This is a genomic window from Sphingobacterium thalpophilum, assembly GCF_901482695.1.
GTDB classification, from domain to species: Bacteria; Bacteroidota; Bacteroidia; order Sphingobacteriales; family Sphingobacteriaceae; genus Sphingobacterium; species Sphingobacterium thalpophilum.
This window is the reverse complement of sequence record NZ_LR590484.1, coordinates 3,400,532-3,458,202: the sequence shown is the minus strand read 5'-3', so window position 1 is coordinate 3,458,202 and position 57,671 is coordinate 3,400,532. Positions and strand designations below refer to the sequence as shown.

Below are 57,671 nucleotides of genomic sequence, written 5' to 3'. Positions count from 1 at the left end.
GATGGACGAATACCTGATGGAACAGGTTCTTTCCAATCTACTGTCCAATGCGATAAAACATACCGCGGTAAGTGGACGGATTGAAATCTCCGTGGAGGAAAACAGCTTTAAGGACTACTTTTACCTGCGCGTTCTCGACAACGGGCTGGGCATCGCACCGGGTGACATCGAACATATCTTTGATCCATTCTATCAGGGCTCGGGTGTACGCAGGGGCTCGGGCATCGGCCTCGCTTATGCAAAACAGATTGTCGAGCTGCACCACGGCCAGATCACCGTCAGCAGCAAGCTCGGACATGGCTCCATCTTTACATTGCGGATGCCTACGGGCAACAGCCATTATCAGCCAGAAGAATTTGTGCGGCATGGACGGGATGAGAAAGCAACTCCCGCGCAGTCCGAGCTGGTGGATATGGAAATCAGGCCACTGACGCAGGACCGCTCCTTTCACTCCAGCAAATCAAAGAGTATACTGGTCGTGGAGGACGATGACGAAATCCGGGATTACCTGCGAACAGTCCTTGAAAGCGATTATAACCTTTTTTTGGCTAGAGACGTCCAGCAGGCCAGCACCCTACTTAAATCGCAGTTTCCCGATCTCGTGCTCACCGACATCATGCTACCCGACGGCAGCGGACTGGATATTCTCAAAGACATCAAAACATTCTATCAGACCGCACATATTCCAGTCATCCTGCTCAGCGCGCTGGCCAATGAAGAGACCCTTATGGAGGGCAGCTTGTTGCAGGCCGATGACTATATGACCAAGCCATTCAATGCGGCCCTGCTTCGCGTTCGTATTGCCAATATCCTGCAATCACGCCAGCAGCTCAAAGAAAAATACAGCAGCAACGTCGAACAGTTTGATCCGCCATCTACTGACCACATCAGCGACAATGACCGTCGGTTTCTCAACAATTTTTCGACTATTGTCGAATCCCGATTATCGGATCAGCGACTCAGTGTAGACGATATTGCCGGGGAGCTCAACCTTTCCCGCGTACAGCTTTACCGCAAGGTGAAACAGCTTTTAGACTGCAGTATCAACGAATACATTGTCGAGCGGCGACTGACAAAGGCCAAAAACCTGATTGCAGATGGGCTCAACATCAGTGAGATTTTTAGTGCTGTCGGTTTCTCTTCTGCTTCCTACTTTGCTTCGGCATTCAAAAAGCGATACGGGCAATCGCCAAGTGCATTCAAAAAAGAGCTGGATAAAAGGCAGTAAGCAGAACAGCCTAAAACTGGCCCTTACGTTTAAAAAGAAAGAAGCTGATCAGTATAAAAATGACAGTCATCACCACATTGCTGTAATCAAGCCGTGCGAAAGCATCATTTTCTTCAACGATGTTCAGGAACGCCTTATATGCACCGGTATAAGGAATAAAATCCGAAAAATCTCTATTGACCGTAAACACCGAAAACACCAGCATAAACATACTGATTCCAATAGGATAAATAAAACTTCGAAAGATCAGGCTTAATGCCAGCTGCAACATGGCAATCGCTGAAAGCGTAATAAAGAGCTTCAGAAATGTATAAAAGATGACCGTCCGATAATCGTAATTCTGAAAACCTAACTGCGGATACAGCTTACTCAGAACATAACCGCTGGCCAGGAAGGCGGTGTACGCCAACAGGACCGAAAATAGCACAGTCAGCAGGATAAACAACACTTTGGAAAGGAATATGTTCAATCTCGACAATGGCAAGGTAAACAAGATTTTATAGTTGTTATTTTTATACTCCACTTCACAGCATGCATATACATAGACAGCGACAACAATGGGGTAAAGCAAGTAAAAAAACTGAAAAACATAGCGTCCAAGGAGGACCTTCCAGGGGTTCGGGACGGCTGCTGCCGAACCTGTTTTCATGATATCGTAGATAATATAGCCATCGATCAACAAGATCAGCAAAGCAGGAAGAAGCAGTACACCAAAAATCTGCCTGTTTCGGAGGAGCTTATATTTCTCTGACAAGAAGGCGGTATAGAATGTATTAAACATTGGGCTTTGTGATTAAATTCATAAAAATCTGTTCAAGATCTGCAGTATGGGACTCGATGGCACAGATCGGAATGCACTGCTGGACAAGACTCTTGATCATGAGATCAAATTGGTTGTCATCGCCGATCTGTACCACCAAGGTATCCTGGCCCTGACTTAGTACCGTAAGCCCGAGTGACTGTAACAGCGGGGCTGTACGAAGTGGGTCAGTGGTACGCAAGGACACCTGCCGATCCACCTGGCTCAGCAATTCTCCTTTTGTTCCCTGGAAAATCATACTTCCGTTTTCGATGATGCCGATGTGCGTGGCAACTTTTTCAAGCTCCGTGAGAATATGGCTCGACAGGAAAATCGTCTTACCCTGTTCTTTGAGCTGACGGAACAGGTCTCTCATTTCGACAATGCCCTGCGGATCGAGTCCATTTAGGGGCTCGTCGAGGATCAATAGCTGCGGGTCATGATAAATGGCCATGGCAATACCCAAACGCTGCTTCATGCCCATCGACAGTACACCTGCTTTTTTGTTCTTCTCTCGATATAAATCGACCATTTCGAGCACGGCATCAATCCTTTTACTGCCCTTTTTGTGAATAATATCCAAGTATTTTAGGTTTTCAAAAACTGTCAGTCCTGAATAATAGCAAGGAGCTTCAAGCAGGTTTCCGACCTGTGCATATGTCGCTTCGGGGTCCGACTTGAGGCTACGCCCCTGAATAAAAATGCTATCCGCCTTGTCCGGCAGAAGACCAAGCAGCAATTTGATCGTAGTGGATTTACCAGCTCCATTCCTGCCAAGGTAGCCATAGATACTATTGTCCGGAACATGCAGATCAATAGTGTTCAGGATGTTCCTGGATCCGATTTTAAAAGTAAGTTGACGCGTTATGATACTTGCCATTATTTTTCCGAATATGTAGGTTGTTTATTGATATCAATATAGAAAAGGCCGTCAAAAAAGTCACTCCATTGCCGTTGTTCCTCCTGCTGCTGATTCATCGCAGAGACAAAAGGCTGTCTGAGCCTGGAGGCAGCCGGCAGACTGTGCAGATCCAAAAAGAAATAAGGAGAATTTGCCGCATGAAAGACATTTTCGATGGCAAGCTTGCTGGGTCTGTCCACGATACGGCCCCGTTCATTGAATCTAGCATACGAACTGAAACCCAGCATATAGGACTGTTGTCCATATTTCTTTTTAATATATGTTCCCAGCGGAGTATATTCTTTATTGCACGGTGCTGAAAAGGCATGTATGTTTGCACACCAGATGATCACCTTCTTGTCGGCATATAATGAATCCAGCTGATAACATAAATTTTCGGCCATGAGCGAATCCCGTATGTGCATGCTGGTCATGGATCCCGGCTTATGCTTCCACGACCTGTCAAAGTTATTTTTCATATCACTCAGATAACGGACATATATCCGCTGCTGAGGATCCTTATTCAATGATCGCACGGCTTTTTCGAGGCTGCTGAGCTCGTCCAGAAATTGTTTCTGAGCTGTGGCATCCAGTTGCTTGCTGGCATATCCCGCATAGCTCAGGTAATCCAGCTTCTGCATCTGCTTCCTGAAGACAGGATAAGCTCGGAGGTCGACCCCTTGTTTCTGGAAATATTCATCCAGCAGCTGTCCCCGTTTGTCACGCAGCATACCACCCGAAAACTGTATATCGAATCCTCCAAGGGTGATCGGATCCGCAGTCTGCTTAGATTGCTGATAATAAGAAATAAGTGGCTTATTTTCCTGATTTCGCCACCAAAAATAGAATAGACCAATGCCTCCTAGCGCAGTACTGGACACCTGTAGCTCCGGCTTTTCCATTTCTCGGTTCATCAGCCACATATCGTACTGTCCCGCCTCGTAGAGCACTACCTCATAACCGAGCTTCTGATGCAGATAACGTATCAATCGGGATTTGGCCCGGAATGTCTCGCCATCGCTGTGAAGCATTTCGCCCAGCATCAAAATACGTTTCGTCTTAAAAAGACTGTCAAGCACCTGCAGATCAGAGAAATTGCTATCCGCAAAAGAAACCCCGGTCACAACAGTTTTATAACGATTGACCTCCCGCAATAGCTGTGCCTGATCGGGTAAAGGGCTCTCATCATAGATGAGCGTATTAAAAGTTAAAATGAAGACCACAAGGGCTGCCAGTACAAAAACTGTAGATCGCATGTATTTAAATTTATAGGGTTATGAGACCAGCAAAAGTGACTAGCGAAAGATCGCCCGTTCCACTGATCTATAGATAAGATGACCGCTATTTTCTTTTTCCATAAATTATTAAAAAAAATGATATTTAAAACAAAAAACGGTTAAGCGAAATAGACTTAACCGTTTTTGTTTTTCCAATCTGCGGACGAGTAACCGGGATATTCTTTCCTTAAAATGAATATCGCAAGCCCAGCTGTACCTGAGCACGCGAATTAAAATAATCTATACTGTAGGGAGTCCCCGGATCCCGGAACTCAAATACAGGCCAGTTTCCTTGATTTTGCTGTGGAGGAAACAGACCCGGCGTCAAACCCACCGAACTTGTCGAGTTAAACGTATTTGGTGAAAAGTACTGTAGTCCCCATTTTTTGTACAGCAGATTGGACAGGTTCACCAAGTCTGCCGAAAATGTCAGCACATGCCCCTGTTTGTTGACTGGGAGCTCGTGCGCCAGACGCAGGTCAGCCTGCACGTTCCATGGAGTGCGCGCCTTATTCCGCTCGGTAAAATTACCCCGACGTCCATGCAAATAGGCGTTTGCATCAATAAATGTATTGAATGCAGTTGCCTGCTCCGCCGCTGTCTGTCCTCCGTCAATATCTTTAAAATAATGAATAGCTTCCTCCACCGTCGGTATATACACCAGCGACACTTGCTGCGGCAGTCCCTGAATACTGTTATTCACAATACCATATGTAAAGGGCGAACCCGACTGTGCTGAAAAGAACAGTGTCACATGGCTGCGTCCGGCACGTTGCCACGGCTTTTCATACCCCACGCTCGCGATGATGCGATGCCGGATATCAAAATTGCTATAGGCCAGCCCCGGATTGTTGGGTACCAGCGACTGGTTGAGCTGCCAGTTCGATTCCATGGAGTTTCGGACCCCATTGGAGAGATCCTTTGACATTCCGTAGGTGTAGCTCGCACTCGCATTCAAAGTTTTATATTTCTTTACCACTGTTCCCGTAATACTGTATTTATATCCCTGGCTGGTATTGCTCAGCAGATAAATATTTGAAAAACGGTTATCCACCGTACCACTGTATACCGGCTGTTTATGCTCCCGGTCATAACCGTACCAATGTGGATTGTCAGGAGTATTGAGCTGCTGGAACAGCACATCACTGATATTCTTGGTGTAGATACCCTCTACGGTAAACTTCCAGTCACCAGCTGCCTCATAGTCCATTCCTAGGCTTCCACGGAGCACCTGTGGCAATGTAAAGCCATTGTCGACCAGATCCACCTGTGTCTTTCCACTGTTCGGATCATTGACAACAGCACCATTCTGGGCGATGAAATCTGCCAGCCCAAGTTCACTTGGACGTATCGCATCGCTGCCCGGAGCAAAAGGCTTCTGATCTGCCCGTTGGTCAAAAGCGCCGTAACTGTTTCCGGTATTGTAATACGCATAAGCTAGCCAGGCGAAAGGAATTCTCCCCGTAAACAGCCCAGCGCCACCGCGCATGCCCAGCCTACGGTCCTCCGTTACCTCCCAGCGGAATCCCACCCGTGGCGACAGCTGCACACGGTTCATAAAATCATTGCGCAGACGGTTAAGTGGAGTATACTGATAGCTCGTCCCAAAATTGGGATCGGAGAGGATGTTCTTCACCTTTTCGCTCAGCTGCGGCATCTCCGGCAGGCTCGTCAGATCAGCTCGTAGACCCGGCGTTATACGCAGGCGGTCGTGTACACGGATTTCATCCTGAACATACAGACCGTACATATTGATGTTAAAGTCTGCCGCGGGATGTGCCAGGATATAACCGCGGGTGTTGTCAACATAGTTATAGCTACCGCGCACCCTGTAAGGCTTATTGCTGACAAAATCCTCGATGCTGTTGTAGTCGACGCGCCCATTCCAGCTGTTGACAAAACCATAACGGATGCTGTACAGTTCATTGTGTGTACCCAGCAGCAGTTTATGCCTGCCGGTATTCCAGGTGAGATTGGCCGTAAATTCCCAGGTACGCTGCCGCATGTCAAAAATGCTCGCTTCGCGGTCTGTACCGATGTAAATCGTCGTTCCGGGGGTACGGCCCTGGACTTGCACCTGCGGCAGAGTCGGATCAGACAGCGGATCACGGCTGTCGTTGACGACGGTATAGCCTATGACGGCATTGGCAGACAGCGTATTTGACAAGCGGCTTTTCAGTTCTGCCACGGTGCTGCTCTGGTTGTTGGTCTGTTTAAAGGCCATGCTGGAAAAGCGAAAATCCTGCTGATCACGGTCCATATGCGTGGCCGAACTGCGGATGCTGTTGTTCCGGACAGCGAGCTGGTGCCTGTCATTGATATTCCAGTCCACACGATTAAAGAACTTGACCGACTTGCTCCAGTTGGTATAGCTGCCGGCAGTGCCCGCATCGAATACACTACCATAGCGGTCTCTGACAGTAGCAGCTATTTTTTCAGCATCCGCCACACTCAATATCTGGGCCGTCTCTGCCGTACCGACTACGAGCTGCGTCGGATCCTGCCGGCGGGTTACTTCCTCGTTGGTAAAGAAAAACAACTTATTTTTAATGAGCGGAAAACCGATTCGAAAACCGGACTGGTAATCGTAGAAGTCACTGTTCATCTTTCCCAGTGTCCCTACGCGGTCTTTTCCCGTCAGTGTTGCATTACGTCCAAAGCCATATACGGATCCTTCCACTTTATTCGTCCCCGAACGGGTTACCGCATTCACCGATCCGCCTGTAAAATTACCGATCTTGACATCATAGGGCGCAAGATATACCTGTATGTCCTGGATTGCATCGATCGAGATTGGATTGGTACGTGTCGAACTTCCCGCCATGCCCGAGGTACCCGTCTGCCCGCCCAACGAGGGAGAGAAACCGATAGCGTCGTTGTTGATCGCCCCGTCCACAGTGACGTTGTTGTACCGGAAGTTGGTTCCTCCGAAACTGTTGTCGCGGCTTCCCTGCGGCGTCAGCCGTGTGACATCCGTAATCGAACGCGATACCGTCGGCATATTACGGATCTGTCCGGCCGAAATATTCTGCCCCGCCCCGAAAGTGTCGGCGCGCTGACCCCGTGCACGGGCGCTGACCAGCACCTCTCCGATCTGTTGCGTAGCAGCGAGCAGCTGGAGTTCTAGTTCCTGTGCTCCCCCCAGACGGATGAAAATATCATTCCGGACGTCCGACTGTAGACCGACAGCTGTGGCACTGACACGATATGGGCCACCGATCCGCATATTATTGATCGTAAAACGCCCGTCTTTATCAGCTGACAGCGTATATTTCGTTCCCGAAGGCGTATGTACCGCTTCGATGGATGCACCCGGTACGGCTGCTTTTGCTCCGTCCAGCACCCGGCCCGTCAGTGCCCCCGATGTCTCCTGGGCCCGACTGTCTGTTGGTAGCAGCTGCAGCAAAAATAATGCGGCAAGCACCACTAGCCAACGATATAGTGTATTGTTAATTGTTCTCATCTAAACCGTTTTTATATTCACCTTTTAATTGCATGCCTGTCCACTTATTGGAGCGCCCCGCCAATCACATGAATGACTCCGTTTCCAGCAAGCACATCCGTACGCACGGGCGTGATCGGCCAGGAATTGCCGGGGCCCTGAAGCGTAATCCCGGTAAAACTATTGGGTACATTATACTGACCAAGCAAGTTGATCGTGATCGTCTTTTCGTTCAACATGGTTTCGGTATAGGTTGTTGTCCCATCGGGCGTCAGCAGGAAGTAATCTTGTGCAAACTTGCGCTGCTTGGCAATATGATAACTCAGCAATTTTCGCAGTTCAGCGGCATCGGCCTTCTCTATTGCTTCCAGATCTGCGTACCCCAGTTGCTTAATTGCCGTATTGGTCAGGGCAAATACCGTATAACTTGTGGTACCGCCCAGCGATTCCAATAGTCCAGCGGTCTTTAAGGCCTGATAAAACAGGCTGAGATCAGCCTCCGCCGCCAATGCCTGCTTGAGGTTGCTGTGCAGGTTGGGTGCCAGCAACCGGTCCAGCACCTGCATCACACCGTTGGACGCTTTGATATCAGCCTGTAGGAGCCGTCCGCCATTGATGGTCGTCAAAGTATCCTTACCCCGCAGTACACGGCTCCAATAGATTTTGGTACCCAATAGTGTTTCTTCCTCCTGATTCATTTTTAAGTCCTTCCCCGTAAACAGTACGGGGCTCTTCAGGATATGGTAATTCCCCTGCTCGGCGAGCTTACCTGCCGGCTCGGCATATAGGGCAGCCGGATTCAGATAACCGGCTGCCCGGTAAGCATCATCGGAGGGCGCAAGCAAGGTATAGGTGCCTTCCCGCGTCAACGTTCTGTTTAGACCGCTCTTATACAGCGCGGTCGCGAGATAGGTCAGTCCAAAATTGTCCCGAACCACATCGTTCAGGGTATTTTTCTCTGGCACCGTACCGGTATTCTCCGGATCTTTCGAACAGCTTGCCAGGGCTAATCCAAAGAGGATAACATATAGATAGTGTAGTGATTTCATTGTTTTTCTGATCGTTTAAGCTATTCGCGTCTATTTTTTCTTATGCCACATGCTGAAATCTTCCGGCACTATGATCCTGTCCACCACATGGACCGGTCCCTGGACGGTATTGATATTTACTTCAGTGATATCCACCGGCGGCACCTTGCTGTGCTCATGACCGACCTGTATGCGGTTGCCTGAGCGGTAAAAACGGTGTCCGATATCCTTGAAATCAGCTAGTTTACGATCGTCCATCATCGGCGAGAAAATGGTCGGATTGTTAGAAAAACGGCTTATCTGCACGTCCAGCGCAAACATGGAATAATCTTCGTTATAGCCTATATCCATACTTGCGTTGCCGATATACTGATACTTTAGCAGGCTATCTACCGGTGTCGTCTGGTTTTGTTCGTAATAGATCGGCGTTTCAATTCTCCCATTCAGTTCGCGCAGATCCGCCTCCGTATAGATGCCCACACGGTGAAAAGCTTCGTCGGTCGGCGCAAACAAGGTGCAATGGATGATATGCCTTGGCCGCTCCGCACTATGGTGAAAAGTACCTTCAAAATAATAGTTCCAGTCTAGCATAAAGCGTATTGGCACCGCAAAGCTCGGATACATGTTCATCATAAAATCATTGGCATATTCGATATTGTTAAGCGCCATGGCTTTTAGATATAGGGTAAAACGGCCGTCCTTTACCAAAAAATCATACATCTGCTGCTGCGGTGCGTTGAGGACTTTTTCAATGACAAAAGCATGTCCCTGTGCGACGGGTAGCTCCTTCACGATTTTGATTTTCTTCCCATCGGCAATCAGATCTGACTGGTCCATATTTAGTTGCTGCCGATAGGTATAAGGGACCGTCCTGACCAATGAGCTCTCGCGGGGCTCACCGTCCAGGAATCTGGGATGCTTCAATAAGGTAAAAAACGTCAGATCACCCCCCGCCAGAGCGAGCTGCTGGGAGCTGACTGCACCGTTGAGCACATGATAGCGCAACACCTGCTGCAAAGAGTCCTTGGTCAGCTGCTGTATTTTCGCACCGGTATATCCAGCGCTTTCGAGCGCGCCATTGCTGGGGACCAAGAAAGTCAGTTTGACACGAGGCTGTTCAGAGGCTAGTATAGCGTCCATTTCGGCCTTTTGCCACATCGTTTTAAACAGGCTTGCCTCCGCAGGCAGTCCTTCCAGCAGCCCGGGGTATGTAGGAGCTGGGATCTGTTCGCCAACGGGTTCGGGCATAAATTCGGTTTTATGACAGGCGGCAAGCAATGCCGATATACTGTATAATACACCTATTATAAGTAGATTTAACTTATTTTTCATCGTTGATCTGTATGGGTTTTGTCCTTGATTAGCGCTTCTTCCGGCAATACCAGCAGGCTCGTGATACCGTGCACAATTCCATTGTCAGCTTTGTGATCTGTCCGGTAAGGAGGCTGAAAATTGCTGATCCGGATCGGACCGTTGGGATTAGGTGCCTGGCTGTGAATGATAAATGGTTCCATCGGTGTACTGGCAGAAATGCCGAAATAATAGAGTTCATCCCCTACAATCCGGGCACGATAAAATGGACTTCCATAATAGCCAGAGCCAGGTAGCTGCCCGTAAATACTCATGTCCGAAAGAAAGAAGTGATTATACAGCAGGTACACGCGCGACAGGCGTTTGCCGTACTGACCGGGATCCAAATCAGCAATATCGCTGGCCGTAATGCCTGCTTTTTCAAACGCTGCATTATCGGGAGCGAAAACCGTTGTAAAGGCCGGTTGCGCCAGGCGGTCCCAGTCACCTGTACGCTTGAGGAAAGCAACAAAGAGGCTGTAAGCTGGATCTGCGGTTAAAATATCCTGCACCGTCTTATGGTATTTTAGGACCTTGTCCACCATATGCAGTACGCCATTGGCCAGCACGATATTCTGTGTAGTTGCAACGGATTTAGAGCCGTTGACATATAAATTCGAAGTTATCAGACATTCTGTACAGACTTTTTCGTATTTATAGCCAATAAACAATTCTTTATCCACCATGTTGATATACTTATTATCGATGGTGTTGACGGGAACATCCCCTGTATACAGCCTCCGGGGCAGGATATGATAGAGCAGGGACTGCCTTAGGCTATCCCGGTTCATCTCCGCAAAGTCACTGGCGCGGACAATGCCCAGGTCGTTGAATGCTTTATTATTGGGTGCAAACAGTGTATATGGTCCTTCCTGCTTCAATAGATCCAATAAATCAGCCTGTTTTAATGCCGCATAAAACAAGCTGAGGTTATAGTTGTTGCCAATAAAATCTGCAGCATTACTATAGTTGTCACTCTCGACATACAGATCAAGATCTTTATTGTTGCATGCACTAAAACAAAGCACGCTCAGTAGCAAAGCCAGCAGCCGCATGGCTTTCGCTCCAGCCCACCCCGGGCAATGAACCTTGAGCCGGACTGTTTTTCGCTTATTTATGGTTAGCATATCTGGTGTCATAATTAATAAATGGGTTGCGGATAGGTACGTTGTACCGTGGTTAAAAATGCATTGCCGTTAACGATCTCAATACTGCTGACCACACCAAAAGTCCGGGGATTGTCTTTGCCAGAATGGACGTTGACCGTCAGTCCCGGAAAAAAGGTGTTGAGATAATACGTCGGTGCATACTGTGCATGATCCATTAGGATATAGCCAAAGGTTCCATCTTTGACCGCCGGTTCCTGCAGGCCGATCGGTACCGATGGAGGTTCGAGATAGGATCCGGAAGTACGCGGATCGATGGGCGGTGCAAAAAACTGGATATATTGCCAGGTATTCGCATAAACTTTATTTTTCTCCTGTAGAAAGATCGGAAAGCTGTAGTAGGGGCTCACTTTCGGTACATCAACGTTGCGCAGCATCTGTCCTGCATATTGATAGCTAAAATTCGGAATCCGCTGCTGCACGGTCGCTCCTGCTGCATTCACACTGGGCTGAATATGGGTAATGAAAATATTCATCGTGTCACGCAGCCCATAACGCAGCGAACGTGATGTAAGCGGCACCGGCAGTTTCAGATCCAGTTCGGCCTGCTGAAAACCTTTCGCGCTCAGGTTGTAGAAATTGACATAAGTCAAGGTATCCGAAAAGGCCTGTTTATGGAACGTTTCCTGCCGTACATAGAGGCCATTTTCCTTTGTTTTGAAATCCTTCTGCAGCACATGTAGGGTATACACCTCACGGGAGGAAAGATCAATAATGGTGTCGAGGAAAACCTTACGTTGCTGTTCATCCGGCAGCTTCGAGAAAGGGACATTACTGATCGGCCGTGTCATAAATAAAAAACGACGTCTGCCTGCCGGCACCTGTGCCCAGTTGGTCAAATCAAAACCGTTCAATATCGGTGCTGTCGGAACCAGCTCCTTACCCGGATATTCCGGATTGAAGCGGGAGGTGCTGAGCCCTGCATGGGCAGCATTGGGAGCGGCATAAATATTCCTTTTGTCCAGAAAATCGCTTACCGTCAATCCACCGATGGGTTTACCTGTTGCGTCAAATTCGGGATCGATGAACATACAGAAAAAGGGCTGTGCCTCTTCTTTATTATCCAATGTAATGGTATAGGTCAAGTTATTGAACACCCGGATATAGGCCGGGTTGTCAACTGTACGGTATTCTGTTTTTGTACAGCTTGCAATGACGGCAGCAAAAATTGATGCGTAGGCCACAACAAGAAGGCTCTTGAAAATCTTGTATTTCATAAAAATGCTATTTTGTATGTTTTACGACCATAAACCTGGCTTTGTCAGCTGCGGCATTGCTTTTCAGATCGCCGATAAGTGCGATCGAATATACACCCGGTTCGTGCAGCGGAACTTTGCGGCCCACGGCCGTATAAAGCGCCGGATTGGCAACAAGCTGCGTGCTGGACAGTGGCTGAATCTGTTCCAGCCAGTCGCCGGGAATACGTGTTGGATCTGAACTGTAGGCCATAAACTGATACGGCCCCCCAGCGTCATTTGAAGCGGTGTATAGCAAGGAGGTATAAGGTTGCAGGGTATTTAAGACGGCCGGCGCGACATTAATACCGCTGTCCATCACCTGCGTACCGAAAGGTCGCCCCTCTCCATTCGTGAAGGTTGCAAACGGCAGCTGCTCACAGAAATTCAGAAAACGAAAGTTAAACATGTAACTGGAGCGAATCCGGTCTATGCTGGCATTGTTACCATTGCCCTCTTTGCCCGTATAAGCTGTGCCAGCCAGATTATTGGCAGCTAATAAAATGCTCATTTTTTTGTCCGCCGTTTGGTAAAGCCATGCCGTATAATTTTGTCCGGCCTGTAGTTCCACATCGGCTTTGGCCAGGGCTTGTCCGGAGGTTGTCGCTATTACAACCTGTTGCGCACCGGCCACTACCCGTAGATAATCCGATGCTGCTCCATAAGCTGTCGCTCCTGTTTTCTGGCCTTTAGCTTCCAATACAGCCTGTTGTCCCGGGATGGTATTGGCCACCTGTATCTGTGCATAACTGCGGTTGATCGGTTCGGGGCTATCGGCGATGATCTGGAACCCATTTTGCAGCTCACGGATATCATCAATTCCAGTATTCCATGTAAATTCTTTGGGATGCACGACAATTGTGTAGATGCCGCCCGGCTGAAAGGTCTGTATCGGCGCGTAGGTCAGCCCCGACGACATCCGGCTGAATGTTGCCCCTCCCATCTCCATGGTCGAATTGAAACGGTCAATATAATTGTAGTACGTATGTCCCACTGCCGGGATCTGCCGGCCATCCGCCGTCAGCACTTTAAACTGATACGTACCATAAGGCAGTTCAACATAATCTGACCAGGTGTCGCCTGCAATGGTACTTGTGGTCTTGCTAACGGGCGTCCCATCCGCATAAGCCAACGTGATCGCGCCGGTGATATCTTCCATGGAGCTTGAAGGCATCAATTTCTTCGCGAAATTGATGATGCGGATTTTAAAATGATCCGGTCGTGTCGGCGCAGTCACGCTTCGCGGAACTTCCACCAGCTTGTCAGGCTGCTGCACCCGTTGTTCGTGATTGATCAGCAGGTAGTAGTCTTTCGGCGTATCGTAGGCTTCGCGGACAGTAAAATCCACTTCATGCGAGACTATGATCCGGTTGGGTATCTGTACGAATGTGGCCCTAAAATCGATTGTTCCGTCGGTCCGGAACAGGTGCTGCGGCACCGCCCAGCTTTGTCCCAAGCGCCCGTCCTTTGGAAAATAACGGGTTCCGGGCGGCGTCAGCTCTTCCGGCGGAATATATCCGGGACGCTGCGGCGGCACAAAGAAATTGGTCAGGCTATCACCGTTGGCAATCAGCTGTGTATTCTCGGACAAATTGATCAAACGTACATTGGATGCTTTGTCAGCTTCTGGGTTAGTCCTATAATCAAAGGTATAATCTAAATTTTCCCGTTTGCAGGAGAGTGCAAAAATGCTGAGCAGCAGCAATAGACACTGCTGCATGGATAGCCATCCCATGCCTTTTAGGCGTGCATGCTTCCTTCTTTCTTGCTGTTTCATACTTATAAAATGTTATAGGTAAAACCAAACATAATTTCTGTTCCGCGTTTATAACTGCGGTTGAGGTATTCACGGCCATACCATTTACCCCCTGTATTCGGATTGGCATAGACGGTTTTGATCGCCGGATTGAGAATATTCTTGGCGTAGCCTTTAAACAGGAGCCTTTTGTTGAGCTTTTGGCTGAATACCAGGTCCAGCATGGAAAATGGCCTGGTGTAGAGATCCGGCTCGCCGGTAAGATTAATCTGCACCAATCTTTCACCGACCGTATTATAGGTTGCCGTGATATCGGTTCCCCATGTTTTGTTGTTATAATTCAGCCAGGCATTGACACTATAAGGAGCCTGTTCAAAAAGTGGGCTATTGGTCGGGGCGTTCCGGTCAATGGACCAGTTTGCAGCCTGTCGTTCGGGTGTCTTCCTGATATTGCTCTGTGCAAGCAGCAGGTTGGAGCCTAAAAAGAAATCGTGTGCCGGCTCCCAGAACGTGCCGAGGTTTTTAACCAGCTCCAGCTCGATCCCATACACACGGCCGCGATTGGGATCGTTTTGAAACTGAATCACCGGAAACTCCGGAAAGGTCGCTGCCAGTCCTTGCGTCTGCAGGCTGAATACCTTCACCAGCTGATCGTTGATCTCTTTTCCAAAAGCCGATACAGCAATGACCTCGCCGCTGTTGGGGAACCATTCCCAGCGAAAATCCAGATTTTTGGTCGACTGATTTTTCAGGTTCCGGTTGCCGACGACCAGCCCCATCTGAAAGGCATCAAACTCGTAGACATTGGTAATTTCGCGCAGTTCGGGCCGCGCCAGCGTTGTATTGAACGCCACCCTAAAATTCATATGATCGTTGAGGCTGTAGGTCACATTGGCCGAATAGTACGGTTTGTACCCCTGTTTGTAAGCCGAGTTGGGATTCTGCGGATTCAGGTTTACCGTCCCATCCGCATTGGCCGCGGTCAGCGAAGGGTCGAGATATACATTCGCCGTATCCACCGATGATTGAATATTGGTATTCTCAAAACGCAATCCGCCGGCGATCCGCAGTTCGTCCGTCAGCTTTAAGTCCAGCATACCGTAAAATGCATTGGTTTCGTAAAATCCGGTATAATTGTTAGGTGATTTCTGAATGTTGTACAGGAAGCCTCCTACCGGAAAATCGCCCTCACCGACAGCACCTGTGGGTATACGCAGGCCCACGACCTCGTTGCTGACCAGGCGGTCCAGGTTACCTTCGACATCGTATAGCGGAATGGAGGAGAACCTGCCGGGGCCATAGGATCCATATCCAGTAAAATTGGATCCTGGTAGAAACAGCACATTTTCACCAAATTTACGTTCCCGGTTCAGGTAGTTGAAACCTGTTTTAAACTCCTGTTTATGGCCCAATAATTGAAACGGGACGGCCAGATCCGCCTTATAATTATAATTGGTTTCATCCAGATTCCGCCAGCGCCGTCCATTTGGATCAGCCTGGATAATGCCATAAGGGCCAAAACCATTGACGTATCCTGAACTCAGCGCATAATAACGTTCGGTATATACATACTCGATAGTGCCGCTATTCGGTAGGTGTCCAATACTGGGTCGGGCAATCGTGCCTCCGTTTCGCGGTTTGTAATCCACCAGATTGACAAAGCGGTAATCCGGATCGTTCTGGTTGGATTGCGAAGAAGCGAGGTTATAACTCAGCCGTGGAGAATAAGCGCTTTTCAAAAACTTGTGTTCGCCCTGTAGGTTGAATGTGTGCAAGCTTCGGAAGGTCTGTTTGAGCGAATAGGTTGTACTGTTCACCTCGCCCGGCAAGCCCGCGTAGTAATAGCCGCCGCGGAGGTTGGTCGCCGTATTCTCACCGCCCCAGCTGCCCAGGTACTGGAAGCTGACTTCATGCCTGGGGTTAAAGCGATAGGTCAGACCGCCTAACACGCCATAATTGAGCGTTTCCACGCCCGTATTTTCCCTGTAAGTCTGATATTTCCCCATCACAAGGTTATTTGTGGTGGTAAAATTTGGAATCTTACGCTGGCTATAAATGTAGGGGCTTCCTGTCACGACACCCTGATAGATGCTATACTGCGTGAGATCTCCGTCATAGATATTGCTTGTGCGACGGTAATAGTTACCTCCCAGGATAACACCAAGCTTATGTGTATCAAACAGGGTGTAGCTGTTGCCGAACGTGGCCGAATACAACTGGTTCAGCGGAGCCCTTCTAGTTTGTGTGGTCAGGACTGGATCAAAGCCCTGCATGATCCCGTTGATGCGGCTGACTTCCTGACGCACTTCCGGGCTATAATTACTGGAGGCGATCAGTTGCTGAATCGAACTTAGGCCATTGGGGTATTGTCTGGAGAGACTCAGAAAGTCCTGCGACAAGTCTTTCTTGTTGATGGCTGTGCCCAATATACCCATATCGCTATTCCAAAAGCTGTTATAACGGCCTCCAATGCCAATGTTCGAATTTAAACCAGTCTGCGCAATGACTTCAAATGTCATCTTCTCCGGTACCGATTTGGTTTTCAGTTCAACGATACCCGAGGCTGCATCGGCGGGCTTATCCGGTGTTACGGTCTTATAGACGGTGATATTGTCCAACAAAGAGGCCGGTACCAGATCCAGGGGTATAGCGCTCCGGTCGGGGTCTGAGGACGCCAGGCGCACACCATTCAGCTGGCCGATCACCGACCGGTCGCCCAATCCGCGCACAGCTACATATTTATCATCGGTGATCGTGACCCCAGTGACACGTTGGAGGGCCTGCGTTGTGGTGATACTTCCCGTCCGTTCGATCAGCTGGGCGGAAATAGCATCCTGCACGATAGACGCTTTGCGACGTTCTTCCAGTACCGAAGCTTCCGTGTTAGCCCGTTTACGGGCCTGTACAGTGACCTCCACCTCCTGCAATGCGGTGGCCAGGGACTTTAGCCGTACAGTGATATCGGACTGCGCCGCTGTGACACCAAGCTCTATGCGCTGATATCCCAGCGAGGTAAATACGAGTACCGCCTGCTGCCCAGGGACTACGATAGAGAAATGTCCGTAAGCATCTGTGGAGGTTGAATTCCGGTCGTTTTTGACGGTCACCGATATGCCGGGCAACGGCTGTCCCGTATCCGCATCGAGCACACGTCCCCGAATGGTCACAGTCTGGGATCCACGGACTGTCTTTTTCCCTTCCGGATTTTCGGTCCCCGTATGGCGAATGGTGACAATTCTATTTTTGACCGTATAGGTAAAAGGCAGCTTTTCAAAACAGCGCTCCAGTACCTGCTCCAGCGGGGCGTTCACCACTTTGATGCTGATGCGGGGCGCATGATCAAATAGCGCTGCGTCATAAAAAAAATCATATCCGGTCTGTGTGCTGATCTGTTCCATCAGATCAGCCAAAAGGACCTTTTCTTTAAAAATAGTGAGGCGCTGACCAAATGTAGCTGCACTTAAATGTGCTAGTACACAGGTTAATAATACCATGGTGATTTTCATAACACGCATGACTTGATGAAAATTCATACTTTTGTCTTGTAGTTATAGTAAATGTTAAAATTGACGACACATCTTTTTTACTGACTTTAGCTATTTTTAGGCGGTGATGTTGGTCGCATCGCCGCTTATTTTTTGTTATTGCCAGTCGGTTGGGTACTTATTGCTTCACGATAATCCTCCTTTCTTTGATGTCCAGCTTCACTTTATTGATCGAGCTGATCATTTCCACCACCGCAGCCAGGGACTGGCTACGGGACACCTTTCCTGTAAATTTCATGGAGCTTAATTCCGGTGGACATTCTACCGTAACGTCATACCAGCGGGCAATTTTACGCAGGATGCTGCCCAGCTCCTCCCGGCGGAACACAAAATAGCCGTTCACCCAAGCGAGATTTTGCTGCATGTCTGCTGTCGAGAGCTGCATAGCCGCCCCCACCATTGCCTGCTGTCCCGGTTTTAGCAACTCGGACTTTCCACTGCCTGTAGCCAGCAGCCGCACACTTCCCTCCACCAAGGTTGTACAGTCATAAGTTTCATTGGCATAAGCGTTGACATTGAAGGTGGTTCCCAGCACTTCGATCACCTGTTTATCGGTCTCCACAAAAAAGGGTACACGCTGTTTGCTGTCGTTGTTGACTTTGGCGATTTCAAAATAGACTTCACCGGTCATTTTTACCCGCCGTTCATTTTTCTCGAATTCAACTGGATAGGTCAGCGATGAAGCCGCATTGAGCAAAGCCCGGCTTCCATCCGGCAGCGTGATCCGATACTGTCCCCCATTGGGTGTACGGATGCTATTGAAAGACCTGGCAGAGGCCGTCTTTCCAGCGGCGGTATAGATGATCTCGCCAGCAGCAGTTTTCCGTATGCTGACACCGGCCTCATCCACCAGTTTGCCATTGGCTGCGTCCGAGAGTGATATCGTCGAACCATCGGACAACTGTAAAATGGCCCTATCTGTCCCTGGCATACTATTTTCCTGCTGCGCCATTCCTTGCGCGCCCCCCTCTCCCTGCTGGGTCAGCAACCACAGCAGTCCAGCCAGCCCGACAAGCAGCAGCGCTGCGGCAGTATATCTTAACGGAGGCATTTTAAAAATGGCAGGCGTATGTACGGATTGCTCTTCTTTAGCCTTTGGCGCACATTGTTCGCGTACCATTCTTTCGTGCAGGCGATGCTGCCAATGCGCAATCTGCTCGTTGTGCAGTCGTGTTGCTAGCGCCGGCAGATCCCAGAGGACAGCGGTCTCTTCGCTCATGATCCTGTGCAGCTGAGCCACATTGTCAGGATTGTCCAGAAAATCAGTGACGAGCTGCTGTTCGGCAGCAGAACATTTTCCTTGCAGGTATCGCTTCAGCAGCTCATTGGTGATCAGTTGTTCGTCCATTTTTTTGCTTCTTCAACTATAAAGGCGCAACAACACAGCACCACCACCTACGGCACGCTAAAAAAAACTATAAAACACTGATAATAAGGGATAAAATTTAATAAAACAGGATTAGCGCTACCACTACAATGGACACCATGCCCTTGCGAAAGTGCTTAAGCGCAGCGGCGATATAATTCTCTACTGTGTTGATGGACAAGTTGGTCTTTTGGGCAATTTCCTTGTAGCTAAAGCCCTGTTCGCGGCTCATCACAAATACTTCCTTACGCTGTGGGCTAAGTCCCGAAAGAAGTTTCCGGTACTGTTCTTCACCCTCCCGGCAGCTTATCGCATAGTCCGCCATACGCTCTTCGCCGACAGCTGTTTCACTGAAATCCGCGACTGTTTCGACAACACTACGGCGCTGCCTCCGCAATTGGCTGATCACCGCATTGCGTGCAGCACGGTGAAGGTATGCCCCCAGATTATCCGGTATGCTAAACTCACGACGTTTTTTCCAGAGCCAAAACAGGATATCCAGCGCAATCTCTTCGGCGAGGAAGCTGTCGTTTAGATACAATTGACAGGTCATATACAGCTTGGGGGAATAACGGGCCACAAGTTCGTTATAAGCTTTCAGGTCATCGTGCAGACAACAGCTTTCCAATAATTCCCGGTCTGATGCGTTTGTATAATTCACTCTTGGTCAAGTTTTCGATTGTCGCTATCTGTCGGCTTCCCAGCAAGGGATATCCCCCATATCATAGCAGCAAGCTATTGTGATACTTCTGCGCCGGCCATGCCAGGGTCAGCGTACCGCAGGGACATCCTGCTGACGGCACTAAATTCATAAAGAAATATGTGGGCAGTGTGTGTTTAGTATTATGTTTCTGTTAAGTGCAGCCACTGGGCGTATCGGGTTGCGCTGGCGGCTTTATCCCATAAACTGGTGTTCAGGCGCTGTATCTCGTCTTTCCTTCCGACCAATTCATGAGTGTCGTGTCGGAGCATCAAAAAAGCCGCTGATAGGAGCAGCGGCTTTTCTGGTTTTGATATACAGGAGTATCAGTTCCCCCAATTTTTATTGGCCTTGTCACCCATGACAAACTCCAGCGTGCCACCATTGAGGATGTCGTTATGATCCAGCTGAGGCTTGTCCAGCACCTTGCCATTAAGTGTGGCGGACTGTATGTATTTATTTTTTGCCGAAGCATTCCTGGCGCTGATCACAAAGGATTTACCGTTGGGCAGGCTGATGCGTGTCTTCCGGAAAAAGGGCGAACCGATGCTGTAGGAAGCCAGACCGGGGGTGACGGGGTAAAAGCCCATCTGCGAGAAAACGACAAAAGCCGACATGCCGCCGCCGTCCTCGTCACCGGGTACCCCCATCAGGTCGTTTCTGAACCACTCGCCGATCAGCTTATGAATGCGCTTTTGCGTCATCCAGGGCTGGCCAGCATAATTATACAGATAAGGAATATGCAGTGCAGGTTCATTGGCCATCGAAAACTGGCCGACGTTGCCCGTATGGTCCGGGAGCTGCGCATAAAAATCAAATTTAGAACGGCCTAGCGGCTGCTGGAACATGTCGTCCAGGTACTGTACAAACAGCTGATTGCCCCCCATCAACTTTATCAGGTCCGGGATGTTGTGCTGTACATCCCAGCGGTATATCCAGGCATTATTCTCGCCGTAATATTCACGGGCACCCTGACCACCTGAAAATACGTAGTCAAAAGGCATGATAAAATTGCCTTTTTCATCTTTGGGATGGAAAAATTTAGTCTGCTCGTTAAAGAGATTCCTATAGTTGAAGGACTGCTTCATGAAGAGCTCATAATCGTCTTTTATGCCCAGTTCATTGGCCAGCTGTGCCAGGCACCATAAGTCGTAGGAAGTGCCGAGTGTGACTGCCACCGGCTGCCGGCGTTCAAAGCCATGCACCTCCGGATAGATTTCCTTTTCACCCGGATGCAACGCGGGGATATAGCCCTTTTCTTTAAAAAACAGGTCCATTTTTCCGGCCGGCTTATCCGACCAAGGCGCCAGGGTTTTCTCAGTGATCGCTCCCTTTGCGGCCAGATAAGCTTTTTGCACATCGAAACCACGGATGCCCTTGCGGTAGGCATCCAATAAGGTCGCCACTCCGTGATTGGAGTTCATCCGGCGGCTGTCGCCCGTGATCTCCGGGAACGTCGGCAGCCAAGGTCTGTCCATCTGTTCGGACATCCGCACAAAGGAATGCAGGATGTTCGATTCGGCTTCCGGATCCAATAGGACACGCAGTGGATGATGGGCGCGGTAAGAATCCCAGATCCAGTCGTCCGTAAAGAATGGCCGGCCTCCGTCCTGATGGATCTTGCCATCAAAAGCACTGAAATACCGGCCATCCTCCGAGATGTTGACCGGCCGCTCGTAAGTCCGGTACAGAGAGGTATAAAACACCTGTTTGTCCGATTCACTTTCGCCTTCGACGGCAATTTTACCCAGTGCACGGTTCCATTCCTGACGTCCGTTGTGCGCCACTTTGTCCTGATCGAAATCGGCAATTTCCCGCTCGAGGTTCGCTTTGGCCTGCGCCGCATCGATAAACGATATACCATATTTCATCCTGAGCGAGGTGTTCGGCCCGTCAAATTGCAGCAGGAGACAGGCATTGCGCCCCTTCGCTTCGGTAGCAGGCTGTAGTTTCCCCTCCTGCAGACGCTTCACCGCGATTGCCTTATCTTCGGGTACCGCATACATATAGACGCGCGTGCCGTTGCCGATGTCCTGTGCCCCCGAGAGGCCCCGGCCATCCCATTGCAGTTCGCCACTGCGGGAGTTGAACTGTAAGTATTTGGTGCCCTTGCCTGCAAACGTAAACACATATATTGCGGACTGATGTGCTACCGCATAGTCGACCTGGATATCTTCCTGATCCAATAACACCGAGTAGCGATATGGTGTAATTTGCTCCTGATCGTAGCTGTACCGCTGCACCGGGTTCAGCTGAGCAGGTAGCTGCTGCATCGGGCTGAGGTTGAACGCCGACGACCCACGGTGACTTGTGACGACCAACGGCAGGCCATTGAGGCGGTCTGAAGTAAAGTCACCGCGCTCGGGGTAGACGCGCAGCATGCTGTTGGGCAGGTGCACCGTCGGATAAGTCGGCACCAGCAGATGACTGATATTTCCCATATACGGATTGACGTAGTCGACATAGTCTTTGGTCACCTTCGATTGAGAAAAACCTTTTAGCAAAGCAATTAAAAGAAAAGCGCAACAGCAGAATCCACGCCCCCATGTCTGCGTTCCTGATTTGATATTGTTTTTTGGCATGATCATGAATTTAGTAATCAATGGTATTTGACAAAACCGTAGTTTCGTCTCTAAGTTAGCGTTTTTACACAAAAAACACGGCAGATTCGCGTTGAACTTATAGACCGGATTAAAAAACTTGGGATCGGGCCAGCGGCCCTCGCAAACCTCTTGGCAGAGGTGGTACAAATAAGTAAGGGGTCCGACTCCGCCGGGCCCCTTATTGCAATTCTAGACAGTTAAAGCAGCCTAGTTATTTTTTCTCCCATCCCGGATTCTGTTTCAGGTTGGGGTTTTTGACAATCGCTGTCGCCGGTATGGGATAGAGGTACTGTTTATTGTTATTGTCCCATGTCCTCGGCACAGCCTTGTACCATTCCAGGTGGTTATCTGCGGTCATTGTCTGGAAGTTTTTGTCACTACCGCCGATCGCAACTTTCGCTACACCCTTGGGTGCCGAAACATCTTCAGGCTTTTTCTTTCCGTCATAAAATATCACGTCAGGTGTACCGTCACGGTCCAGGTCCATAAGCTGCTCCAGGGCAGGAACATAGATTCCCGTCCACGGCATCGTCGCCATCAATGGTCCCAATTTCCAGCGTTTCAGATCGTTGAAACGGAAACCTTCCAGTGCCAGTTCGACCTGTCTTTCCCGACGTATTTCCAACAGTACCGGATCATTGATATCCGGGAAGAAGGTATTTTTGAGGTAGCTATCCACCTTTGTCGGCAAGGTATTGATCCCTGCGGTAATACCAGCGCGTGCACGCAATGCGCCGATGGTATTAGCCCAGTCAGTTGCGTTAAATTGCCCTAATTCCCGGCTTGCCTCCGCATAGTTGAGCAGAATTTCGGCATAGCGCATCAATGGCACCGCATTGATATTATAGGCTCCATTATCATAGTAAGGATCATCCAGTGTATATTTAATAGGCTGGTATCCCGTGTATGTATAACTTGCGAAGTTGGGTGGCGCTGCCGCACCGCCACGCTTATAGCCCGGTGTACGGATCAACTGCGCAAGGCGATAGTCGCGATTCTGGCACTCCTCATAAAATTCTTCGGTCATGTAGTTTGGCCGATCCGTGTACGGCGTCCCGTCCAGATTAAGAATGCTATTGATAAAGGGGCGTACCAGGCTTAGCCTTGGTCCGTAGGTTGCCGATGTCCACCACCAGTTGGCGTCGTTCATCAAGGCCTGCTCCTTGCTGAAGGCGAGACCAAACATCACTTCCTGCTTGACGAGCTGATTGCTGGTAAACAGCTGGCGCTGCGACAGCTTTGGATCACTGCCTATATTCAGCCTATAAGGCCCTTGCTGCATCAGGATCTTGCCTGCGTCGACTGCCATTCTAAAAAACTCATCAGGTTTTGTGGCCAGGTTGAGGTTGTGATATTTCCTAAATGTTCCCTCAAAAAGCGCCGCACGTGTTTTCAGGCCCAATGCAGTCCATTTATTGACCAAGGTACCATCGCCACCATCATCTGTAATATTCGCGTAAGCAAAATCCAGGTCTTCCATGATATGCTTCATGACCACTTCACGGGAATCCTGCGGTGCCATGAGAATATCTGTTTCATCCACCGCTAACGGGTGGTCCACCCAAGGCACATCCCCAAAACGCACCACTTTATCGTAATAAAACCAGGCCCTGAAAAAGCGGGCGATACCGATGTAGTTATTTTTGACCGCATCACTCAGGTTGGGACTCGTGCATTTGACGATCATCTGGTTGATATTGCGTAGGGCGGCAAAATCCCAGCCAGAACTGACCTCCGGGGAATAAGCGCCCTGCACCATAAAGTCATTCAGGCTATTGACAGCCGAATAGTCGGCCATCGCATCCCCCTTAAAGGCGTCGCTCCTGGAGGTAATATTACGGTAGAAGGAGTTGCTGTAGTTGCGCAGCCCATTTTCCGTACCGAAGATATCCTCTTCCGTTGCCGAAGCTTTTGGCAGCTCATTCAGTTCACAAGAACTCAATAAAAATGCTATGATAGGTATAAAAAAGATTCTTTTCATTTCTCACTATTGTTATAATCCGATGGATAAATTAAAACTGATGCTCTTCATGACAGGATAGTTAAATCCGTCGCCACTGTTGCCGCTTGTTGCATCCAGGCGCATGGTACTGTTTACGTCCGGGTCCGATTTGGCCAGGTTTCCGACATCCAGATCTCTCGTGCGTTTATACAAAGGCGACCAGGTCCAAAGATTTTCGCCCGATATGCCCGCACGCAAGCTACTGATCTTGAGTTTGGATGTAACCGCTGCCGGGAAGTTATATCCGATCTGGATATTTTTCATGCGGATATAGGCAATATTCTGCAGATAGCGGGTTTGCGGAGTCGTCTTGAGGGACTCGTTGTAACCTGCATACCGGGGCAGGTATGCGTTTGGATTATCCTCAGTCCAATAATTGTTGAGGTGCCACTCCGGCAGATTATTGTATGGCCGGTTATACTGTCCCCAAAAGATAGATTCGTTGCTCGGGTACCAATGCTGTCGGCCGACACCCTGAAAGAATGTCGAGAAATAGATATTCTTCCAGTCCATATTGATATTGAAGCCATAGATATACCGCGGTTCGTAATTCCCGATAATGGTCTTGTCACCATGGTCATAGATGGTGTTGCTTCCATAGTCGATGACACCGTCACCGTTGAGATCAGCAAAGCGTACATCTCCAGGGTATATTTTGCCGGAGTTGGAAGATCTGATTACTTTCTGTGTCGGTGCCCCGTCGATTTCAGCCTGGTTTTGGAACAAGCCCTGCGTTACATAGCCCCAGATCTCACCCAAGCGCTGGCCTTCATAATAGCGATCTTGCTGATAGCGGTCATTTTGCAACAGTCCAGCCTTGTTTTCATAGCGGTCTATCGTCGATCGGTAATCGGCCAATGTAGCTTTCACGGACCAGTTGAATGGGGAGCTGTTCAGATCAAACCTGTCTTTATAGGCAATGCTCAACTCAAATCCTTTGGTTGTCATGTCTGCATAGTTACCCTTTGGGGAGGCGGCTCCAAAAATATCCGGCAGCTCCACACTGAGTGTATACATGTTCAAGGTCTTGCGCTGATAGATATCACCTGTAAAGGTCAATTTGCCGTTTAAAGATGAAAAGTCGATCCCGAAATTGGCTGTCCTGGCCGTTTCCCAGGTCAGATTATTCGGAATTACCTTGGGCACAGAAGTATAGGAAGGCTTCTGTCCGTTGAGGAGGCGATCCATGATACGTATATCGTACAAATCCATAAACGAATACGGATCCACCACACCGTTACCCAGAGAGCCATAGGAAGCACGGAATTTAAGGTCTGAAATAATGCGCTTATCCACGTTAAAAAATGGTTCCTCAGAGACCCTCCATCCGGCGGAAGCAGAAGGGAAAAATGCCCATTGCTGATCTACCGGAAAACGGGATGAGCCATCGTACCGACCGTTGAATTCAAAGAGATAGCGGTCTTTAAAAATATAATTGGCCCGCACAAAGATTCCGGCCGTACGGTATTTGTTATACTCGGCCGTCGCCGTCGTATTCTGTCCTAGTGCCAGGTTGATGTTGTCCACATCCTCCGTCAGCAGGCCTATTTTGTTGATGTACGTCCCGCTGATGCTACGCTGTTCATAGTTGTATCCCAGCAAACCCTTGAAGTAGTGGTCACCCACTGTCTTTTCGTATTCGCCATAGATATTTCCAAACAGGTATTTCCACTTCTGGTCAACCTGATAGATATTGTTGTTGAGATCCGTTTCCAGTTTCAGCGTTTTGCCTTCCTGCGTACTATAGGGTACAGGCACCCGTACGCGCACGGAGTTCAGATCGCGGTTTCTGAACGTCAGGTCCCCCTTGATGCGCAGGGTATTGTTCAGAAACTTAGTTTCAAAGGAGGTGGTATTGCGAAGATCGCGGTTTTCCGTCTCTACCCGGTTTTTACCATAGATAAAATCACCTACCGTATAGGCGGCAGAAAAGCTGAGCGAACCATCGGGATTGAAGATAGGCGAAGATGGGTGTCCCTCGTCCGCAATGTTCCGCCAAATGTTACCGCCTTCGCCTGCGGTAACCGGATCGCGATATTTCGAATAGTTGTAATCAATGTTGTTGCTGATGCGCAGCCATTCGTTGACCTGCACACCAGCCTTTGCACGTGTATTGTAAATCTTATATTTGTCCGTGTTATAGCGGTACAGCCCCTTGTAATCATAGGCACGGCCAGAAATGTAGTAATCAAACTTTTCTGAATTTCCATTCACGGAGAGGTTGTGGTCCTGTACAAAGGTATGGTCTTTGATCAGCGCCCCGTAGTAGTCTTCATTTCCATAATATACATAATTCCCCTTGTCATCTACGGTTACTTCTTCTGTGATGCCCTGCTCTTTGCGTCTTTTGAACTCATTGAGCCAATCCATCGTAAAGATCTGCGTCTTGTTTAGCTTGCTTGGGATCGACGAGTAGTTATTCCAGGCATTGTATGCCTCAAAGAAATGTGACGCATATTCATAACCATCCGTAACAAACTTGGGTAAGGTAATGGGCTTCTGAAACGAGCCATTTCCCGAATAGTTAATGGATGTTTTGCCTGCTTTGGCTCGTTTGGTCGTGATGAGCACCACGCCAAAGGTTCCGCGCGAACCGTAGATAGCCGATGCAGCAGCATCTTTGAGTGTGGTCACGGTTTCGATATCATTGGGATTGATCGAAGCCGGATCGCCCTCTACACCGTCGATCAACACAAGCGCACTTCCGCCCTGCCCGATTGAAGTAGTACCACGGATGTTGAAGCTCGGCGCCCGATTGGGTTTACCATCGGCCGGAGTGATGTTTAAGTTGGGGATCACGCCCTGCAGCATTTGGCTGGCATTGCCCAGCACACGTCCTTCGAATACTTCCGACCCGACCTGGTCCACGGCTCCTGTCAAGTTCACTTTCTTTTGCGTACCATAACCCACCACCACCACTTCCTCCAGCTCGGTATCCTTGGACTCCATCACAATATCGAGCTGATTGCCTGAGACGGTGACAATCTTTTCGCTATAACCGACCAGCGTCAGCTTCAGCTTCTGTCCGGCATTGGCCGGTAAGCTAAACTGCCCGGACGCATCAGTCGATGTTGTTTTTCCTGTCGAAAGGTTTGTGATGGTAACCCCGGGCATGGCTGCTCCGTTGTTGTCTTTGACCACCCCTTCCACGGTAGACTGAGCTGCAATAGTTTGCGTCTCTTTAGTCAATTTGACATGATCACGCTCTACATTCGCCCATGTTGGGTAAGAGAGACCCAATGCCATACTGATTAGTAGTGTTTTCTGCATTTTTAGTCTGGTTTAGAATTTAGCATCAAAGATGATGCTTTCCTTTGGTTCATAATTTACCGTAATGTTAAGAAATATTTAATTAATAACCATACAAAACCAAAAGAAACCCTAACCAGCAACGTGTACTTAACCCTAATTTAATCTTCGGGAAGCAAAATTTTAAAAAACACGGTCATTATTATAGGCAGACCACACTGGGATTTGGGCCTTTCTTCAGCAGCGTACCGAACCCTATTAGATCCGGTTTTCGTTGAGCATCCGCACAAGATCTTCGGCGCCCCCATCGAACTTTTGACCATTGACGAAAAAGGTCGGCGTCCCATTCACCCCGCTCATCATACCGCTTTCAAAATCGGCATCGATCTTTTCCTCGATTCCCTCGTCCTCCAGGTCGGACCTGAATTTTTCCATATCCACCCCCAGCTGCTCAGCGAGGTCGGACAGGAGACGGGTGCTCAGCGCATCCTGATGTTCATATATCCTATCGTGCATTTCCCAAAATTTCCCCTGCCTGCTGGCCGCTTCGGCCGCACGCGCCGCAGGACGGGCATATGGATGCATTTCTGAGAGTGGAAAATTACGGAATACAAAACGGATCTGCTCCCCCAGCTCAGCCATCATCGGCTTCAAAACACCATGCGCAGCAGCACAATGTGGGCATTGGTAATCCCCATATTCGACAATCGTGAGATCAGCTTGTTGATTTCCCTGCGAATGGTCAGCATTGCTGACCTTTGGTCTGAGTGCCATAATTAATTTGATTTAAGGTTTTCTAACGCTTCTATAATACCATCGGCACCGGGATTTACCGCGGTCGGTGACAAGTAATTCCATTGGATCACCCCTTCCTTGTCGATCACAAACAGGGCCCGTTTGCATTCCCCTTCTTCCTCGTCATAGACACCGTATTTTTTGGCTACCGCGCCCTTTTCCTCAAAATCAGCCAGCAATGGAAAATGCAGATTGCGAGACTGTGCAAAGGCCAGGTGGCACCATTTGCTGTCTACAGAAATTCCCAGAATTTCAGCATCATATTTCTTAAAATATTTGAGCATTTCATTATATAAGGCCATCTGATCGCTACAGACCGGACTCCAGTCGGCAGGATAAAAGGCAAGGACAACATTCTTTCCCTTAAACTCAGACAGTTTGATTTTCTGATCGGGGGTCGCGTACAAGGTAAAATCCGGCGCCACGTCGTTTTTTTGTAACATACTAAGGTATTTAAAGTTCAACCATTCTCCGGAGCTACAGGTGATCCTACTGATCTCCATTGGCCCCGGTCCATAAAACAAAGTCTTGTCGAGTAAAAATTGTTTTATTTACTTGACGATCGTTTCAATACCTTGCACCTCAGCGACGGACAATCCGCCTCAGGGACAGTCCACCCTAAGGACCGTTACTTGTTTAACCATCTCCGTATCATTCTGGTATAATTGGGCATGACCAGGTAGACCATTAGAAAAACGATGCTCCCCGAAATCAGTAATCCATCCAAAAGACGATTTTGCGGAATATGCAGCTCACGAAAGAGAGGTAGCAGGAGCAAGGGCATAAGCAATGAGAGCGGGTAAATGGCCGACCAGGTCACCAGGTATTGTTTCCAGCGGCGCGGCACCCTACCGGTCGGTTCCGGCGTTTCAAAAAGGAATTCGAGACCGGATCTGATTTGATAACGATCATTCTGACGGAATAAGGGAGAGGCCTTTTCGATCATTCTTTTGCGGGTATCCGACTCCATCCAAGTTTTTAGATTGTCCACGGTATCGAATCTAATGATCACCGTGTAGACAAAGGTCAGCTTGGGAATAGGTCTAATGACCTGCAGATCGATAAATCCCGCTGCATGTTTGGTAAGCGGAACAATTTCTGCCAGCCATTCATCATATTCATGTTGTCTGTCATCCAGAATGTGATGCGTTATGACAACCGAGGCTCCTTGATTTTCCATATTTTTTGTTTAGTTGATTCATTTACACCCAGCGAACCCTATTTCTGCACACTCCAGCCAGTGCATATGTGGGAACCGAAATAGGGATTGCTCTTCACACGTACAATTATCGTTAAAAAACATCAAATCCACGATTTTGCTACGAGATCCGTTGATCTGACTACATCCGCATTTGGGCAAATTATCACTTTTGTATCAACACAATATTTTAAAGAAAACAGTTATGGAAACACAAAAAGTATGGTTTGTCACCGGAGCCTCCAAAGGGCTGGGACTATACCTCGTCAAAGAACTTCTGAATCAGGGTTATCAGGTGGTGGCGACCTCCCGCACGCGGCAGGCATTAAGCGATGCTGTGGGCGATCACCCCAACTTCCTGCCGCTCGAAGTCAATCTCACCGACGATGCAGCTGTCGCAGGCGCCGTATCTTCGGCTATCGATTATTTCGGACGGATCGATGTACTGGTCAACAATGCCGGTTACGGGCAGATCGGAGCCATCGAAGAGCTCAGCGATGCGGAGGCGAGGCGCAACTTTGACATCAATGTTTTCGGATCACTCAATGCTATCCGCCACATCGCCCCGCAGCTCCGTCAGCAGCAGTCGGGACATATCTTTAACATCGCCTCGATCGGCGGCTTTGCCGGCAACTTTCCCGCTTTTGGCGTGTACTGCGCAACCAAGTTTGCCGTTGCCGGATTCACAGAAGCACTGGCAGAAGAGATGGCACCATTTGGCGTGCACACCACCTTGGTGTACCCCGGATATTTTAGGACAGACTTCCTGCGTTCGGGCTCCATCCAGACACCGGCACAGCCTATTGCGGCTTATGTCACCGCCAGACAGTCCGAAGCAACACATCTGCAGGAGATCAACGGCAACCAGAGCAACGATCCGCAAAAAGCGGCCACAGTCCTCATTCAGCTCAGCAAGCTGGAACAGCCGCCGGTACATTTTATGATGGGTGCCGATGCCTATGACATGGCCAAAAAGAAAATCAGCCTGATGGCCGATGAGATCGAGAAGTGGAAATCCTATACGGTATCCACAGGTTATTGATCTCTCCTATGGCCGCTCGCTGACACAGCTTCATGAATCGGTAAAAATAGTAAATTTGTATATGGACACTACATTTCGCTTTCATTCGCTTTCGGAGTTCCACCAATTCTGTGGATTGCCCGGGCCCGAACATCCCCTGATCAGCCTGGTGGACTACAGCCAGGTAAAATATCCCATCAATGATTCGGAGATGAAATGGATACAGCATTTTTATTCGATCGGATTAAAGCGGAATGTAAATGCTCGTTTCAATTATGGTCAGCAGCAGTACGATTTTGATTCTGGCGTGCTGACCTTCGTTTCACCCCTGCAGTTTCTAAAAGTCGAAATCAATCCTGAGGTGCAGGTAGAACCCAGCGGCTGGATGCTGCTGATCCATCCCGACTTTCTGTGGAATAGCGAACTGGCACATACGATCAAGCGTTACGAATTTTTCCAGTACGAGGTTCATGAGGCCCTATTCCTTTCGGACAAAGAGGAAGCCATACTCGTCGATATCCTCCAAAATATCGAAAAAGAATATCAGTCCAATATCGACAAGTTCAGCCGCGAATTGATTATCAAGCAGATCGAACGCCTGTTGATCTACTCGGAGCGCTTTTACGAGCGACAGTTTATCACGCGTAAAAAATCGACGCAGGAACTGGTCACCCGGTTTGAGCAGCTGCTTTCCGCCCAATTTGATCGGGACAAGCTTCTGGATCAAGGTATCCCAACGGTTGCTTATCTGGCCCAGCAGCTCCACCTTTCACCCAATTATCTGGGCAGCTTGTTGCGGATCTACACGGGTCAGAACACACAGCAACATATACAGGGAAAAATGATCGAATACGCCAAAGAAAGGCTCAGCAACAGCCCACTTTCAGTCAGCGAAATTGCCTACGAACTGGGCTTTGAGCATCCGCAGTCGTTCAGCAAGGTATTCAAGAAGAACACCCAGCAGAGTCCGGTAGAGTTTAGGCAGTCTTTTCAGTAAGCCTCCGCGGAGACTACGATCTTTATGCATACGGATTCTGGGTCTAATCCGCGTAATAACCTTCCACACCAACCCCTATGGTCCAGAAAAACTTAGATTTTTCGAGGTCCTCAATCAGCATGTCAGCGTTTTCTTCATAATCGCCCTCCGCTTTTATCGACTCCATTTCTTCCTCGATATCCTCTTCGGTCAGCTGCCGCCACACGCCGACGGATATATTCAGAAAGGCATAGCAATATCCCGCTTCGCTGTCGTCGACCGGCCCCCTATTTTTTTCGCTCAGGATATTGAGCAGCTCATCCGCTTCCACCTGAAACGGGTTGACCCCATAGATACTGATTTCGGTTTTTTGGGGGTATGGTCCATTGATGCTTTCAATAAACTGCAGAAATCCAGCCTCGTTAAAATCCAGACGCAGCTCCAGGTCGTCGTAGTAATACTGGTCATCCAGCGCGTCGGACGGCGCTCCGAGGATAGCCTGCACTTCGGCGCGGCTTGCTCCCAGGGGCACCTGCCCAACATTTTCGATATGCATTCCGGCCAGCGGAATAAGTTCGATCTTTTTCATCCTTTAATCCGGTTATATTTACCTTCTATGAACATCAACTAGCCCTATAAAGTTAGGCAAAAAATGCCAGAGATACGCCCAAATCAGATCGTGTATCCGGGCGACAGCCTTTACACCGGGAAATCGGAGCATAAGCGGACAAAAAATATTTTCGATAGGAATTTCAGGGAATAGATAATACCTTTGAAGTGTAAAAACACATGACTGCCAAACCAAAAAATGGATGAAATCAAAAAAATCAACCACCTGTGACCACTCCTGCCTGATGTGCCGGCATGTACTGCAGGACTGGCTCGGACAGATAGATCTACACCGTAAACTTCTAAAAATAAAAAAAGGACAGCAGTTTATCCACGAAGGCACCACTGCCGAAGGCATCTATTTTGTACAGTCCGGACTTGTCAAAGTCCACCGACGGCTCGGCGACAAGGAAATGATCGTCCGCTTTGCAGGCCCCGGCGATATCGTGGGCCATCGTGGTGTATCCTCTGAACAGGCAGTATACCCCATTTCAGCCACGGCACTCGAAACCACGCAGCTTTGCTTTGTGGACCTGCCCTTTTTCCTGTCCACGCTACGCGTCAATCCCGAACTGAGCTACCGGCTCATGCTCTTTTTTGCCGACGAGCTCCAGCTGTCGGAACAGAAAATGTGCAATCTGTATCAGCTTACCGCAAAGAGCCGGCTGGCCTGGAGCCTGCTGTTGTTTCAGCGTGTTTTCGGTGCCGATGCAACCGACGGTTATATCGGATTTTCACCCAGCAAAAAAGACCTCGCAGCCTATATCGGCACTACCTACGAAACCTTGTACCGGATGCTCGCCGAGCTGTCTGAGCTGGCCGCCATACGCCTCGAAGGACGCCGGATCTTTATTCAGAATGCTGAACTGCTCCGCAGGCTTTCTGCCGACCAGACTTCGTAAAAAAGGGGAGCTGGTACCGTCGCGCGATAACTGTCTCCCCTGCGTAAATATTTCCCAATCTATACGTCAACGCTAAAATCTGTACCCCAGTCCTATCCCCGGCCGCCATTTTCCGTTCGACGTGCTGGTCTTGGCCGTGTAAAAGGCAGGCAGCTGCACGGCCAGGTGCCCAAATAGCAGCGTGAGGCCCACGCCCAGTGTCGGTGTCACAAATGCATTTTTGGGTTTGCCTTCTTCCACCTTATCTTCCTTGAGTTTCAGGGTCGGCAGCAGCCCCAGCATCAGACTGCGGCCCGGAGCAAAGGTATACTTGACCGCAGGGCCCGTACAGTTGATATAAGCACCAGCATCCGCGTAGCCTGCCACCACAACCCCTTCAAAGAGGCTGGCTTTGACGCTACTCTGCTGCGCCTGTGCAGCAGCAGTGAACACCAGCAAACTGGCCAGTGCCACCATTGTAAACCGTTTTATCATCATGCAGCGATTAAGATGCAGCAACTTTCTCCTTGCTGTGGTAGGTATAATAAATAGCCATTCCGGTAAACAGAAGTCCGCCCACAATGTTGCCGGCCGTCACGATCAGCTGATTGTACAGCCACCAGTCCGACACACTCACTTTCGCACCAAACATCATACCTGCCGGGATCACAAACATATTGACCACGGCATGCTCATAGCCCAGTGCAAAAAAGATAAAGATCGGAATCCCCGCAGCCAGAATTTTGCCCAGAGTGGACCTGGATGTCATCGACATCACCACCCCCATACACACCATCCAGTTGCAGAGGATGGCTTTGACAAAGGCCGAAAAGAGGCCGGCAGCGCCGTGGCTGCCGTAGCCAAGTGTTTTCTTCTCGCTGATGGCAATCAGGCTCTGCTCGATATTTCCCAGCTGACTGACCTGGCCGGTCTCGGTACTGGCTGCCCAAAACAGCAGCGCAAAGAGGACGCTGCCGATCAGGTTGCCCAAAAATACCCAGAGCAGGTTGCTGGCCATCGTCCTAAAGCCTACTTTTCCTTCAAACCAGGCCAGCGGCACCAGCGAAAAGCTCCCCGTCACCAGTTCCAGACCGAGGATCACGATGATCACAAAGCCGACAGGAAAAACAAAGGCACCGACCAGGCTGAGCCCCGTCTGCCCTGTAGCCAGCAGTGCCAGGGTCACCGAGATCGCCAGCAGCGCACCAGACAAGGCACCACGGATCAATAAGTCCCGGATCGGCAGTGACGATTTATAAATAGCGGTATTCATCATTGCTCCCGCAACTTCTTTCGGACTGATATAATCCATAATATATTTTTTTTAACGTTTATCACTCATTCCACAGCTGCCAGCTAGGCTGACATGCCAATATACACCCTGCCGTTTTCAACTTTTACCGGATAGGTTTTGATTGCACATTCATCGCCCGACAAGCATTCCCCAGTATCGAGGGCAAAGGTTTTCTTATGAAATGGACAGGCGACTTTAGGCGTTTCGCCCAGCGATCCGAGCATGCCCCGGCTCAGGATCATCTGCCGCTTGTGCGGACATTCGTTCTGGGTGGCATACCACTCGTTGCGGCGCGCGAAATAAAACAGGGCAATCTGTTCATTGTTTAATTTGAGGCATACTCCGCCGTTTTCAATGGCATCTTCGATGCGGCAGGCCTGCAGCCATTGCGTGTCTAATTGCGTTTCCATCTGATTGTTGTTTAAAGGGTTTTCAAAGTATGTTAGTACGTTTTCAGGTTCCAGTCAGCAGCCTTTTTCTGGCCGCGCATCATTTCAAAGCGGACCGTATCATCCTTCTCCTCAGGCGCATTGACAAAGTGGACAAAGCGTTTGCGGATGTTGGGATCCTCCACGGCGACTTTCCATTCACAGCGGTAGCTGTCCACCAGTTTCTGCATGTCATCTTCCCATTGTTCGGCCATACCCAGGCTATCGTTGACCACCACATTTCTGAGGTAGTCGATGCCGCCTTCCATCTTATTGAGCCAGGTAGCTGTGCGGGTCAGCGGATCTGCTGTGCGGATATAGAACATCAGGAAGCGGTCGATGTAGCGTATACAGGTTTCGCTGTCGATATCCGCTGCCAGCAGCAGCGCATGCTGAGGCTTACTGCCGCCATTGCCGCAGACATAAAGGTTCCAGCCTTTCTCGGTGGCGATGATCCCAAAATCCTTGCTCTGGGCCTCCGCGCATTCCCGGATACAGCCGCTGACGGCCGACTTGATCTTATGCGGTGCCCGCAGTCCGCGGTAGCGTTCCTCCACCCGGATGGCAAAGGAGACACTGTCGTGCAGCCCGAAGCGGCACCAGGTGCTCCCCACACAGCTTTTAACGGTCCGTAAGGCCTTCCCATAAGCATGCCCGCTCTCAAAACCCGCCGCGATGAGCTCTTCCCAGATAAACGGGAGGTCATTGAGATGTGCACCAAACAGATCAATGCGTTGTCCTCCCGTAATTTTTGTATACAGATTATATTTCTTGGCGACCTCACCGATCACGATCAGCTTGTCGGGTGTGATCTCACCCCCCGGTATGCGGGGCACCACCGAATAGGTCCCCCCTTTCTGAATATTGGCAAGGTAGCGGTCGTTGCTATCCTGCGCCACATCATTTCCTTTATCGAGGATCATCTCATTCCAGAGGCTGGCCAGCAGCGAAGACACAAGCGGCTTACACACTTCGCAGCCATGTCCCCTGCCCAGACTGTCCAGCACCTGGTCATAAGTCTTCAGTTCATGGATTTTAATAAGGTCATAAAGTTCCTGGCGACTTAGGTCAAAATGCTCACAGATGCTGCTCCGGATATACTTGCCCTGCTTTTTCATGGTATAATTGACCAAATCCTTGACCATGGGCACGCAGCCACCGCAGCCTGATCCCGCCTTGGTACATTTTTTTACGCCGTCGGCATTTTCACAGCCCTGCTGCATCACAGCATCGCAGATCTGTGCTTTGGTCACCCCTTCGCAGCTACAGATCAGCGCCTGGTCTGGCAGTGCCTCCAGCCCCGTGCCCGGAGTTTTGCTATCGCGCTGTTCGCCCAGCAGCAGCAATTCAGGATGCTCGGCCAGCGGCATATTGTTGTTCACCATCTGCAGCAGCATATTGTAGCTCGCCGCCTCGCCGACGAGGATACCACCCAGCAGGCGTGTACCGTCGGTACTGACATTGAGCCGCTTATAAATTCCTTTGTTGCGATCTTCCAGCAGGATGGTCCGTGCATAAGGCTCACTGACAAAAGGATCCCCGAAGCTAGCCACGTCAACCCCCAGCAGCTTGAGCTTGGTGCTCATATCAAATCCATGGAAGGCCTTTTCTTCGCCTACGATATGAGAAGCTGCGATCTCGGCCATTTCATAACCCGGCGCCACCAGCCCATAGATCATATCGTTGACCAGGGCACATTCGCCGATGGCATAGACTGCCGGATCCGAGGTCTGCATCTGCGCATTGACCAGGATGCCCCCGCGCTCACCGACGCTGAGCCCGGCTTTCCGGGCGAGTTCATCACGCGGACGGATACCCGCCGATATCACCAGCAGGTCGGTCTCCAGTACCGAACCATCCTGAAAGGCAATGCCCGTCAGGCGTCCGTCACCCAGTAGCTCCCGGGTAGACTTCTGCAGCAGACAGCTCAGCCCCAGCCCGGCCAACTTGCTTTGCAATAGTGCACTCGCACTGTCATCAATCTGCCTGGGCATCAGACGCGGCGCAAACTCGATCACGGCCGTTTCCGAGATCCCCAGATCGACCAGGGCCTTGGCCGCTTCCAGACCCAGTAGACCACCGCCCATGACAGCTCCTTTTCTGGCCCGGACCGCATAAGCTTTGATCAGCTCCAGATCTTCCACCGTACGGTATAAGAATACACCCTCCTTCTCTACACCCGGAATGGGTGGCACAAAAGCCGCAGAACCTGTCGCAAACACCAGGTAATCGTAAGGGACAGCCTCACCCTTTAGGGAGACCACCTCTTTCTTGTTCAGATTTACGTCAACAACAGGGTCATTGAGATGAATTTTGATATTATTTTCGGCATACCATTCATTTTTTGAGAGAAAAAGCTCTTCAAGAGATGAAATTTTGAAATAATCGGTCAAATGCACCCGATCATAGGCCCGAATTGGCTCTTCGGCGAATACAGTTATTTGCAAGTCGGCTGATTTTAACCTCAATTTTTCACAAATCTTATTACTAACCATACCATTTCCAACAATAACAATCTTTTTTCTTTCCATAACTCCTGTTTTTTTTTGATCTAAAAACCAATTTACTGATTTAACAACACTAATTTAGGTAATAAAAAATTAAAAAATCAACAAAAACATGATTTTTGTAATGTTTTTTCAATAAAAATTTCAAAATATTTTAATAAAACATGATTTATACCACATTTTTTAATACATTTACATATAAAACAAGACAAAAACAGTGTAACAATGAAAAAACTAAAGAAAAAATCGCTATTTATTGTCGGTTCTGGACCCGGAGACCCCGAATTGCTCACATTAAAAGCACATAAAGCCATAAAAAATGCGCAAGTCATCCTATTTGACAACTTAATTAATGAAGAAATACTAAAATTAGCACCCAAAAACTGCATAAAACACTATGTCGGCAAGCATCCTTATGGAGAATATGTACCTCAGGAAGAGATCAACGCACTCATTCTACAATACTGCGCACAATACGACCGGGTACTGCGCCTAAAAGGCGGCGACCCCTATCTCTTTGGCCGGGGCTTTGAAGAATGGCTGACCGTCAGGGATCAGGGTATAGACGTCATCTATATTCCCGGCATCAGCAGCATGCAGGGCGCAGGCCTCAACGATATCCCGCTGACGCACCGCGGTATCAGCGAAGGCGTCTGGGCATTGACCGGAATGAAGAAAGATGGCAGCTTGTCTGCAGACTTGCCACTGGCCGTACAAAGTCGCTCCACGGTTGTCATTTACATGGGCATGCGCAAGCTGGACGAGATTGCACGCACCTACGTGCTTTACGGAAGAGGCGATACGCCAGCAGCCGTCATACAACATGCCAGCCTACCCCAGCAAAGACAGGTAACCTGCAAAGTCAAGGACCTGGTGCGTGCCTGCCGTCAACAGGGACTCGGGCATCCGGCCATTATTGTGATCGGTGATGTGGTCAGCCTGCAACAGGCCGAAACACTTGCTGCCAGTGAGCAGTATAGGCAGATAGGAGGGCAATAAAAAAGCTCTCAAAAAATTTGAGAGCTTCATTATCTATATATTATTTGGGGTGTTTATCACCAATTGTCATTGGTCTTGCTACTGTTGATACTGTTGGCAATGGCCGCGATAAAGTCATTGATAAACTTCTCCAGGTCCTGCTGTGCCGCTTCCATTCTCACCTTACCACCTGTATTGAACATCGCTGTCTTTACCCACAGATTGCTTTTTTTGACCAGCGGGTACTCAATACCGTCGTAACCTTCGAGATACTTATAGTTGGGCGAAAAACGCATCCGGCCATCTTTAAAGTCCATGGTAATTTTGTAAAAGAAATCCAGATCCTTGCGCAGTCTGCCCCATGAAGTAACTTGCTTTTCCATCGCGTCGAGGACAATCTGCCCGCCCTCCACCTTGGTAATCACTTTTTCTGGCCTGTTGTACACTGAGTTTGCAAATTTCAGCACCGCCTTGTAAAGCTCCTGCTGTGATTTGCCGGGAAAGTTCAGAACCACATAATTTTTGGATTCGTCCGCCGCATCGACAAAATCATTTGGCGTTAATTTCATGGTTTGCGCCTGCGCGAACCCCATCACGATGCACAACGTAATAGCGAGAAAAATTTGTTTGATCGTCATAATACCATAGCTATTGAGTACGCCATCAGCAACATATATTATGCCAAAGTCAACAATATTTCTCGTTTAAATAAAATTTACCCAAGTGCGATAATTTTCATTCCACAGACCATACAGTCCCCTTTACCCCCATACAACCTACAAGCCACTCATCGTTAAGCGGATACACAAATCCAGGAAGCACAATCAGCGAAACGCGGCGTGCTGTCTAGGCCCCTTTGATCCGGGGATCGATCCAATAATGATCGTGTTCGGCATGGCTAAAGAACTCCATGGGCGTCACATGGCAGTCCATTGTATCCTGCAGTCCGCCGTCGGTATAGCTGACCACTTCTTCCGAAGGCAGTACCAGGCCGGTCAGGATCGCCCCTTCATCGAGGCAATACAGGTCCGAAAGCAGCACATTGATATGGTGGGTCACCACCCATTGCTGCATCTCTTCTTTCGTCACCCGCTTGACCTGTTCGGACAGAAAGCGCGCTTCTTCGATTTCCTTTTCGACACTGTCGGGAAAAAATAGACGCAAAAACGCTTCGTATTTGTCAAATTCTTTGGTACGGATGGCCTCATTGCGGAGAAACTGTTTTTCGCCCAGCTGACCGTACGCCGTGGTGTACTTACGTAAATCCAGCTCCGCCAGTTCCCGGTCAGACCAGCGTGCCAGTTCGGACAGGGCGTACACATCCGTGCCATGACCATCACACTGGTTGAGGTATTCCCAGATATCCCCCTCGACGACTTTCGGTTTCTTATGATCCAGGATATTGTATCCTTCAGCAATCCACTCTTCAATTTGTTCTCTTCTCATAGTGTTATTTTTTACTACATACGATGATGACGGTACCTATCCGCCAGCGCAGCAAGCTGTTTGCCCCGCGCCGCCGTGCAACGTCCATTTTATAAACAATAACGCCACAGCGATAGTTTCCCTTTCAACGAAAAAAGGCCGGGTGAACATGCGAAACCCGACCTTTAACTAAATTACTTTCAAATGGACTACCCTCAGGACATCCGCTAACAGCGAATAGTTTTAATTTTTTAAAAAAAAATTATTTCAGATTTCTGGCTTTTAGTTCTTCATCGACCATCCGCTCATCTTTGCCCAGATACTTATAAGCCAGCAAGGCTAACACCAGAGGCACAATCGTACTTAACCCAAGCCCGTTTTTTACGGCGCTGTAGACGGCCACACCAAAACAGAAGCCAATGATACAGGCATTGATAATCTTATTGGGCAGGGATTTTTTCTTTTTTTCCAGCAATTCGGCATCGGACAATTCGCCCAATGGCCTTGCATTCGTTTCGTTCGTTTCCATATCGGTTTTCATAAAAAGTCAGCGGCTCCTATAGCCTCGATGAAGATAGGGATTTTTTTTCGCATCCACCATTGGATATTCCACGTTACGGTACCGCCCCCCCCCCCCCGCCCTTGTTTTATCGCCTACATGTAATACGGACTGCTAACCTGACCGAATGTCAGGTCCTACAAAAATGCTTCCTGGATTGCATAAACCCCAGCGATTTCCTGCAGCCAAGTTTCGACACTCGCTGCCGCAGGGCGGTCCGCCCCATCAAAGAAGAAATGCTGTTTGATCTCCAGACCACAGTAGGCATAGATCCCCCGATCCGAGGTCAGCCGGAGCGCCCGGTCCATACCGATCTCCCCGTATTCGGACTTCGACTTGCCATGGGAATTGATGATATATACCGACTTGCCGCTCAGCAGCCCCTTTTGCACACCCTGATCGTAGCGGTACGCAAAGCCATAACTAAACACGCGGTCGATATAACCCTTCATGATCGCCGGCATACCCGTCCACCAGATCGGGTAAACAAAAGTCAGCGTATCTGCCCAGGAGATATATGCCTGCTCCTGCCGGACCTCATCGGCCACCCGGCCCTGCCGCTGCCCCTGCATATCCTCCAGCGAAAGTACCGGATTAAAATTCAATGCATACAGATCGCGGACGACAACCTCGTGTCCCTGCATGCGCAGCGCCGCTTCGGCTGTCTGTCTAAACTGATGGTTGAGGCTTTCCGGGTTGGGATGTGCATAAATAATCAGATGTTTCATATTCTTTTGTTTTATTTGAATGACTAAAACAAAAGTAGTGGAAGGCGGATCCGAAAAATTGTAAGAAAACGAAAAGCTTAGTCGGCCGTGGCCCGGCAGATATCCGTCTGCAACCGTAGGTATTTTTTAGGGGAGAGGTTCATAAAATGCCGGAAGTCGTGGATCAGCTGGCTCTGGTCGTAGTAGCCGCAGGCGCCAATGATTTCAAACCAGTCCACTTTATCGCCACTGGAGGCAAGCTGTTGCAGCAGGCCCACCGCTTTGATAAAGCGCTCGTAGCGGCCACGTTCCTTGGCGCTGTAGCCAAAGTACTTTTTGTGCATCAGCTGCACGTTGCGCTCCGTCTGTCCGATGCTGCCGGCGACGGACTTGATGACGCTTTGGGAGTCCGATTCGAATCCCGACAGCAGGGATGAAGCACCATCCTGCGGCTTCAGATACGGCCTGCAGAAGTCCAGGATGCCACCTACACGATCGGCTACGGCAGACATCGGATCCAGCTGATGCCATAGGCGGGCGAAGCAGTCGTCTGCCAAGGCATCGTTGGGATCTGCCGGCAGATGGTCCGACAGGCGGGCCTGTCCGAAAAAGCGGAAAAAGGCGTCAGCCTTAAAATTGACAACCAGAATCTCTGATCCGGGCGGCAGCGTATAGTCAAATGCCGTCTTTACCGGCCCCAGCACAATACACCTGTGCATTTCGGCCGCCGTCCCCTGCCGGGTATGCAGGACGGCCCTGCTGCCAAAATTAAAGACCATTATCGACTGAAAAGAGGGCATCAATGTTTTGGTCACGGGCTCCGTGCTGCGATTGGCGGCGAAGTAAAAATGCGAAAAGACGTCCGAAAATTCTTCCGGAACCGGCAATCGCACATCCTGATATGTTGAACTGCTGTTGGCCATCGTTGTTTGGTACGCTCAATTTATAAAAAATCTGCCTAAATCCAATCTTAACCCTATTTTGCCCGCGACTTTTGCCAATGTCAGCCTTTCATTAACATAGTGCAGATCGGGCCGTCGTATGCTGGTCGCAGCAGATTATGATTCGCCTCAGTTAAGCAGATACCCGCAAGGCAGTTATACCCTAAAGGTGAAAGTCAGCCCAATATAGAGCAGCAGGAGGCAAACCGGCAGGTAAAGCGCATTCAGAAAGAGCAGCAACAGACCCAACGTCGTCTTTCTCGAATTGATGGCCAGGGCAAGAGCCAGGATCACCAACACGAACAACAGGGTGATAACCGCCCCCTCAAGGTCGTTAACATACAGCTTCTCCTGATAGGTAAAAAGCACAATGGCCATAACGATATGCGCACCTGTCGCAATCAAGCTCAAATTGGCATTGGACATTATTTTGTTTTCGGACATGCACAAAGATAAAGATTTCGGCAACACCCGCAGCAGGACATGCTGAGCGAACGCGGTTTGTGCCCAATAACCGGGTGACACGGGCGCAACAAAAATAGCACGCCAGTCTGGGAAACTGGCGTGCTGTCATTTTACCTAATTTTATGAGAGCCCCTGTCGGGGATGATTGCTACGGTCTGAACATCTCCCGTACACAAAAAGTTTGAAAAAAAAATAAGTTAACTTACCGCTATCAGAATTCACGAAGCCCCTGTTGCGCGACTGACCCATTGTTCCGATATTTGCTTTTTTACATGCCGGCATGCAGTATTATCCCGTACCTGACAGTTTATCTCCATTGATCGAGTCCATCTGGTCGTTCGAAAGCCCGGAGCAGCTCCCCGAGCGCGAGCAGGCCCTGGTGATCCCGACCGGTAAATGCGTACTGCTGTGGAACTATCAAGGTACTTACGAGCATGTCGTGGACGACACGGTGTTTCATCATCCGCTGTACGACCTGCATCTGGTGGGCCCTCACAACAAAAATATTGTGCTCCGCGGTTCTGCCCCGGTCAGCTCCATCGGCATCACCTTCAGGCCCTATGGCTATTATGCCATCGCAGGTGCTGCCATGCCCACATTGGTCAACAGGGTAGCGTCCATCTCCCGCCTGAAGCAGGACGGCAGCATGGTACTGGACTCCTGCACTGGTGTGCCTGCGGACAGTATCGGTTCGCTGCTGCAGCTGCTGGCCGAGCGGATACAGTTTGCAGCCGATGGGCGCGTCATCAGCGCAGTGGATGCCATCGACCAGCATCAGGGCAATATCCGCATCCGGGAAGTCTTCGAAAATATTCCCGGCTCGCAGCGGCATCTCAATAAGCTGTTCAAGGAGCAGGTCGGCCTGACACCGAAAGAATATGCTTCCATCGTGCGCCTGCAGGCGATGTACAACCTCTATATCCGTGATCAGCAAAGGGAAAACAAAGACCATCTGTATGACCTTTACTATGACGAATCCCACTTCCTGCAAGACTTCCGCAAGGTATTCGCACAGCGGCCCCGGCAGTTTATGCTCGCCCCCAACCAGCTGGGCAATGCCTTCAACAAAAAACGGTAGGTCTACTTTTTCCTATTTTCCCATCCCGGAGTGCTGTTACTTTGCAAAAAAAACACACAATCATGCGATTAAAACACGTAACAGATACCGCCAGCGCCTTGCTGGCTTTCAAAGCGGCCGCAGGCTCCATTCCCTTTGCGGAAGAGGTAGCTGCCCATTTCGGCATCGAAAGCCCTGCCGCTCCGCAACAGGATTTTGGTTTCTGGGCCAGCGTGCTGCACTTCGAAATGCGGTACCGCTCCCTGGATTATTTTCTGGAAAAGACCGCAGCACCTACTGTACTCGAGCTCTCCGCGGGCTTCTCGTTGCGCGGTCTGGACTACGCCCGCAAGCACCCCGATGCCAGCTACATCGACACGGACCTGCCGGCCATCATCAGCCAGAAGAGTGAAATGCTGCGTACCATGCAGCAGGCTGTCCCGCAAAACCTGCAGTTACAGCCGCTCGACGTGCTGCACGCCGAAAGCTATCCGGAGAGCAGCAGCGAACTCGCCATCATCAATGAGGGGCTGCTGCTGTATTTCGACGACGCGGCCAAAAAACAGATCCTGCAGCATATCCGCAGGCTGCTTGAGCGGCAGGGCGGCACCTGGACCACCGCCGATATTTATATCCGGCATGAGACCCAGGCCGTGGGCAGCGACAGAGACGGACGATGGAACGATTTCTTCCGGAAAAACAACGTGCACGCCAACTACTTCGAGTCTTTCGACCATGCCGGGCAGTTCTTTTACGATCAGGGCTTCCGGGTACTCGAAAAGTACCCACCCGAATTTGACAAGTACAGTAGCCTGCCCAAGCTACTGGCGGCGGCCACGGGCGAACAGCTGGAGCTCCTCAAAAGCCGGGGCAAAGTCCAGGAAACCTGGCAGCTGGGACTGAGATAAGTCCCCCGCCCCAATGGCTGACCAGCAGCCTTTACATACAGCGGCCTACCTTCCGGAAATATACTCCGGAGGTAGGCCGCTCTGCTTGCTGCCTGATGCTCGCGCAACACCAATGTGCATCTAGCCTACAGGCCGATCTGGATCCCCAGATTCACAACGCGCTGGTTCTGGTAGGCGTCGCCGGCACTGTTGGCCGTCACCTCCGGATCCTGCTGGTACAGCGAATAGTTGGTCCAGGTCAGCAGGTTATACCCGCTGAGGTACAGACGTGCATTGTTGATTTTAAACGGCAGCCACCTGTTGGGCAGCTGATAGCCCAGCTCCACGGTTTTGAGCCGCAGATAAGTGGCATCAATCAGCCAGAAATCCGACATATAGGTCGAGGGGCTGTTGATGGTCGTGGGGTTGGTGGTCAGCCGCGGGAACTTGGCTGTCGCCGCGGTCTCCGGTGTCCACCGCTGCTGATGGATCGGCTGAAACTGACTCTGGAACGGCTCGATACCGCTGCCTCTGATGCTGAAGCTGTAGTCTGTGGTGCCCTGCAGCAGCACGTTGAAGCTAAAGCCCTTGTAGCTGCCGCCCAGGGTGAGGCCGAAACTCGTATTCGGAATATCGGGCCTGCCGATGACCGTCCGGTCGTAGTCATCGATGATACCATCGCCGTTCAGATCCTTATAGCGGAGGTCGCCCGGCTGCACCTGATAACCGCCCGAAGGCTTGGGGCTGTCGGCCATATTCTCTTCGGTATAAAAGCCGTCATACAGGTAGCCCAGAGGCTGGTTGATCTGCTGCCCGGTCAGGCGGAGCCAGGGAAATGCCGGTGCGGGTTCATCCTGAAACAGGATCTTATTCTTGAAGTAGGTCAGCACCCCCTTGATATTGTAATTAAACGCCCCGATATTGTTGTTGACGTTCAGCTCCAGCTCCAGCCCCCTGTTGCGCACACGCGCAATATTGGCCGGGGATACCCCCACCCCGATATGCTGGAACAGCGACTGGGAGGTCACCAGCTGATCATAGCGGATATTGTTGAAGTAATCCAGGGTCAACGAGAACTTATTTTTCCAGAGGTTGATATCGAGCCCCAGATCAAAAGACTTTTGCTTTTCCCAGGTCACGTTATCATTTCCCAGATTCCCTTCGGTGATAATCAGCGAAGGCTGGTGTGTCTCGCCAAAAGAATAGCTGCCCCCCTGGTTGTATACCTGTTGATAGAGGTAGCGGTCACCAATCACCTTGTCGGAACCCACGAGCCCGTACGAGGCCCGCAGCTTCAACAGCTCCACAAAGTCGAAGGCATCCTTAAAGAATGTTTCTTTGGCCAGGTTATAGCCGGCCGACACGGCCGGAAACAGCCCATAGCGCTGTGCCCCCCGAAAACGGTCCGAACCATTGTAGGCTGCTGTGGCATCCAGCAAAAACTTCTCTTTGTAATTGTAGCCCGCCCTGAAGGTGTAGCCCTCAAAATTCTGCGGGATCCAGTTGGTCTTCTGATCACCCTTGGTCTTGTACGACTCACGGTTGTACAGCAGCAGCCCCGTCACGCTGTGGTCGCCGAATGAACGCGCATAGTTAAAATTAGCCTGCACGTTCACACGGTTGTTATAATCGCCCTGATAGGCACGCAGCGTATAATTTCCGAGTACATAGGGCGCCCCGCCCTTTAACAGATAACCGTTGGTCGAGGGGTCGTAGCGGTACACCGGGATTTCGTCCCGGGCCTGCTCGCGGCCATTGGACTCGACGCTCGCATAGGCCACACGTGTCGAGAAAGACAGTCCCTGCAGCCAGCTATTGAGCTCCTGCGTACCGCCAAACAAGATGTTGAGGTCATTGCGCCGGTCCAGGCTGTAGCCCGAGGCGGCCAGCCGCGCATTGATCGTCGGCAGCAGTTCCTGTGTATCACTGGCATAGGCGAAAGAGCCGTCGGGATTCAGAAAAGGCGCCGACCAGGGTCTTATTTTGTTGAAATTAAACACTTCGCCGACGATATTTCCGGCCCGCGGGGAGTTGATCCGGTTAAAATTGGCCCGGAAGTCCAGCCGCAGCTTCAAGGTTTTAGTGGCCTGCACATCCAGGTTGGAACGCAGGTTAAAGCGGCGGTAGTAATAGTTGTTATTGACCTTGTCGCCCTCATTCTCAAAATGATACAGGTTACCGTTCTGCGAAAAGGCCCCTGCAGACACAAAGTACTTGACCGCTTCACCGCCACCGGTGATATCGATGTTGGTATTGTACTGCTGGCTGGAAGGCTTAAAAATACGCTCGTACCAGTTGACATCCGGATGGCCATACTTATCGTCGCCATTGCGGAAATGCGCCAGGTCCTCTTCCGTAAAAGGCTGATGGGAGTTATCTCCTACCGTATTGGCGATGGCCTCATTCCAGAGCAGGGCACTTTCGTAGGCATTGAGAAATTTGAGTTTGGTCACGGGACTCTGCAGTCCCGACTCTACCCGTGCATTGATCTTGGGCCTCCCCAGTTCGCCGCGCCGGGTCTTGACCACCAGCACGCCGTTGGCTCCCTTGATCCCAAAAACTGCAGTTGTGGAGGCGTCCTTCAGGATGGAGATGCTCTCAATTTCGTTGACATTGATCTGCGAAAGCTGTTCATAGGTATACTCAATATCATCGACAATGATCAGCGGCTGATTGCCTTCGGAATTGAGGGAGCTGACACCACGGATAAAGAAGTCCGAGGCATCCCGTCCGGGCTGCCCTGAGCGCTGCACCGACACAAATCCCGGCAGTCTGCCCGTCAGGGCGTTCTGCACGCTGGAGGTCGGTATCTGCCGGATATCGGCACCCTTGACCGAACTGACGGCCCCCGTGCTGGTCAGCTTCTTTGTGGTGCCGAAGCCCACGACCACCACCTCGTCGATATCCTGGCTGCTGGACTGCATGATGACTTCGATATTATCGCCGGGCCTGACCTTCCGCTGCTGCGTGTTGTAGCCGACGCTGCTGAACTGCAGCACCCTGCCTGCCGACAGCGTCAGCTTGAAGCGGCCGTTCTGGTCCGTCTGTGTCGCAGCACCCCCCTGTTCCTTGACCGACACCCCCGACAGGGGGCCCGTGCTGTTTTTGACGATCCCGCTGACCGACTGTGCATATATGATGAATGGTGATAGCACCATTACAACTAAAAGATAGATGCTCTTTTTCATGTCTGATTTCCTTTTTTTTGATGCACCGGCTACCAACCGGGATTCTGTATCATTTTCGGATTTTTGATGACCTCATAGAACGGAATCGGCGCCAGGTACATCTTTTTGTCAAAGACCATTTTCAGCAGCGGTACCGGCTGCCGGATAGTGCCCGTCCCTGTCTGGTAGATCCGCATGGCATGCAGCTGGGCATTGAAGTCCGTCTCTGCGGTCTTCCAGCGGCGCACATCATAAAAGCGGTGTTCCTCAAAGGCCAGTTCCTTTCTGCGTTCGTTGTGGATGATGTCGCGCATCTGCTCCCTGCTCAGTGCCGCCGGCAGCAGATACGGGCTGAGTCCGGCCCGCTGCCGCAGCTGCTCCACGGCACTGTACACCGCGGCATCCGGCCTGTCGAGCCGCTCGTTGCGCGCTTCGGCATAATTGAGCAGCACCTCCGCATAGCGGAATAGGATAAAGTCGTGGTTGACGTTGCTGTAGTTATTGAGGGTTTCGAAGCTACCCATAAACTTGCGCAGGTAGTATCCCGTCTTGGTCTGCTGCTTGGAGCCCCCCGGTTTGTCTGCACCGCCCTCAAAGGTCTGCACCGCGCGGTTTAGCCAGGGCGCACCATTATAGAATATGGTCGCATAAAAGCGGCTGTCGCGTCCCTGATAAGGATCCTCCGGGTCGTAGCCCGAGTTTTCGTCGTCGATCGCCAGGCCATTGGCCATGCCAAAGGCATCCACGAGCTCCTGCGTGGGGCTGGTCCGCCCGTTGTTGACCCCGTTGGCATAGCCTACCGGGCCATTGTTATTTTCGAAACTGGTGTTGTTGCCGCCCTGTTTCGAAAAGATACGCTCGTGGTTGCGGGTGATGAAGACATCCTTAAATGCCGGTTCCAGGCTGAACAGACCGAGGTCCATCAGTGCACGGGCAGCATTCTCCGCCGCCTGCCAGCGGGCGGCCGAATAGCTGGCGTATCCCGTCAGCTCATTTTGTCCATCGATGTTGCCCCCGTTAAACAAGGGGCTGGCCGCGTACAGCAGCACACGTGCTTTGAGCGCCATGGCTGCCGCCTTGGTGGGCCGGCCATAGAATGTCAGGTTGAAAGGATCCGTGCGCAGGCTGTCCATGGCCATGTCGCACTGCTGCACGATATAATTTACGCATTCCGCAAAACTGGCCCGCGGCAGCTCTATATCGTCGTTGAGCTGATATACTTTGTCGCCCAGCAGCGGCACGCCGCCATGGCGTTTGACCAGTTCAAAGTAAAATAGGGCCCGCAGAAACCGGGCTTCCGCCTTCCACACCCGTGGCATGGGCGTACCATTTTCCAGCTTGCCCTTGACCGGCACACGGTCGATATGCTGGATGAAGATACTCGTCCGGCGGATTCCCTGATACCAGGAGGACCAGAGGTTGTCCTGATAACTGTCGGCCGTATAGGTTCCCGTTGCCAGCTGCTGTACGGAGGTATTGGTCGGATTTGAGGATACCGCATCGTCAGTTGCCGCATCGAGAAAGTCGCCGCCCACGCGGTTGCCCAGGGCCGGCAAAAAACGGTAGCAGTCCGCCAGGAAGCGGCCCGCATTTACGCCCGCCGAATCGCGGCTGTCAAACACCTGGTCCAGGGTCTGCAGTTCTACAGGTTCGACTTCAAGGTCGCTCTCGCAGGCAAATACCAGGAGGGCTACCGCAGACAGGGCGATCCATTTAAACGGATTATAGTTCATAACGTCAATAGCTAAAGGTTTATAATTTTACGTTCACCCCCAGGCTGACCGTGCGCTGTGCCGGATAGGCTGTACCCGAAGAAATCTCGGGATCCAGGCGGCTGTAGGGTGTAAAGGTGACTAAATTGTGGGCGCTGGCAAAGAGGCGCACAGCCGACAGCCTGACGCGCCTTGTCCAGCTGGCAGGCAACGTATAGCCGAGGCTCATATTGCGTATACGCAGGTACTCACCCTGGCGCGTCCAGTAGCTCGACACGTTCTGCGTATTGGTCGGGCTCGGCCCCAGCGTCAGCCGCGGGTAGGTCGCCAAAGCCGCCGTCTCCGGTGTCCAGCGTCCCAGCATATAGTCAAAACCCTGCCCCTCGCCGTTGCTGCCAAAAGAATAATCCGTCTGCTGGTAAGTGCGGTTGCGCACGCCCTGCAGCAGCACACTGAAATCAAAGCCGCCCACCTGAAAGCCGAGGGTAGCACCAAAATACAGCGTCGGCCGGGTATTGCCGATGGCCGTCTGGTCGTACTGGTTGATGATGCCGTCGCCATTCAGATCCAGCAGCCTGACATCCCCCGGCGACACCTTGTTGCCCGACAGCAGCGGCGCGCGGTCGGCCTCCTCCTGCGTCTGGATCAGCCCGTCCGCCAGGTAGCCGAAGGTCTGCCCCACCGGCATTCCCGTGCGGCGGTTCCAGTCATACTTCTGAAATACCTCATTCATATACAGCACTTTCGAGCCGACACGACTGGCATTGGCTGTCACAAAATAGTTGAAGCTGCCCCAGTGGTTCTGATAGGTCAGGCTCAGTTCCTGCCCTTCATACCTATTTTTACCGATATTCTCGTTGGGATAACCAATACCGATCAGTTCGATGGTCGATCCCCGCTGCTGCAGCAGATCAAAGTAGGTATCCCGAAAATAATCGGCCGTCAGTTTGAACGTCGAGTTCCAGAGCCCCAGATCCAGGCCGATATTGAGCTTGTTGCCCTTTTCCCAGGTGCCCTCGATATTGGCGAGGCCCTTTTCGATCAGGCTGTAGGTGGGAGCATATTCCGAGCCGAAGTCGTAGGCATTCGAACCGTCCTGACCATAGGAAGCACGCCAGCTATAGTAGCCCAGCGCCCCTTCGTTGCTGTTGCCGGTCCGTCCGAATGTCGCCCGCCACCGGAGCTGCGACAGCCAGTCTGCCTGCCCCTTCATAAAATCTTCCCCGAGCATGTTCCAGCCCAGGCCGAAGGCATAGAACACGCCATACTGGCGGCCCGGCGCAAAGCGGTTGAAGCCCGAATAGTTGACCGCTGCCTCCGCAAAATAGCGGTCGCGGTAAGCATAGTTTGCCGTGGCCGCGTAGTTGCTGTAGATCGCGGGCAGGTCAAACTGGTAGTTGGCCGTCTGGCGGTCGACAAACAGGCGGGCTCCGGCGCGGTGCCCGCCGCCCAGTTCCCTGTCGTAGCCCAGCATTCCCTGGAAGTAGTAGAAATTGGCCGTGGAGGTGATGGCAAAGGAGTTGGGCTGATCCGCAATGTTGCCATACCTGACATAGACCAGCTCTTTCTGTTCGTTATAAGCCAGATCGTAGACCGGCTGTTGCCGACTGCGGTCGATCAGGCTGGAAGAAGACGAAGACACGTTGAATTTTCCCTTTGCATACAGGCCGGGCAGAAAGCGGTCCAGCTTGTAGCTGAAATCCAGGTTGGCCAGTAAATCGCGCGTGTTGTCCAGCAGGTAGCCCGCACCGGTGGCCATCTGGTACAGGTTGGTCCTGTATACCGACGAGCCCCCATAAGTGCCATCCGGGTTGAAGATCGGATACACATTGTTGGGCGTATTGTAGAGGGCCGACAGGATCTCGCCCGTCCTGGCTCCCGGCTGCCTGCCGTCCTGTATCTTGCCGAAAAACTGCAGCCCGATGGTCAGTTCGTCGGTTACATCCACATCAATGGCGCTGTTGATCAGGTACCGTTTATTCTGCAGGTTGGTTTCATAGTCAAACTGATCGTCCGATTGAAAGAAACCTTCCTGGTTGAGGTAGCTCAGCGACATGGCGTAGCGTGCATTCTTGATGCCCCCCTGCACGCCGAGGTTGTACTTGCTGATGGGGCTCTGATCCCGTATCAGCGCATCGTACCAGTTGACATCCGGGAAAAACAGCGGGTCGCTGCCATCCTGATACGCTTTAAAATCACCGGCGGTATACACCGGCTGGCGGCCTGCGTTGAGCAGAGCCTCATTGTAGAGGTAGGCATACTGGTGTGCCGCGAGCGGCTTGGGCAATTTGAGCGACTGCTGCATGCCCGTCTGCGCGGTGAAGCTGATCCGCGGTGGCCCCGGCCGCCCCTTTTTTGTCGTGACCTGCAGCACCCCACGCGAGCTGCGCTGGCCGAGCAGGATGCTGGACAGCGCGTCCTTGGCGACAGTCACCGATTCGATGCTCTCGGGATCGATGGAATAAATATCGCGCTGCACGCCGTCGATCAGCGTGACCGGGCTCTGACCCCGCAGGTTAAATCCGATTTCGCTGTTGTCGCTCAGGCTGGAGCGGTATTTTACAGCATCCGAAGGCAGCGATCCCGCCAAGTCATTGGAGGTAATCGCAGCCATGGCCGGCGACCTGAAGCCGCTGAACTCCTGCGTGTACAGTCCGGGAATCCGCCCGGTCAGGGCATTCACATAGAGCGGGGTTGGCGTATCCTTGATCTGGCTGTTGTATACTACGGTAACAGCACCCAGCTGCTCCGTTACCTTCTTCTGATCGTAGAGGGCAGTCTGCGTCTCGTCGCTGCGCAGGACGCTGGGTACCAGGCGCACCAGCTTAGCCTCATTTATCCTGATCTGCTGCGGGTAATATCCGGGGTATTCGACCCAGAATACCGTTGTGGTGCTCTCCACCGCAGCAAACTCGCCCTCCTCATTGCTGATCCCCAGCAGGCGGTGCCCTGCGTCATAGATCTTCGCGCCAGCCAGCGGCTTGCCGAATTCATCCACGATTTTCGGAAGCCTTGCCGGTGTGACCCGGTGCAACAGTGGCGCAGTCCGCAAGGCGTCGCCCTGCCGCCAGGCATGGGCAGCATAGCAGTCCGAGACGGCCAGCACCATACCGACAACACTTATTTTTATATAACGGTCAAACATTAGTTTTTCGATTATTGGTTAGTACTAGATCCTGTTTTCGGCAGCGCCAAATTCCGGATCACTCACATCTAAAAGTATATTTAAACGGCTGGTCCGTATTGCCATAGCCCACGCGTTTGCTGCCGGTGGCATCCGTATAGAAATATTCCAGCCGGGCGATATGCAGGTCCTTGTCCAGTTTAAAAAATCCCCTCGGCCAGATGTCGAGCAGGTATTTTTTGCCGCCGATATCTTTGAGGGCCGTCTCCGCTGCCGGCTTGCTGACCTCGGCAATCACTTTGCCCGATTCGTCGATGGCTTTCACCTGCAGGTACACCGCTTCAGCCCCATCCAGCACGGTATGGGCAACGCCGCCGTCAAAGGTCAGCGTGATGATATCGTTGTCCAGGCTTTTGACCGGCTGCACGGTACCCAGCTGGGGGTTGATAAAGTCGATCAGGTCGCCCTCACCGCCGGTCACTTCAAAGGGAGCGGAGAAAGTAAACTTTTTGTAGTCCGTATCCTCGGGACGCAGATTTTCGATGGACGAACCGATGTAGAAGCCCAGTGACACCAGCATATTTTCGGCGCCCACATTACATTCCGCTTTGACCGTAAAGTCAATATCCTCGTTATTGACAAAGGAATAGGCCTGGGTACTCAGGAAGACGATCCATTCCATGTCGTCCACCAGATTGGGGCCGATGCCAAACATTTTGCGTGCCGCCTGATGCCAGCTGAGGCCCGACACGGGCTCGAGCTCCGAATCCGGAATGATCCGCATGGTACCGTTGCCTTTGGGGCTGGTAAAGGACATCGTCAGGTTTTTACGGGCATTCCAGCCTTTGGGCACCATGATGCCGGCGACCAGCTGGGTGGTGTAGCTGCCGCCCCCCTGGATGCGCGGCTCGGCACCGCAGTGCATCGTGAAGGTCACCCGTTCATTGACCGCTGCCGAGGCCGGTACCGTGACCGAAATTGCCTTAAGCCCGCACTGTACCAGAAAGACCGTGACAAACAGCCCTATCGCGCAGAAGGCATAAATCGCATATTTTTTTATCTTTTTCATGTAAACAACTTGCTATAGTGTATAACCTTGTCTCCTGTTAATCTGCGGGGTCCTGCCGTTCGAGATCGTACTGGTACGAATTGCCCGCACATCCCAGGCTCATCGATAAGCTGAGCTGGCGTCTGCCCTTAACAATGGGAAACTGAAACTTTAACAGCACATCCTCCTGACCGTCTGCGGGCCGCAGGACGATGTGAAAAGGATATTGTGGATCCTCCAGCCGGTAGGTGCCGCTGCCGTGGACGACAAAGGGCAGCTGGTCGGCAACCGCGTAGGTGCCATCGGCCTTAAAGCTTATCCTGAAGTGGTCGAGCAGCATACGGCTGCCCAGGTCTTCACCGTTGCGTGTCAGCTGGATCACCTTCCAGTCGCCCGTAATATCTTTGGCCGGCTCTTCTGCCGGGATTTTGGCCAGCTCATCTGTGCAGGACTGTAGCCCAGCGCACAGGAGCATCAGCATCGGAAGCAGTCGTATCGTGTTCTTTTTCATCATTTTATTTTTTCGTTTACCGTCGGCTGAGCGCTGTGGCAGCGCCCATTGCCGCATCTATCAATATCCGGGATTTTGAATCAGGTCGAGCGATTTGGCCACCTCAGACTGTGGTATCGGCCACAGGTACATCCGTTTGTCAAATACGCGTTTTCGTACGTTGATGCTGTTGTAAACCGTTCCCATGGCCGTGCGCACCGGTTCTGTACCATGCAGCTGCCGGTTTTCAAGCGTTTCGGCCTGCCGCCACCGCCGCACATCAAAAAAGCGGTGTCCTTCAAAGGCAAGCTCCTTGTGCCGCTCGTTGTGGATGATGTCGCGCATGGCCGCCTGACTCAGGCCGGCAGGCAGCGCAAAAGGCTGCAGCCCTGCGCGCTCACGTATGGCTTCGACCGCCGCATACACCTCCCGGTCGGGCGCCGCCAGGTATTCGTTGCGGGCCTCGGCATAGTTGAGCAGGATCTCGGCGTAGCGGATGATAGGCAGGCAGCGCGGTGTATAGGTATTGAACCAGTCTGCTGCCACCTCGCGGTTGACCATCTTGTACGTATAGTATCCCGTCGGTGTACCGCGGTAGATGGCATCCTGCCCTGAGGTCACGTTGTTGGGATTGGTCTTATCGATGTAGATATTGACCGGCCGGCGGGCCAGCCCATCCCGGTGGAAGACCAGCGACTGGTCGCGCGTCACGGTATTGGCCAGGCGCGGATCGCGGTCGCGGTAAGGATTTTTAGGGTCATATCCCGAATTCGGGTCGTCGATGGGCAGGCCGTTGCGCATGCCAAAGGCGTTGACCGTCTCGAGGTAGGGATAGGCTCCGGGGTTGCTGACACCGAAGGTCGGCGGATGCCAGATCCCCTCCAGTTCCCGGTTGGCCTCCTGCATCCTGGCCAGGATGTACTCCTCATTTTTGCGCAGCTGGAAGACCTGGTAAAAGCCAAATCCGGGCTCCGGATCGTTGTTGACATGCAGGCTATAGTGCCCCGACTCGATGACCTGGGCTGCTGCTTCCGCGGCTTTCTGCCAGCGGCCTTGGTCCGGTACGGGGTAGGCGATCACTTCCCGCAGCGGGCCATCCGCGGCCAGTGGCTGACCGTTGAACAGCGGGCTGGCAGCATACAGCAGTACCCGCGATTTGAGCCCGTAGCAGGCCGCCCGGCTGACGCGGCCGTAGTCCTCGCCGGCATGCTCCCAGGGGAGGTCCTGCGCAGCGGCATCACATTCCGAGACGATGTAGTCCACACATTCCGCAAAGGTATTGCGGGTGGCAGGTATCACATCCGAGGCCCGGTAGACACTGTCCCCCATCAGCGGGACTCCGCCGTAATGTTCCAGCAATATAAAATAGTAGTAGGCCCGCAGAAAGCGGGTTTCGGCCTTCACACGCACCTTGATCGGGTTGCCAAAACGGGCATGAGGCAGATTTTTGAGCATAATATTCGCCCTGCGAATATTGGTGTAGGGTGTCCTCCAGGCATCATTCGTAATGATATTGGAATTGACCGTTCCGGTGGCAAACTGGATGAAGGTGTTGATGCTGCCCAGTCCGGCGCCTTCGGCTTCATCCGTACTCGCATCGAGCCCCCCGCCGCCAAAACGTCGCGGTGCCGTCGCAAATCCAATATCCGCATAGATGCCCGACAGGAAATTGATGGTATACGTACTGTCGGAAAACACCACGCTTTCGTTTAGGTCAGAAGACTGTGTCTGATCCAGAAATCCCTGTTTGCTACAGGCTGCGCAGGCAACGAACGCCAGCACAGCATACACGAAATAGCTTTTGTTCATAATTGGTTATAAAACAGTGAAATAATATATTTTTATCCCTATTGGGCTTCAGGACCTGGTCCCTCCGCCCGATGTATTTCAGATACCTATTGCAGGCTGCTCAGTGAAAATGGCCGCGAAGCCGGAGCAGTTCCCCTTTCATAATTTGGCTGTGCCCCCATCACAAAATGCAGTTCGCCACCTTGCAGGATATCACCGTAGGTGATGAAGTTTTTGTCGTACGGCACGCCGTTCAGCTGTGCCGACTGGATGTAGACATGCTGCTCGCTGTTGTTGTCGGCACGGATCACAAACTGCCGTCCGTTGTCGAGCCTGATGGTCACCTTTTCAAAGAGGGGACTGCCAAAGACATACTGGTCCGTGCCCGGGCAGACACTGTAGATGCCCATGGCACTGAGCACATACCAGGAGGACATCTGTCCCTGATCTTCGTCGCCGGGATAGCCCCTTTCGGTCGCATTGTACAACCCGGAGGTGACCATCCGGCTATATTTCTGTGCCTTCCAGGGCTGCCCGCTGAAATTATAGAGGTACGGCACGTGCTGGGTCGGCTGGTTGCCATGCGCATACTGCCCCATCTTGGCCAGCAGCATCTCGCGCATCTCATGGATCTCCTGTTTGTAGGTTCCATAGTTGATGCGCTGCTCCATTGTGAAGAAGGTATCCAGCTTGGCATTGAAGCGCTCGGTGCCCCCCGAGCAGATTGATCAGGCCGTTGACATCGTGCAGCACCGACCAGGTGTACTGCCAGGCGTTGGCCTCCGTAAAAGGGCCGCCCCATTCCACCGGATCAAAGGGCTCACGCCAGCTGCCATCCGGGAGGCGGCCACGCATAAAGCCTGCCGCCGGGTCAAACAAATGCCTGTAATTGTACATCTGCCGCGCGAAAAGATCCGCATAAAAGCTATTGCCTGTCATCTTGGCCAGCTGGTAAGCACAGAAGTCGTCGTAGGCATATTCGAGCGTCTTGGCCGTGCTTTCATGGATCTCACCATAGGGTATATAGCCTTTGGTAAAATAGTCTTTCCAGCCTTCGCGTCCATTGGAGCCACCCCACAAACCCTTGTTGGTCGCTTCATGGTAATAGGCTGCCAGTGCACTGTCGGGATTGAACGTGCGGATACCCTTTACCCAGGCATCGGTGAGCAGGGAGATGGCATGGTTGCCGATCATGACGCCCGACATCCCGGGATTGGACCATGTGGGGAAAAATCCCGCCTGCTGCTGCGCGTCCAGCAGCGACTGCATATAGCGGCCCTGCATCTCGGGGTGCAGGATATTGCTGAGCGGAAACTGCCCGCGAAAGGTATCCCAGAACCCATTGTCGGTATACATGTAGCCCGCGTGTACCTTTCCGTCATAAGGACTGAAATAGTAAGGCCTGTCCTGCCGGTCCAGCTCGTAGAACTTACGGGAAAACAGGTTTGCCCTGAACATGCAGGAGTAGAAGGTTGCCTTTTGCGCTTCGGTGCCCCCTTCGACGCGTATGCGGTTGAGCAGCTTGTTCCAGATGCCGAAAGCCTTGTTTTTGGTCTGCTCGAAGGTCCCATGCTGGCCCAATTCACGCTCCAGGTTGAGAGCAGCCTGCTCCGGGCTGATGTAGGAGGACGCCATTTTCACCTCCACCTTTGTGCCCGGGCGGAATTCCAGGTAGCCGCCCCGGCCCTTGCCGGCAGCATACGGCTGTCCTGCCTGCAGCGTTCCGTCCTCATTCGCCCAGGTGCCATAGGCCGTAAAGGGCTGACTGAACTGCAGCACGAAATAGTTGCGCATCTGCGGCGGCACAAAGCGGCCGTTGTGCACGTAACCGATGATCTTGCGCTGTTCGGGAATGATCCGGATTTCACTTTCCCCGAGAAAACCGTCGAGCACCAGAAATGCCTTTTCCTTTTTGGGGAAGCTAAAGCGCATATGAGCTCCCCTTTCCACAGGGCTCAGTTCGGCTT

44 protein-coding genes (2 of these 44 running past the window's edge) are annotated in these 57,671 nt (G+C 51.2%); 7 read left to right on the top strand and 37 right to left on the bottom strand.

Translation table 11 applies throughout. The features are described from left to right. Nucleotides 1-1,228, top strand: partial view of a substrate-binding domain-containing protein gene (locus FGL37_RS14335; RefSeq protein WP_028069777.1) — the end only. The gene continues 1,526 nt to the left of window position 1, outside the view; the window shows 1,228 of its 2,754 coding nt (coding positions 1,527-2,754); its start codon lies beyond the left edge, outside the window; the stop codon is at nucleotides 1,226-1,228. Between the two features lie 10 nt (nucleotides 1,229-1,238). Here FGL37_RS14335 and FGL37_RS14330 read toward each other — a convergent pair whose 3' ends face one another. From FGL37_RS14330 to FGL37_RS14245, 18 genes are all read right to left on the bottom strand, one after another. Then, entirely contained in the window at nucleotides 1,239-2,009 is a 771-nt protein-coding gene (locus FGL37_RS14330; protein WP_028069776.1) for an ABC transporter permease, read from the bottom strand. Then, the gene (locus FGL37_RS14325) at nucleotides 2,002-2,907 is read right to left on the bottom strand and encodes an ABC transporter ATP-binding protein (protein WP_028069775.1); all 906 of its coding nucleotides are present in this window, start codon (nucleotides 2,905-2,907) and stop codon (nucleotides 2,002-2,004) included. Before FGL37_RS14325 ends, FGL37_RS14330 begins: the two co-directional genes overlap by 8 nt. Beyond that, complete coding sequence (locus tag FGL37_RS14320) at nucleotides 2,907-4,184, bottom strand: erythromycin esterase family protein (protein WP_028069774.1); 1,278 nt, start codon at nucleotides 4,182-4,184, stop codon at nucleotides 2,907-2,909. Before FGL37_RS14320 ends, FGL37_RS14325 begins: the two co-directional genes overlap by 1 nt. Nucleotides 4,185-4,392: 208 nt before the next feature. Continuing rightward, nucleotides 4,393-7,668, bottom strand: coding sequence for a TonB-dependent receptor (locus FGL37_RS14315; protein ID WP_028069773.1), 3,276 nt, complete (start codon nucleotides 7,666-7,668; stop codon nucleotides 4,393-4,395). 44 nt (nucleotides 7,669-7,712) lie between these two features. Beyond that, nucleotides 7,713-8,696 (bottom strand): fasciclin domain-containing protein, encoded by a 984-nt coding sequence (locus FGL37_RS14310; protein ID WP_028069772.1) that lies wholly within the window; start codon nucleotides 8,694-8,696, stop codon nucleotides 7,713-7,715. A gap of 30 nt (nucleotides 8,697-8,726) precedes the next feature. Further along, on the bottom strand, nucleotides 8,727-10,007 hold the full coding sequence (locus FGL37_RS14305) for a fasciclin domain-containing protein (protein WP_037533148.1): 1,281 nt from the start codon (nucleotides 10,005-10,007) through the stop codon (nucleotides 8,727-8,729). Next, nucleotides 10,004-11,164 carry a fasciclin domain-containing protein gene (locus FGL37_RS14300; protein WP_028069770.1) on the bottom strand — a complete coding sequence of 387 codons (1,161 nt, stop codon included), beginning with the start codon at nucleotides 11,162-11,164 and terminating at the stop codon, nucleotides 10,004-10,006. Before FGL37_RS14300 ends, FGL37_RS14305 begins: the two co-directional genes overlap by 4 nt. A gap of 2 nt (nucleotides 11,165-11,166) precedes the next feature. Then, entirely contained in the window at nucleotides 11,167-12,408 is a 1,242-nt protein-coding gene (locus tag FGL37_RS14295; protein ID WP_028069769.1) for a hypothetical protein, read from the bottom strand. A 7-nt stretch (nucleotides 12,409-12,415) separates the two neighbouring features. Beyond that, a complete protein-coding gene (locus FGL37_RS14290; RefSeq protein WP_028069768.1) occupies nucleotides 12,416-14,203 on the bottom strand; it encodes a DUF4397 domain-containing protein in 1,788 nt (595 codons plus the stop codon). A 2-nt stretch (nucleotides 14,204-14,205) separates the two neighbouring features. Continuing rightward, nucleotides 14,206-17,715, bottom strand: a complete 3,510-nt coding sequence (locus FGL37_RS14285) for a TonB-dependent receptor (protein WP_232048699.1) — start codon at nucleotides 17,713-17,715, stop codon at nucleotides 14,206-14,208. 130 nt (nucleotides 17,716-17,845) lie between these two features. Beyond that, nucleotides 17,846-19,075 carry a FecR family protein gene (locus FGL37_RS14280; RefSeq protein WP_028069766.1) on the bottom strand — a complete coding sequence of 410 codons (1,230 nt, stop codon included), beginning with the start codon at nucleotides 19,073-19,075 and terminating at the stop codon, nucleotides 17,846-17,848. Nucleotides 19,076-19,172: 97 nt separating this feature from the next. Next, nucleotides 19,173-19,754, bottom strand: coding sequence for an RNA polymerase sigma-70 factor (locus FGL37_RS14275; RefSeq protein WP_138096874.1), 582 nt, complete (start codon nucleotides 19,752-19,754; stop codon nucleotides 19,173-19,175). A 365-nt stretch (nucleotides 19,755-20,119) separates the two neighbouring features. Beyond that, nucleotides 20,120-22,375, bottom strand: a complete 2,256-nt coding sequence (locus tag FGL37_RS14270) for a GH92 family glycosyl hydrolase (RefSeq protein ID WP_081817862.1) — start codon at nucleotides 22,373-22,375, stop codon at nucleotides 20,120-20,122. Nucleotides 22,376-22,607: 232 nt separating this feature from the next. Beyond that, a complete protein-coding gene (locus FGL37_RS14265) occupies nucleotides 22,608-24,377 on the bottom strand; it encodes a RagB/SusD family nutrient uptake outer membrane protein (RefSeq protein ID WP_028069763.1) in 1,770 nt (589 codons plus the stop codon). A 12-nt stretch (nucleotides 24,378-24,389) separates the two neighbouring features. Continuing rightward, a complete protein-coding gene (locus tag FGL37_RS14260) occupies nucleotides 24,390-27,668 on the bottom strand; it encodes a SusC/RagA family TonB-linked outer membrane protein (protein WP_081817854.1) in 3,279 nt (1,092 codons plus the stop codon). 237 nt (nucleotides 27,669-27,905) lie between these two features. Continuing rightward, nucleotides 27,906-28,421 carry a DsbA family protein gene (locus tag FGL37_RS14255; RefSeq protein WP_028069762.1) on the bottom strand — a complete coding sequence of 172 codons (516 nt, stop codon included), beginning with the start codon at nucleotides 28,419-28,421 and terminating at the stop codon, nucleotides 27,906-27,908. A 2-nt stretch (nucleotides 28,422-28,423) separates the two neighbouring features. Next, nucleotides 28,424-28,885 (bottom strand): redoxin domain-containing protein, encoded by a 462-nt coding sequence (locus tag FGL37_RS14250; protein ID WP_028069761.1) that lies wholly within the window; start codon nucleotides 28,883-28,885, stop codon nucleotides 28,424-28,426. A gap of 185 nt (nucleotides 28,886-29,070) precedes the next feature. Continuing rightward, nucleotides 29,071-29,622 (bottom strand): putative antibiotic biosynthesis monooxygenase, encoded by a 552-nt coding sequence (locus FGL37_RS14245; RefSeq protein ID WP_028069760.1) that lies wholly within the window; start codon nucleotides 29,620-29,622, stop codon nucleotides 29,071-29,073. Between the two features lie 223 nt (nucleotides 29,623-29,845). On the opposite strand from FGL37_RS14245, the gene FGL37_RS14240 reads away from it, so the two are divergent. Both FGL37_RS14240 and FGL37_RS14235 read left to right on the top strand, forming a co-directional pair. Continuing rightward, entirely contained in the window at nucleotides 29,846-30,682 is an 837-nt protein-coding gene (locus tag FGL37_RS14240) for an SDR family NAD(P)-dependent oxidoreductase (protein ID WP_028069759.1), read from the top strand. Continuing rightward, nucleotides 30,636-31,658 carry a helix-turn-helix domain-containing protein gene (locus tag FGL37_RS14235; RefSeq protein ID WP_317132240.1) on the top strand — a complete coding sequence of 341 codons (1,023 nt, stop codon included), beginning with the start codon at nucleotides 30,636-30,638 and terminating at the stop codon, nucleotides 31,656-31,658. Before FGL37_RS14240 ends, FGL37_RS14235 begins: the two co-directional genes overlap by 47 nt. 43 nt (nucleotides 31,659-31,701) lie before the next feature. Here the strand turns inward: FGL37_RS14235 and FGL37_RS14230 are convergent, their stop codons facing one another. Next, complete coding sequence (locus tag FGL37_RS14230; RefSeq protein ID WP_028069757.1) at nucleotides 31,702-32,226, bottom strand: hypothetical protein; 525 nt, start codon at nucleotides 32,224-32,226, stop codon at nucleotides 31,702-31,704. A gap of 223 nt (nucleotides 32,227-32,449) precedes the next feature. On the opposite strand from FGL37_RS14230, the gene FGL37_RS14225 reads away from it, so the two are divergent. Then, the gene (locus FGL37_RS14225) at nucleotides 32,450-33,148 is read left to right on the top strand and encodes a Crp/Fnr family transcriptional regulator (protein WP_028069756.1); all 699 of its coding nucleotides are present in this window, start codon (nucleotides 32,450-32,452) and stop codon (nucleotides 33,146-33,148) included. A 72-nt stretch (nucleotides 33,149-33,220) separates the two neighbouring features. Here FGL37_RS14225 and FGL37_RS14220 read toward each other — a convergent pair whose 3' ends face one another. From FGL37_RS14220 to nirB, 4 genes are read right to left on the bottom strand one after another with little or no spacing between them, the layout of a single operon-like run. Beyond that, complete coding sequence (locus FGL37_RS14220; RefSeq protein ID WP_028069755.1) at nucleotides 33,221-33,625, bottom strand: hypothetical protein; 405 nt, start codon at nucleotides 33,623-33,625, stop codon at nucleotides 33,221-33,223. A 7-nt stretch (nucleotides 33,626-33,632) separates the two neighbouring features. Next, on the bottom strand, nucleotides 33,633-34,439 hold the full coding sequence (locus tag FGL37_RS14215; RefSeq protein WP_028069754.1) for a formate/nitrite transporter family protein: 807 nt from the start codon (nucleotides 34,437-34,439) through the stop codon (nucleotides 33,633-33,635). 44 nt (nucleotides 34,440-34,483) lie between these two features. Further along, nucleotides 34,484-34,831, bottom strand: a complete 348-nt coding sequence (nirD, locus tag FGL37_RS14210; protein ID WP_028069753.1) for a nitrite reductase small subunit NirD — start codon at nucleotides 34,829-34,831, stop codon at nucleotides 34,484-34,486. A gap of 32 nt (nucleotides 34,832-34,863) precedes the next feature. Beyond that, nucleotides 34,864-37,380, bottom strand: a complete 2,517-nt coding sequence (nirB, locus tag FGL37_RS14205; protein WP_028069752.1) for a nitrite reductase large subunit NirB — start codon at nucleotides 37,378-37,380, stop codon at nucleotides 34,864-34,866. Nucleotides 37,381-37,581: 201 nt separating this feature from the next. Here nirB and cobA point away from each other — a divergent pair, with 201 nt between their 5' ends. After that, a complete protein-coding gene (cobA, locus tag FGL37_RS14200) occupies nucleotides 37,582-38,355 on the top strand; it encodes a uroporphyrinogen-III C-methyltransferase (RefSeq protein ID WP_028069751.1) in 774 nt (257 codons plus the stop codon). Between the two features lie 56 nt (nucleotides 38,356-38,411). Here cobA and FGL37_RS14195 read toward each other — a convergent pair whose 3' ends face one another. The 6 genes from FGL37_RS14195 to FGL37_RS14170 all read right to left on the bottom strand — a co-directional run bounded on the left by FGL37_RS14195 (nucleotide 38,412) and on the right by FGL37_RS14170 (nucleotide 42,410). Beyond that, complete coding sequence (locus tag FGL37_RS14195; RefSeq protein WP_081817853.1) at nucleotides 38,412-38,972, bottom strand: DUF4468 domain-containing protein; 561 nt, start codon at nucleotides 38,970-38,972, stop codon at nucleotides 38,412-38,414. Between the two features lie 208 nt (nucleotides 38,973-39,180). Continuing rightward, nucleotides 39,181-39,780 carry a hypothetical protein gene (locus FGL37_RS14190; RefSeq protein ID WP_028069749.1) on the bottom strand — a complete coding sequence of 200 codons (600 nt, stop codon included), beginning with the start codon at nucleotides 39,778-39,780 and terminating at the stop codon, nucleotides 39,181-39,183. A 241-nt stretch (nucleotides 39,781-40,021) separates the two neighbouring features. Further along, nucleotides 40,022-40,288, bottom strand: a complete 267-nt coding sequence (locus tag FGL37_RS14185; protein WP_028069748.1) for a hypothetical protein — start codon at nucleotides 40,286-40,288, stop codon at nucleotides 40,022-40,024. A gap of 167 nt (nucleotides 40,289-40,455) precedes the next feature. Further along, nucleotides 40,456-41,046: an NAD(P)H-dependent oxidoreductase gene (locus FGL37_RS14180; RefSeq protein ID WP_028069747.1), complete on the bottom strand. Its 591-nt coding sequence runs from the start codon at nucleotides 41,044-41,046 to the stop codon at nucleotides 40,456-40,458. Nucleotides 41,047-41,123: 77 nt separating this feature from the next. Beyond that, nucleotides 41,124-41,948, bottom strand: coding sequence for an AraC family transcriptional regulator (locus tag FGL37_RS14175; RefSeq protein ID WP_028069746.1), 825 nt, complete (start codon nucleotides 41,946-41,948; stop codon nucleotides 41,124-41,126). A gap of 174 nt (nucleotides 41,949-42,122) precedes the next feature. Further along, nucleotides 42,123-42,410 carry a hypothetical protein gene (locus tag FGL37_RS14170; RefSeq protein ID WP_028069745.1) on the bottom strand — a complete coding sequence of 96 codons (288 nt, stop codon included), beginning with the start codon at nucleotides 42,408-42,410 and terminating at the stop codon, nucleotides 42,123-42,125. Nucleotides 42,411-42,711: 301 nt separating this feature from the next. On the opposite strand from FGL37_RS14170, the gene FGL37_RS14165 reads away from it, so the two are divergent. Continuing rightward, a complete protein-coding gene (locus FGL37_RS14165; RefSeq protein WP_028069744.1) occupies nucleotides 42,712-43,509 on the top strand; it encodes a helix-turn-helix domain-containing protein in 798 nt (265 codons plus the stop codon). Between the two features lie 62 nt (nucleotides 43,510-43,571). Next, nucleotides 43,572-44,396 (top strand): hypothetical protein, encoded by an 825-nt coding sequence (locus tag FGL37_RS14160; protein WP_028069743.1) that lies wholly within the window; start codon nucleotides 43,572-43,574, stop codon nucleotides 44,394-44,396. Between the two features lie 125 nt (nucleotides 44,397-44,521). Here FGL37_RS14160 and FGL37_RS14155 read toward each other — a convergent pair whose 3' ends face one another. The 8 genes from FGL37_RS14155 to FGL37_RS14125 all read right to left on the bottom strand — a co-directional run. Continuing rightward, nucleotides 44,522-47,533 carry a SusC/RagA family TonB-linked outer membrane protein gene (locus FGL37_RS14155; protein WP_028069742.1) on the bottom strand — a complete coding sequence of 1,004 codons (3,012 nt, stop codon included), beginning with the start codon at nucleotides 47,531-47,533 and terminating at the stop codon, nucleotides 44,522-44,524. A 59-nt stretch (nucleotides 47,534-47,592) separates the two neighbouring features. Beyond that, nucleotides 47,593-49,275 (bottom strand): RagB/SusD family nutrient uptake outer membrane protein, encoded by a 1,683-nt coding sequence (locus FGL37_RS14150; RefSeq protein WP_028069741.1) that lies wholly within the window; start codon nucleotides 49,273-49,275, stop codon nucleotides 47,593-47,595. 19 nt (nucleotides 49,276-49,294) lie between these two features. Continuing rightward, complete coding sequence (locus tag FGL37_RS14145; RefSeq protein WP_232048698.1) at nucleotides 49,295-52,399, bottom strand: SusC/RagA family TonB-linked outer membrane protein; 3,105 nt, start codon at nucleotides 52,397-52,399, stop codon at nucleotides 49,295-49,297. Nucleotides 52,400-52,457: 58 nt separating this feature from the next. Further along, nucleotides 52,458-53,447: a DUF4961 domain-containing protein gene (locus FGL37_RS14140; protein WP_028069739.1), complete on the bottom strand. Its 990-nt coding sequence runs from the start codon at nucleotides 53,445-53,447 to the stop codon at nucleotides 52,458-52,460. Nucleotides 53,448-53,484: 37 nt separating this feature from the next. Further along, entirely contained in the window at nucleotides 53,485-53,940 is a 456-nt protein-coding gene (locus tag FGL37_RS14135) for a DUF5004 domain-containing protein (RefSeq protein ID WP_160169484.1), read from the bottom strand. Nucleotides 53,941-53,997: 57 nt separating this feature from the next. After that, a complete protein-coding gene (locus FGL37_RS14130; RefSeq protein ID WP_051606803.1) occupies nucleotides 53,998-55,725 on the bottom strand; it encodes a RagB/SusD family nutrient uptake outer membrane protein in 1,728 nt (575 codons plus the stop codon). Between the two features lie 86 nt (nucleotides 55,726-55,811). After that, nucleotides 55,812-56,375 (bottom strand): glycoside hydrolase domain-containing protein, encoded by a 564-nt coding sequence (locus FGL37_RS25940; RefSeq protein WP_262709465.1) that lies wholly within the window; start codon nucleotides 56,373-56,375, stop codon nucleotides 55,812-55,814. Beyond that, nucleotides 56,329-57,671: the 3' portion of a GH92 family glycosyl hydrolase gene (locus FGL37_RS14125; RefSeq protein WP_262709464.1), read on the bottom strand. The gene runs 418 nt beyond the window's last position; the window shows 1,343 of its 1,761 coding nt (coding positions 419-1,761); its start codon lies off the right edge, out of view; its stop codon occupies nucleotides 56,329-56,331. Before FGL37_RS14125 ends, FGL37_RS25940 begins: the two co-directional genes overlap by 47 nt.

Bases quoted from the DNA above. Each gene is read 5' to 3' on its own strand.
- FGL37_RS14330 (WP_028069776.1), bottom strand. From the start codon at position 2,009: ATGTTTAATACATTCTATACCGCCTTCTTGTCAGAGAAATATAAGCTC.
- FGL37_RS14325 (WP_028069775.1), bottom strand. From the start codon at position 2,907: ATGGCAAGTATCATAACGCGTCAACTTACTTTTAAAATCGGATCCAGG.
- FGL37_RS14320 (WP_028069774.1), bottom strand. From the start codon at position 4,184: ATGCGATCTACAGTTTTTGTACTGGCAGCCCTTGTGGTCTTCATTTTA.
- FGL37_RS14315 (WP_028069773.1), bottom strand. From the start codon at position 7,668: ATGAGAACAATTAACAATACACTATATCGTTGGCTAGTGGTGCTTGCC.
- FGL37_RS14310 (WP_028069772.1), bottom strand. From the start codon at position 8,696: ATGAAATCACTACACTATCTATATGTTATCCTCTTTGGATTAGCCCTG.
- FGL37_RS14305 (WP_037533148.1), bottom strand. From the start codon at position 10,007: ATGAAAAATAAGTTAAATCTACTTATAATAGGTGTATTATACAGTATA.
- FGL37_RS14300 (WP_028069770.1), bottom strand. From the start codon at position 11,164: ATGACACCAGATATGCTAACCATAAATAAGCGAAAAACAGTCCGGCTC.
- FGL37_RS14295 (WP_028069769.1), bottom strand. From the start codon at position 12,408: ATGAAATACAAGATTTTCAAGAGCCTTCTTGTTGTGGCCTACGCATCA.
- FGL37_RS14290 (WP_028069768.1), bottom strand. From the start codon at position 14,203: ATGAAACAGCAAGAAAGAAGGAAGCATGCACGCCTAAAAGGCATGGGA.
- FGL37_RS14285 (WP_232048699.1), bottom strand. From the start codon at position 17,715: ATGAATTTTCATCAAGTCATGCGTGTTATGAAAATCACCATGGTATTA.
- FGL37_RS14280 (WP_028069766.1), bottom strand. From the start codon at position 19,075: ATGGACGAACAACTGATCACCAATGAGCTGCTGAAGCGATACCTGCAA.
- FGL37_RS14270 (WP_081817862.1), bottom strand. From the start codon at position 22,375: ATGCCAAAAAACAATATCAAATCAGGAACGCAGACATGGGGGCGTGGA.
- FGL37_RS14265 (WP_028069763.1), bottom strand. From the start codon at position 24,377: ATGAAAAGAATCTTTTTTATACCTATCATAGCATTTTTATTGAGTTCT.
- FGL37_RS14260 (WP_081817854.1), bottom strand. From the start codon at position 27,668: ATGCAGAAAACACTACTAATCAGTATGGCATTGGGTCTCTCTTACCCA.
- FGL37_RS14255 (WP_028069762.1), bottom strand. From the start codon at position 28,421: ATGGCACTCAGACCAAAGGTCAGCAATGCTGACCATTCGCAGGGAAAT.
- FGL37_RS14250 (WP_028069761.1), bottom strand. From the start codon at position 28,885: ATGTTACAAAAAAACGACGTGGCGCCGGATTTTACCTTGTACGCGACC.
- FGL37_RS14245 (WP_028069760.1), bottom strand. From the start codon at position 29,622: ATGGAAAATCAAGGAGCCTCGGTTGTCATAACGCATCACATTCTGGAT.
- FGL37_RS14240 (WP_028069759.1), top strand. From the start codon at position 29,846: ATGGAAACACAAAAAGTATGGTTTGTCACCGGAGCCTCCAAAGGGCTG.
- FGL37_RS14235 (WP_317132240.1), top strand. From the start codon at position 30,636: ATGAGATCGAGAAGTGGAAATCCTATACGGTATCCACAGGTTATTGAT.
- FGL37_RS14230 (WP_028069757.1), bottom strand. From the start codon at position 32,226: ATGAAAAAGATCGAACTTATTCCGCTGGCCGGAATGCATATCGAAAAT.
- FGL37_RS14225 (WP_028069756.1), top strand. From the start codon at position 32,450: ATGAAATCAAAAAAATCAACCACCTGTGACCACTCCTGCCTGATGTGC.
- FGL37_RS14220 (WP_028069755.1), bottom strand. From the start codon at position 33,625: ATGATGATAAAACGGTTTACAATGGTGGCACTGGCCAGTTTGCTGGTG.
- FGL37_RS14215 (WP_028069754.1), bottom strand. From the start codon at position 34,439: ATGGATTATATCAGTCCGAAAGAAGTTGCGGGAGCAATGATGAATACC.
- nirD (WP_028069753.1), bottom strand. From the start codon at position 34,831: ATGGAAACGCAATTAGACACGCAATGGCTGCAGGCCTGCCGCATCGAA.
- nirB (WP_028069752.1), bottom strand. From the start codon at position 37,380: ATGGAAAGAAAAAAGATTGTTATTGTTGGAAATGGTATGGTTAGTAAT.
- cobA (WP_028069751.1), top strand. From the start codon at position 37,582: ATGAAAAAACTAAAGAAAAAATCGCTATTTATTGTCGGTTCTGGACCC.
- FGL37_RS14195 (WP_081817853.1), bottom strand. From the start codon at position 38,972: ATGACGATCAAACAAATTTTTCTCGCTATTACGTTGTGCATCGTGATG.
- FGL37_RS14190 (WP_028069749.1), bottom strand. From the start codon at position 39,780: ATGAGAAGAGAACAAATTGAAGAGTGGATTGCTGAAGGATACAATATC.
- FGL37_RS14185 (WP_028069748.1), bottom strand. From the start codon at position 40,288: ATGGAAACGAACGAAACGAATGCAAGGCCATTGGGCGAATTGTCCGAT.
- FGL37_RS14180 (WP_028069747.1), bottom strand. From the start codon at position 41,046: ATGAAACATCTGATTATTTATGCACATCCCAACCCGGAAAGCCTCAAC.
- FGL37_RS14175 (WP_028069746.1), bottom strand. From the start codon at position 41,948: ATGGCCAACAGCAGTTCAACATATCAGGATGTGCGATTGCCGGTTCCG.
- FGL37_RS14170 (WP_028069745.1), bottom strand. From the start codon at position 42,410: ATGTCCGAAAACAAAATAATGTCCAATGCCAATTTGAGCTTGATTGCG.
- FGL37_RS14165 (WP_028069744.1), top strand. From the start codon at position 42,712: ATGCAGTATTATCCCGTACCTGACAGTTTATCTCCATTGATCGAGTCC.
- FGL37_RS14160 (WP_028069743.1), top strand. From the start codon at position 43,572: ATGCGATTAAAACACGTAACAGATACCGCCAGCGCCTTGCTGGCTTTC.
- FGL37_RS14155 (WP_028069742.1), bottom strand. From the start codon at position 47,533: ATGGTGCTATCACCATTCATCATATATGCACAGTCGGTCAGCGGGATC.
- FGL37_RS14150 (WP_028069741.1), bottom strand. From the start codon at position 49,275: ATGAACTATAATCCGTTTAAATGGATCGCCCTGTCTGCGGTAGCCCTC.
- FGL37_RS14145 (WP_232048698.1), bottom strand. From the start codon at position 52,399: ATGTTTGACCGTTATATAAAAATAAGTGTTGTCGGTATGGTGCTGGCC.
- FGL37_RS14140 (WP_028069739.1), bottom strand. From the start codon at position 53,447: ATGAAAAAGATAAAAAAATATGCGATTTATGCCTTCTGCGCGATAGGG.
- FGL37_RS14135 (WP_160169484.1), bottom strand. From the start codon at position 53,940: ATGATGAAAAAGAACACGATACGACTGCTTCCGATGCTGATGCTCCTG.
- FGL37_RS14130 (WP_051606803.1), bottom strand. From the start codon at position 55,725: ATGAACAAAAGCTATTTCGTGTATGCTGTGCTGGCGTTCGTTGCCTGC.
- FGL37_RS25940 (WP_262709465.1), bottom strand. From the start codon at position 56,375: ATGGAGCAGCGCATCAACTATGGAACCTACAAACAGGAGATCCATGAG.